The 55,652-nt window shown below is 72.4% G+C and carries 54 protein-coding genes and 1 pseudogene (2 of these 55 running past the window's edge); 30 read left to right on the top strand and 25 right to left on the bottom strand.

What is annotated here, in order from left to right:
- Positions 1–484, bottom strand: the 5' portion of a protein-coding gene (locus AMK18_RS20890; RefSeq protein WP_026171370.1) for a response regulator. It extends 176 nt beyond the left edge of the window; only the first 484 of its 660 coding nucleotides appear in the window; its start codon is at positions 482–484; the stop codon falls past the left edge of the window.
- Positions 485–824: 340 nt separating this feature from the next.
- Between AMK18_RS20890 and pdhA the strand changes: the two genes are divergently transcribed.
- The 4 genes from pdhA (at position 825) to AMK18_RS20910 (ending at position 5,195) form a co-directional block, all read left to right on the top strand.
- Positions 825–1,988, top strand: a complete 1,164-nt coding sequence (gene pdhA, locus AMK18_RS20895) for a pyruvate dehydrogenase (acetyl-transferring) E1 component subunit alpha (RefSeq protein WP_018101958.1) — start codon at positions 825–827, stop codon at positions 1,986–1,988.
- 2 nt (positions 1,989–1,990) lie between these two features.
- Positions 1,991–2,971 (top strand): alpha-ketoacid dehydrogenase subunit beta, encoded by a 981-nt coding sequence (locus AMK18_RS20900; RefSeq protein ID WP_018101959.1) that lies wholly within the window; start codon positions 1,991–1,993, stop codon positions 2,969–2,971.
- A gap of 10 nt (positions 2,972–2,981) precedes the next feature.
- A complete protein-coding gene (locus AMK18_RS20905) occupies positions 2,982–4,388 on the top strand; it encodes a dihydrolipoamide acetyltransferase family protein (RefSeq protein ID WP_073863896.1) in 1,407 nt (468 codons plus the stop codon).
- A gap of 153 nt (positions 4,389–4,541) precedes the next feature.
- On the top strand, positions 4,542–5,195 hold the full coding sequence (locus tag AMK18_RS20910) for a DUF4232 domain-containing protein (protein ID WP_073863897.1): 654 nt from the start codon (positions 4,542–4,544) through the stop codon (positions 5,193–5,195).
- 62 nt (positions 5,196–5,257) lie between these two features.
- Here AMK18_RS20910 and AMK18_RS20915 read toward each other — a convergent pair whose 3' ends face one another.
- A complete protein-coding gene (locus tag AMK18_RS20915) occupies positions 5,258–6,214 on the bottom strand; it encodes an NADP-dependent oxidoreductase (RefSeq protein ID WP_073863898.1) in 957 nt (318 codons plus the stop codon).
- A 109-nt stretch (positions 6,215–6,323) separates the two neighbouring features.
- On the opposite strand from AMK18_RS20915, the gene AMK18_RS20920 reads away from it, so the two are divergent.
- Positions 6,324–7,286 carry a GlxA family transcriptional regulator gene (locus AMK18_RS20920; protein WP_073863899.1) on the top strand — a complete coding sequence of 321 codons (963 nt, stop codon included), beginning with the start codon at positions 6,324–6,326 and terminating at the stop codon, positions 7,284–7,286.
- 170 nt (positions 7,287–7,456) lie between these two features.
- Here the strand turns inward: AMK18_RS20920 and AMK18_RS20930 are convergent, their stop codons facing one another.
- Complete coding sequence (locus AMK18_RS20930) at positions 7,457–8,032, bottom strand: TetR/AcrR family transcriptional regulator (RefSeq protein WP_073863900.1); 576 nt, start codon at positions 8,030–8,032, stop codon at positions 7,457–7,459.
- A 70-nt stretch (positions 8,033–8,102) separates the two neighbouring features.
- Between AMK18_RS20930 and AMK18_RS20935 the strand changes: the two genes are divergently transcribed.
- A complete protein-coding gene (locus AMK18_RS20935; protein ID WP_073863901.1) occupies positions 8,103–9,008 on the top strand; it encodes an NADP-dependent oxidoreductase in 906 nt (301 codons plus the stop codon).
- On the opposite strand, the gene AMK18_RS20940 is transcribed toward AMK18_RS20935, so the two are convergent.
- Positions 8,963–9,448, bottom strand: coding sequence for an ATP-binding protein (locus AMK18_RS20940; RefSeq protein ID WP_073863902.1), 486 nt, complete (start codon positions 9,446–9,448; stop codon positions 8,963–8,965). The two genes, AMK18_RS20935 and AMK18_RS20940, sit on opposite strands and share 46 nt — an antisense overlap.
- A gap of 228 nt (positions 9,449–9,676) precedes the next feature.
- On the opposite strand from AMK18_RS20940, the gene AMK18_RS20945 reads away from it, so the two are divergent.
- The 3 genes and pseudogenes from AMK18_RS20945 to AMK18_RS20955 all read left to right on the top strand — a co-directional run.
- Positions 9,677–10,564: a helix-turn-helix domain-containing protein gene (locus AMK18_RS20945; RefSeq protein ID WP_073863903.1), complete on the top strand. Its 888-nt coding sequence runs from the start codon at positions 9,677–9,679 to the stop codon at positions 10,562–10,564.
- Entirely contained in the window at positions 10,561–10,740 is a 180-nt protein-coding gene (locus tag AMK18_RS20950) for a DUF397 domain-containing protein (RefSeq protein ID WP_073863904.1), read from the top strand. The genes AMK18_RS20945 and AMK18_RS20950 overlap by 4 nt, the downstream gene beginning before the upstream one ends.
- 94 nt (positions 10,741–10,834) lie before the next feature.
- A pseudogene (locus AMK18_RS20955) lies at positions 10,835–11,299 on the top strand (NUDIX domain-containing protein); the annotation flags it as partial.
- 93 nt (positions 11,300–11,392) lie between these two features.
- Here the strand turns inward: AMK18_RS20955 and AMK18_RS20960 are convergent.
- The 4 genes from AMK18_RS20960 to AMK18_RS20975 all read right to left on the bottom strand — a co-directional run bounded on the left by AMK18_RS20960 (position 11,393) and on the right by AMK18_RS20975 (position 15,171).
- Complete coding sequence (locus AMK18_RS20960; RefSeq protein WP_073863905.1) at positions 11,393–13,108, bottom strand: GAF domain-containing SpoIIE family protein phosphatase; 1,716 nt, start codon at positions 13,106–13,108, stop codon at positions 11,393–11,395.
- A 105-nt stretch (positions 13,109–13,213) separates the two neighbouring features.
- Positions 13,214–13,984 (bottom strand): DUF4097 family beta strand repeat-containing protein, encoded by a 771-nt coding sequence (locus AMK18_RS20965; RefSeq protein ID WP_073863906.1) that lies wholly within the window; start codon positions 13,982–13,984, stop codon positions 13,214–13,216.
- Positions 13,985–14,020: 36 nt separating this feature from the next.
- Complete coding sequence (locus AMK18_RS20970) at positions 14,021–14,500, bottom strand: GNAT family N-acetyltransferase (RefSeq protein WP_198957049.1); 480 nt, start codon at positions 14,498–14,500, stop codon at positions 14,021–14,023.
- Positions 14,501–14,715: 215 nt separating this feature from the next.
- Positions 14,716–15,171 carry a DUF2690 domain-containing protein gene (locus AMK18_RS20975; protein WP_073863908.1) on the bottom strand — a complete coding sequence of 152 codons (456 nt, stop codon included), beginning with the start codon at positions 15,169–15,171 and terminating at the stop codon, positions 14,716–14,718.
- A 230-nt stretch (positions 15,172–15,401) separates the two neighbouring features.
- On the opposite strand from AMK18_RS20975, the gene AMK18_RS20980 reads away from it, so the two are divergent.
- Both AMK18_RS20980 and AMK18_RS20985 read left to right on the top strand, forming a co-directional pair.
- Entirely contained in the window at positions 15,402–15,857 is a 456-nt protein-coding gene (locus AMK18_RS20980) for a DUF2690 domain-containing protein (RefSeq protein WP_073863909.1), read from the top strand.
- A gap of 59 nt (positions 15,858–15,916) precedes the next feature.
- Positions 15,917–16,369 carry a DUF2690 domain-containing protein gene (locus AMK18_RS20985; RefSeq protein WP_073863910.1) on the top strand — a complete coding sequence of 151 codons (453 nt, stop codon included), beginning with the start codon at positions 15,917–15,919 and terminating at the stop codon, positions 16,367–16,369.
- A 3-nt stretch (positions 16,370–16,372) separates the two neighbouring features.
- On the opposite strand, the gene eno is transcribed toward AMK18_RS20985, so the two are convergent.
- Entirely contained in the window at positions 16,373–17,653 is a 1,281-nt protein-coding gene (eno, locus tag AMK18_RS20990) for a phosphopyruvate hydratase (protein WP_073863911.1), read from the bottom strand.
- Between the two features lie 169 nt (positions 17,654–17,822).
- Here eno and AMK18_RS20995 point away from each other — a divergent pair, with 169 nt between their 5' ends.
- A complete protein-coding gene (locus AMK18_RS20995) occupies positions 17,823–18,245 on the top strand; it encodes a MarR family winged helix-turn-helix transcriptional regulator (RefSeq protein WP_018101980.1) in 423 nt (140 codons plus the stop codon).
- Between the two features lie 77 nt (positions 18,246–18,322).
- Here AMK18_RS20995 and AMK18_RS21000 read toward each other — a convergent pair whose 3' ends face one another.
- The gene (locus AMK18_RS21000) at positions 18,323–18,871 is read right to left on the bottom strand and encodes a DUF1062 domain-containing protein (protein ID WP_073863912.1); all 549 of its coding nucleotides are present in this window, start codon (positions 18,869–18,871) and stop codon (positions 18,323–18,325) included.
- Positions 18,872–19,171: 300 nt separating this feature from the next.
- Here AMK18_RS21000 and AMK18_RS21005 point away from each other — a divergent pair, with 300 nt between their 5' ends.
- Positions 19,172–20,434, top strand: coding sequence for an outer membrane protein assembly factor BamB family protein (locus AMK18_RS21005; RefSeq protein WP_241836610.1), 1,263 nt, complete (start codon positions 19,172–19,174; stop codon positions 20,432–20,434).
- 57 nt (positions 20,435–20,491) lie between these two features.
- Here AMK18_RS21005 and AMK18_RS21010 read toward each other — a convergent pair whose 3' ends face one another.
- A complete protein-coding gene (locus AMK18_RS21010; protein ID WP_198957050.1) occupies positions 20,492–21,433 on the bottom strand; it encodes a D-alanyl-D-alanine carboxypeptidase family protein in 942 nt (313 codons plus the stop codon).
- 219 nt (positions 21,434–21,652) lie between these two features.
- Between AMK18_RS21010 and AMK18_RS21015 the strand changes: the two genes are divergently transcribed.
- From AMK18_RS21015 to AMK18_RS21030, 4 genes are all read left to right on the top strand, one after another.
- A complete protein-coding gene (locus tag AMK18_RS21015) occupies positions 21,653–21,973 on the top strand; it encodes a hypothetical protein (protein ID WP_018101984.1) in 321 nt (106 codons plus the stop codon).
- A gap of 22 nt (positions 21,974–21,995) precedes the next feature.
- Positions 21,996–22,496, top strand: a complete 501-nt coding sequence (locus tag AMK18_RS21020; protein ID WP_073863914.1) for a GNAT family N-acetyltransferase — start codon at positions 21,996–21,998, stop codon at positions 22,494–22,496.
- A 71-nt stretch (positions 22,497–22,567) separates the two neighbouring features.
- Positions 22,568–23,242, top strand: a complete 675-nt coding sequence (locus AMK18_RS21025) for a GntR family transcriptional regulator (RefSeq protein WP_026171376.1) — start codon at positions 22,568–22,570, stop codon at positions 23,240–23,242.
- Positions 23,239–24,549: an MFS transporter gene (locus AMK18_RS21030; RefSeq protein ID WP_073863915.1), complete on the top strand. Its 1,311-nt coding sequence runs from the start codon at positions 23,239–23,241 to the stop codon at positions 24,547–24,549. The genes AMK18_RS21025 and AMK18_RS21030 overlap by 4 nt, the downstream gene beginning before the upstream one ends.
- A gap of 68 nt (positions 24,550–24,617) precedes the next feature.
- On the opposite strand, the gene AMK18_RS21035 is transcribed toward AMK18_RS21030, so the two are convergent.
- Complete coding sequence (locus AMK18_RS21035; protein ID WP_018101988.1) at positions 24,618–25,442, bottom strand: maleylpyruvate isomerase family mycothiol-dependent enzyme; 825 nt, start codon at positions 25,440–25,442, stop codon at positions 24,618–24,620.
- A 179-nt stretch (positions 25,443–25,621) separates the two neighbouring features.
- Between AMK18_RS21035 and AMK18_RS21040 the strand changes: the two genes are divergently transcribed.
- The gene (locus AMK18_RS21040) at positions 25,622–26,416 is read left to right on the top strand and encodes a carbon-nitrogen family hydrolase (protein ID WP_073863916.1); all 795 of its coding nucleotides are present in this window, start codon (positions 25,622–25,624) and stop codon (positions 26,414–26,416) included.
- Between the two features lie 66 nt (positions 26,417–26,482).
- On the opposite strand, the gene AMK18_RS21045 is transcribed toward AMK18_RS21040, so the two are convergent.
- Positions 26,483–26,974, bottom strand: coding sequence for an LURP-one-related/scramblase family protein (locus AMK18_RS21045; protein WP_073863917.1), 492 nt, complete (start codon positions 26,972–26,974; stop codon positions 26,483–26,485).
- Positions 26,975–27,038: 64 nt separating this feature from the next.
- On the opposite strand from AMK18_RS21045, the gene AMK18_RS21050 reads away from it, so the two are divergent.
- Positions 27,039–28,844, top strand: coding sequence for an NHL domain-containing thioredoxin family protein (locus AMK18_RS21050; RefSeq protein WP_073863918.1), 1,806 nt, complete (start codon positions 27,039–27,041; stop codon positions 28,842–28,844).
- A 26-nt stretch (positions 28,845–28,870) separates the two neighbouring features.
- Here AMK18_RS21050 and AMK18_RS21055 read toward each other — a convergent pair whose 3' ends face one another.
- The 4 genes from AMK18_RS21055 to AMK18_RS21070 form a co-directional block, all read right to left on the bottom strand.
- Entirely contained in the window at positions 28,871–31,702 is a 2,832-nt protein-coding gene (locus tag AMK18_RS21055) for an AfsR/SARP family transcriptional regulator (protein WP_073863919.1), read from the bottom strand.
- 111 nt (positions 31,703–31,813) lie between these two features.
- On the bottom strand, positions 31,814–32,032 hold the full coding sequence (locus AMK18_RS21060; RefSeq protein WP_018101993.1) for a DUF6458 family protein: 219 nt from the start codon (positions 32,030–32,032) through the stop codon (positions 31,814–31,816).
- 124 nt (positions 32,033–32,156) lie between these two features.
- Positions 32,157–33,455, bottom strand: a complete 1,299-nt coding sequence (locus tag AMK18_RS21065; protein ID WP_073864208.1) for a M18 family aminopeptidase — start codon at positions 33,453–33,455, stop codon at positions 32,157–32,159.
- A 128-nt stretch (positions 33,456–33,583) separates the two neighbouring features.
- Positions 33,584–35,410 (bottom strand): acyl-CoA dehydrogenase, encoded by a 1,827-nt coding sequence (locus AMK18_RS21070; protein ID WP_073863920.1) that lies wholly within the window; start codon positions 35,408–35,410, stop codon positions 33,584–33,586.
- Positions 35,411–35,558: 148 nt separating this feature from the next.
- Between AMK18_RS21070 and AMK18_RS21075 the strand changes: the two genes are divergently transcribed.
- The 3 genes from AMK18_RS21075 (at position 35,559) to AMK18_RS21085 (ending at position 38,266) form a co-directional block, all read left to right on the top strand.
- A complete protein-coding gene (locus AMK18_RS21075) occupies positions 35,559–35,999 on the top strand; it encodes an SseB family protein (protein ID WP_018101996.1) in 441 nt (146 codons plus the stop codon).
- Positions 36,000–36,151: 152 nt separating this feature from the next.
- Positions 36,152–37,108, top strand: coding sequence for a pirin family protein (locus AMK18_RS21080; RefSeq protein WP_073863921.1), 957 nt, complete (start codon positions 36,152–36,154; stop codon positions 37,106–37,108).
- Between the two features lie 96 nt (positions 37,109–37,204).
- Positions 37,205–38,266 carry an AI-2E family transporter gene (locus tag AMK18_RS21085; RefSeq protein WP_073863922.1) on the top strand — a complete coding sequence of 354 codons (1,062 nt, stop codon included), beginning with the start codon at positions 37,205–37,207 and terminating at the stop codon, positions 38,264–38,266.
- Here the strand turns inward: AMK18_RS21085 and AMK18_RS21090 are convergent.
- The gene (locus AMK18_RS21090; RefSeq protein ID WP_073863923.1) at positions 38,263–40,377 is read right to left on the bottom strand and encodes an ATP-binding SpoIIE family protein phosphatase; all 2,115 of its coding nucleotides are present in this window, start codon (positions 40,375–40,377) and stop codon (positions 38,263–38,265) included. The two genes, AMK18_RS21085 and AMK18_RS21090, sit on opposite strands and share 4 nt — an antisense overlap.
- A 151-nt stretch (positions 40,378–40,528) precedes the next feature.
- Here AMK18_RS21090 and aspS point away from each other — a divergent pair, with 151 nt between their 5' ends.
- The 4 genes from aspS to AMK18_RS21110 all read left to right on the top strand — a co-directional run bounded on the left by aspS (position 40,529) and on the right by AMK18_RS21110 (position 45,295).
- Positions 40,529–42,310 (top strand): aspartate--tRNA ligase, encoded by a 1,782-nt coding sequence (aspS, locus tag AMK18_RS21095; protein ID WP_018102000.1) that lies wholly within the window; start codon positions 40,529–40,531, stop codon positions 42,308–42,310.
- A 202-nt stretch (positions 42,311–42,512) separates the two neighbouring features.
- Positions 42,513–43,349 carry a L,D-transpeptidase family protein gene (locus AMK18_RS21100; RefSeq protein ID WP_073863924.1) on the top strand — a complete coding sequence of 279 codons (837 nt, stop codon included), beginning with the start codon at positions 42,513–42,515 and terminating at the stop codon, positions 43,347–43,349.
- 99 nt (positions 43,350–43,448) lie between these two features.
- On the top strand, positions 43,449–44,102 hold the full coding sequence (locus tag AMK18_RS21105) for a response regulator transcription factor (protein WP_037785831.1): 654 nt from the start codon (positions 43,449–43,451) through the stop codon (positions 44,100–44,102).
- Positions 44,099–45,295: a sensor histidine kinase gene (locus tag AMK18_RS21110; protein WP_073863925.1), complete on the top strand. Its 1,197-nt coding sequence runs from the start codon at positions 44,099–44,101 to the stop codon at positions 45,293–45,295. The genes AMK18_RS21105 and AMK18_RS21110 overlap by 4 nt, the downstream gene beginning before the upstream one ends.
- Here AMK18_RS21110 and AMK18_RS21115 read toward each other — a convergent pair.
- The gene (locus AMK18_RS21115; protein ID WP_198957051.1) at positions 45,244–46,632 is read right to left on the bottom strand and encodes a VWA domain-containing protein; all 1,389 of its coding nucleotides are present in this window, start codon (positions 46,630–46,632) and stop codon (positions 45,244–45,246) included. The two genes, AMK18_RS21110 and AMK18_RS21115, sit on opposite strands and share 52 nt — an antisense overlap.
- A gap of 266 nt (positions 46,633–46,898) precedes the next feature.
- On the opposite strand from AMK18_RS21115, the gene AMK18_RS21120 reads away from it, so the two are divergent.
- Complete coding sequence (locus tag AMK18_RS21120) at positions 46,899–47,306, top strand: RNA-binding S4 domain-containing protein (protein ID WP_073863927.1); 408 nt, start codon at positions 46,899–46,901, stop codon at positions 47,304–47,306.
- 15 nt (positions 47,307–47,321) lie between these two features.
- Here AMK18_RS21120 and AMK18_RS21125 read toward each other — a convergent pair whose 3' ends face one another.
- Together AMK18_RS21125 and AMK18_RS21130 are read right to left on the bottom strand one after the other, a co-directional pair.
- The gene (locus tag AMK18_RS21125; protein WP_073863928.1) at positions 47,322–48,287 is read right to left on the bottom strand and encodes an NADP-dependent oxidoreductase; all 966 of its coding nucleotides are present in this window, start codon (positions 48,285–48,287) and stop codon (positions 47,322–47,324) included.
- A 43-nt stretch (positions 48,288–48,330) separates the two neighbouring features.
- A complete protein-coding gene (locus AMK18_RS21130) occupies positions 48,331–49,221 on the bottom strand; it encodes a hypothetical protein (protein ID WP_073863929.1) in 891 nt (296 codons plus the stop codon).
- A gap of 121 nt (positions 49,222–49,342) precedes the next feature.
- Between AMK18_RS21130 and AMK18_RS21135 the strand changes: the two genes are divergently transcribed.
- Positions 49,343–49,741: a hypothetical protein gene (locus AMK18_RS21135; protein WP_026171379.1), complete on the top strand. Its 399-nt coding sequence runs from the start codon at positions 49,343–49,345 to the stop codon at positions 49,739–49,741.
- A 92-nt stretch (positions 49,742–49,833) separates the two neighbouring features.
- Complete coding sequence (locus AMK18_RS21140) at positions 49,834–50,955, top strand: MerR family transcriptional regulator (protein WP_073863930.1); 1,122 nt, start codon at positions 49,834–49,836, stop codon at positions 50,953–50,955.
- Positions 50,956–51,013: 58 nt separating this feature from the next.
- On the opposite strand, the gene AMK18_RS21145 is transcribed toward AMK18_RS21140, so the two are convergent.
- From AMK18_RS21145 to AMK18_RS21155, 3 genes are all read right to left on the bottom strand, one after another.
- Entirely contained in the window at positions 51,014–51,436 is a 423-nt protein-coding gene (locus tag AMK18_RS21145; RefSeq protein WP_018102010.1) for a universal stress protein, read from the bottom strand.
- Between the two features lie 96 nt (positions 51,437–51,532).
- A complete protein-coding gene (locus AMK18_RS21150) occupies positions 51,533–52,186 on the bottom strand; it encodes an FMN reductase (RefSeq protein WP_073863931.1) in 654 nt (217 codons plus the stop codon).
- 2 nt (positions 52,187–52,188) lie between these two features.
- Entirely contained in the window at positions 52,189–53,268 is a 1,080-nt protein-coding gene (locus AMK18_RS21155; protein ID WP_073863932.1) for an LLM class flavin-dependent oxidoreductase, read from the bottom strand.
- A 185-nt stretch (positions 53,269–53,453) separates the two neighbouring features.
- On the opposite strand from AMK18_RS21155, the gene AMK18_RS21160 reads away from it, so the two are divergent.
- Positions 53,454–53,852 (top strand): VOC family protein, encoded by a 399-nt coding sequence (locus AMK18_RS21160; RefSeq protein ID WP_073863933.1) that lies wholly within the window; start codon positions 53,454–53,456, stop codon positions 53,850–53,852.
- Between the two features lie 78 nt (positions 53,853–53,930).
- Here AMK18_RS21160 and AMK18_RS21165 read toward each other — a convergent pair whose 3' ends face one another.
- Positions 53,931–55,652, bottom strand: the 3' portion of a protein-coding gene (locus AMK18_RS21165) for an NAD-binding protein (protein WP_018102014.1). The gene runs 216 nt beyond the window's last position; 1,722 of the gene's 1,938 nt are visible here — the last part of the coding sequence; its start codon lies off the right edge, out of view; the stop codon is at positions 53,931–53,933.

Raw genomic sequence — 55,652 nt, forward strand, 5'->3', positions numbered from 1 at the left:
GCTCCTGGTCCGTGAGGTTCGCCAGCTTCTCGTCGTCGCGCCCGCGCTTCCCGTCGCGCAGCCGCTCCAGCACGCGCGCGGTCGCGACCGGGTCCAGCAGCGACTTGCCCTCCGCCACGTCCCGTACCGCCGCCAGCAGTTCGTTGCCCCGGATCGCCTTGAGGACATAGCCCGAGGCGCCCGCCATGATCGCGTCGAACAGTGCCTCGTCGTCGGCGTACGAGGTGAGCATCAGGCAGTGGATGGACTCGTCCTGGGACCGGATCTCCCGGCACACCTCGACCCCGCTGCCGTCCGGCAGCCGTACGTCGAGCACGGCCACGTCGGGGCGGACCGCCGGAATCCGCACCAGCGCGTCGGCCGCCGTACCGGCCTCGCCGACCACCTCGATGTCTTCCTCCATCGAGAGCAGCTCATGGACCCCGCGCCGGACGACTTCGTGATCGTCGAGCAGAAAAACGGTGATTTTTCCTTTTTCGCGCACAATCGCAGTCTCACACACTCACCCCTTCCCTGCCGCTGCCGGGCGGGATAACGTGCCGTTGTTCCGGCGGCCTGCGAGGCTGTGATCAGTGCTGTGACCAGCGAGGCTTCCCGAATTCCTCGATTTACTTGGATATCCAAGCAAAATCGCAGGTCAGGGAGGGTTTCGCAGTTACGGGACGCACTGGGTAACGTGCCTTGGACAGGGCGCTCGCCGGGGCACCTGTCACGCCTGTTTCCCGGACCGAGCGGCACCCACCCCGTGCACGGGTACGGACACAGGCGAGCCGCACTGGTCTCCCGGCAGACCCCGGGGGCCGGACCGACGGAGGAGCACGCACGTGACCGTGGAGAGCACTGCTGCCGCGCGTAAACCGCGACGCAGCAGCAAGCGGACCAGCGCCGCGAAAACGCCCGCGAAGACGCCGGAGGGTTCGACGCCCGAGCTCGTACAGCTGCTGACGCCCGAGGGCGAGCGGGTCGAGCACCCGGACTACTCGATCGACCTGAGCGCGGACGAGCTGCGCGCCCTGTACCGGGACATGGTCCTCACCCGCCGCTTCGACGCCGAGGCCACCGCCCTCCAGCGCCAGGGCGAGCTGGGCCTGTGGGCCTCGCTGCTGGGCCAGGAAGCCGCGCAGATCGGTTCCGGCCGGGCCCTGCGCGACGACGACTACGTCTTCCCGACCTACCGCGAGCACGGTGTGGCGTGGTGCCGGGGCGTCGACCCGACCAATCTGCTCGGGATGTTCCGCGGTGTGAACCACGGCGGCTGGGACCCGAACACCAACAACTTCCACCTGTACACGATCGTCATCGGCTCGCAGACCCTGCACGCCACGGGTTACGCCATGGGCGTGGCCAAGGACGGCGCGGACTCGGCCGTGATCGCGTACTTCGGCGACGGCGCCTCCAGCCAGGGCGACGTCGCGGAGGCGTTCACCTTCTCCGCCGTCTACAACGCCCCGGTCGTCTTCTTCTGCCAGAACAACCAGTGGGCGATCTCCGAGCCCACCGAGAAGCAGACCCGGGTGCCGCTCTACCAGCGCGCCCAGGGCTTCGGCTTCCCCGGCGTCCGGGTCGACGGCAACGACGTCCTGGCCTGCCTGGCCGTCACGCGCTCCGCCCTGGAGCGGGCCCGGCGCGGCGAGGGCCCGACCCTGGTCGAGGCGTTCACGTACCGCATGGGCGCGCACACCACATCGGACGACCCGACGAAGTACCGGGCCGACGAGGAGCGCGCGTCCTGGGAGGCGAAGGACCCGATCCTGCGCCTGCGCACGTACCTGGAGAAGGAGAACGCGGCCGACGAGGCGTTCTTCACCGCCCTCGACGAGGAGAGCGAGGCCCTCGGCAAGCGCGTCCGCGAGGCCGTACGGGCGATGCCCGACCCGGACCGGATGGCGATCTTCGACCACGCCTATGCCGACGGGAACCCGCTCGTCGACGAGGAGCGCGCCGAGTTCGCCGCCTACCAGGCTTCGTTCGCCGAGGAGGGCAAGTAACCATGGCCGTGGAAAAGATGTCCCTCGCCAAGGCGCTCAACGAGTCGCTGCGCAAGGCCCTCGACACCGACCCGAAGGTCCTCATCATGGGTGAGGACGTCGGCAAGCTCGGCGGCGTCTTCCGGATCACCGACGGCCTGCAGAAGGACTTCGGCGAGGACCGCGTCATCGACACCCCGCTCGCCGAGTCCGGCATCGTCGGGACGGCGATCGGCCTCGCTCTGCGCGGCTACCGGCCCGTCGTGGAGATCCAGTTCGACGGCTTCGTCTTCCCCGCGTACGACCAGATCGTCACGCAGCTCGCGAAGATGCACGCCCGCGCGCTCGGCAAGATCAAGCTCCCCGTCGTCGTGCGCATCCCGTACGGCGGTGGCATCGGTGCCGTCGAGCACCACAGCGAGTCCCCCGAGGCGCTGTTCGCGCACGTCGCGGGGTTGAAGGTGGTCTCCCCGTCCAACGCGTCCGACGCGTACTGGATGATGCAGCAGGCCGTCCAGAGCGACGACCCGGTCATCTTCTTCGAGCCGAAGCGGCGCTACTGGGACAAGGGCGAGGTCGACACCGAGTCCATCCCGGGCGCGCTGCACGCGGCGGCCGTCGCCCGCACCGGCACGGACCTCACGCTCGCCGCGTACGGCCCGATGGTGAAGGTCTGCCTGGAGGCCGCCGCGGCCGCCCAGGAGGAGGGCAAGTCGGTCGAGGTCGTGGACCTGCGCTCGATGTCCCCGATCGACTTCGACACCATCCAGGCGTCCGTCGAGAAGACCCGCCGCCTGGTCGTCGTCCACGAGGCGCCCGTCTTCTACGGCTCCGGGGCCGAGATCGCCGCTCGCATCACGGAGCGGTGCTTCTACCACCTGGAGGCGCCCGTGCTGCGGGTCGGCGGCTACCACGCCCCGTACCCGCCGGCGCGGCTGGAGGAGGAGTACCTGCCGGGTCTGGACCGGGTGCTCGACGCCGTCGACCGCTCGCTGGCGTACTGAGGAGAGGAGCGTGACCACGATGACCGACACTTCCAACGCTGCTCGCTTCCGTGAGTTCAAGATGCCCGACGTGGGCGAGGGACTGACCGAGGCCGAGATCCTCAAGTGGTACGTCCAGCCCGGCGACACCGTCACGGACGGCCAGGTCGTCTGCGAGGTCGAGACCGCGAAGGCCGCCGTCGAGCTGCCGATCCCGTTCGACGGCGTCGTCCACGAACTGCGCTTCCCCGAGGGCACCACGGTCGACGTGGGCCAGGTGATCATCGCGGTGGACGTGGCGCCGGGTTCGGGTGACCCCGTTGCCGAGGAGCCCGCCGCCGCCCCGGCCCCGGCCCCCGAGGCCGCTCCCGAGGAGCCGAAGGGTCGTCAGCCCGTGCTGGTGGGCTACGGCGTGGCCGAGTCCTCCACGAAGCGCCGGGCCCGCAAGGGCGCCGAGACCGCGCCCCCGGCGGCCGCCCCCGCCGCCGTCCAGGCCGAGCTCAACGGCCAGGGCACGGCGGCGGTTCCGGAGGCCCGTCCGCTGGCCAAGCCGCCGGTCCGCAAGCTCGCGAAGGACCTGGGCATCGACCTGGCGACGGTCACCCCGACCGGCGTCGGCGGTGTCATCACGCGCGAGGACGTGCACGCGGCGGCGACGCCTTCGGAGCCCGTGGCTCCTTCGGCGCCGTCCGTGGCGCCCGTGGTCGCGGAAGCGGAGGTTCCTGTACAGCAGGGCGCCCGCGAGACGCGTATCCCGGTCAAGGGCGTCCGCAAGGCCATCGCGCAGGCCATGGTGGGCAGCGCGTTCACCGCCCCGCACGTCACCGAGTTCGTGACCGTCGACGTCACGCGCACGATGAAGCTCGTGGCGGAGCTCAAGGAGGACAAGGACATGGCGGGGGTGCGGGTCAATCCGCTCCTCGTCATCGCCAAGGCCCTCCTGGTCGCGATCAAGCGGAACCCCGGGGTCAACGCGGTCTGGGACGAGGCGAACCAGGAGATCGTCCAGAAGCACTACGTGAACCTGGGCATCGCCGCCGCCACTCCGCGCGGCCTGATCGTCCCGAACATCAAGGACGCCCACGACCAGACGCTGCCGCAGCTGGCCGCGTCCCTGGGCGAGCTGGTCGCCACGGCCAGGGACGGCAAGACGTCCCCGGCCGCGATGGCGGGCGGCACGGTGACCATCACCAACGTGGGCGTCTTCGGCGTCGACACCGGTACGCCGATCCTGAACCCGGGCGAGTCCGCGATCCTCGCGGTCGGCGCGATCAAGCTCCAGCCGTGGGTCCACAAGGGCAAGGTGAAGCCCCGTCAGGTGACCACGCTGGCCCTGTCGTTCGACCACCGGCTGATCGACGGCGAGCTGGGCTCCAAGTTCCTGGCGGACATCGCCGCGATCCTGGAGCAGCCGAAGCGGCTGATCACCTGGGCGTAGTTGCCCGTTACGAGGGGCCCGCGCGAGATTCGCGCGGGCCCCTCTGCTTTGTAACAAGGGTGTATGAGACACCGGTTGGGCGCAACGCACCCCCGTCCCGGACGGTTCTTGCTGATCAGAACCGTTCGCTCAACGGAAACCGAGGACGAAACGATGCGCGCCCACAAGATCACCCTCGCCGCCCTGGTCGTCGCCGCGGGCCTCTCGCTCACGGCCTGCCAGAACGACGGCGACGACACCGCGGCGACGACCGACCCGTCGTCCGTGGCGACCACCTCCCCGTCCGCCGGCGGTGCGGGCTCGGACGGTTCGGACGCGGCTTCCCCCGAGGCGAGTTCGGGTGGAAAGGACACCACCGCCGGGGCCGGGACCGGCGAGCAGAGCACGTCCGGCAAGTGCCGCACCGACGGGTTGAAGATCACGGCGATCGACAACTTCATCGACGGCGACCCGCAGGGGACCGTCGCGGTGGAGATGAAGAACACCAGCGGCCGGGACTGCGTGATCGCGGGGTTCGCGGGCGTCGACCTGAAGACCAACGAGGGCACGCTGTCCGCCGAGCGCAAGGGGGAGCCCGGAGACCCGTACGTCCTCAAGAACGGGAAGACGATCGCCTTCTCCGTCACCTACCCGCTCAACGAGACGGGCGGCACCGGCGTCCGCATCACCAACCTGGTGGTGACCCCGCCCAACGAGACGAAGTCGGTCACCCTGCCCTGGCCGGGCAAGCCCTCGCTGCCCGTCACGGACGGCTCCGGCGAGCCCGTGCGGGTCGGCCCGATCGGCAGCGCGGGCCAGGGCGGCTGAGCCGTACGCTTCGCGCGGAGGCCGGCGCCCGGAGGCCGGCGCCCGGGGGCCGTCGGCAGGGCTCAGGGGGCGACCGAGAGGACGATCTTGCCCGTGGTGCGGCCGGTTTCCCCGTGGGCGTGGGCCTTGGCCGCCTCTTCGAGCGGGAAGACCTCGTCCACGATCACGCGCAGATCTCCGTCCTCCACCAGCGACGCGATCGCGCGCAGCCCCGCGTGGTCCGGCTCGACCAGCATGAACACCGCCCGTACGCCGACCGCTTCGGCCTCCTCGGCGGGGAAGGCGTCGTCGGGCGGCAGCAGCGAGACCAGCGTGCCGCCCGGCCGCAGCGTCCGCAGGGACCTCGCCCAGCTCGGGCCGCCGATGCCGTCCACGACGACATCGACGTCCCGGACGGTCTCGGCAAAGTCCCGGGTGCGGTAGTCGATCAGCTCGTCGGCCCCCAGTGAGCGCAGCAGCTCGTGCTTGGCGGCGCCGGCCGTGCCGATGACGTACGCGCCCCGGGCCTTGGCGATCTGCACGGCCAGATGGCCGACGCCCCCGGCCGCCGCGTGGATCAGGACCCGGTCGCCGGGCCGGACGCGCGCGGTGTCCACCAGCGCCTGCCACGCGGTGAGCGCGGCGAGCGGCAGGGCACCGGCCTCGATGTGGCCGAGGCCCCGGGGCCTCGGGGCGAATTGCCGGGCCGGGGCGGCGACGTATTCGGCATAGGCGCCCGCCGGGTGCGGGAAGCGCGGCATCCCGAACACCGCGTCGCCGGGCCGGAAGAGCGTCACGCCGTCGCCGACCGCCTCGACCACCCCGGAGACGTCGAAGCCCAGCGTGAACGGGAGCGCGGTGCCGTCGGCGAACACGCCCCGCTCGCGGGTCTTCCAGTCCGCCGGATTCACGCCCGCCGCGTGCACCCGGACCAGGATCTCGCCCCTGTCCGGGCGCGGACGCGGGGTCTCCACGAGCCTGAGTACGTCGGGTGAACCGGCGGTGTCCTGGGTGAGGGCACGCATGGTGGCCTGGTCCATGAGGGCACACCTTCCTTTCGGTTGGGGTACGCGGTGCGTGTCCCCAGCCTGTCCGGGCGGGCGGCCGTCCCGTAGTGGCCCGATGGTCAGGCAGTGAAAGGATCGGGCCATGCATCATGTCGGCGTACTGGCCCTGGACGGTGTCGTTCCCTTCGAACTCGGCATCCCCGCGCGGATCTTCGGCGCCGCGCGCGATGCCGCGGGTGACCCACTCTACTCCGTGACCACGTGCAGCGTGGACGGTGCGCCCGTCCGCACCGAGGCCGACTACCGGCTCACCGTCTCCCACGACGCGTCGTTGCTGGCCACCGTCGACACGGTCGTCGTCCCGCCCTCGCACAGGCTGGGTCCCGTCCGCGACGAGGGCCGCCTGCCCGGCCCCCTGCGCGAGGCGCTGGACGCGATCCGCCCCGGCACCCGGATCGTGGCGATCTGCACCGGCACGTACGTCCTGGCCGCCGCCGGGCTGCTCGACGGGCGCCCCGCCACCACGCACTGGCGCGAAGCCGGGCGCCTCCAGCGCATGTTCACCACCGCGCGCATCGACCCCGACGTCCTCTTCGTGGACGACGGCGACGTCCTGACCTCCGCCGGGGTCGCCGCCGGGATCGACCTCTGCCTGCACATCGTCCGCCGCGACCACGGCAGCGAGATCGCCAACGAGGTGGCCCGCTCCTGCGTCGTCCCGCCCTGGCGCGACGGCGGCCAGGCGCAGTACATCCGGCGCCCCGTCCCCGACCCCGCCGCCACCGGCACCGCCCCCACCCAGGCGTGGGTCATGGACCGCCTCGCCGAGCCGGTCACCCTGGCGGACATGGCCGCGCACGCCCGCGTCAGCGTGCGCACCTTCACCCGCCGCTTCCGCGACGAGGTCGGCACCAGCCCCGGCCGCTGGCTCGTCCGCCAGCGCGTCGACCTGGCCCGCCACCTGCTGGAAACCACCGACTGGCCCGTCGACCGGGTCGCGACCCGGTCCGGCTTCGGCACCGGCGTCTCGCTGCGGCAGCACCTCCACGCGGCGCTCGGCGTCACGCCCCAGGCGTACCGCCGCACGTTCCGCCCGGCGGGGTAGGGCCTGTCCGGCGGATCATGGCCGGGGTCGCGACGCCTGGCACGGCACCTCGCCGCGTTGCCGAAACGCCCGAATAGCTCCGCTATTAGGACGCTCCGGCGCCTTGCGATGCACCGCACCAGACGCCGCGCCCTACCCGACCCTGATCCGCCGGACAGGCCCTAGGGCCTTCAGGACCCCGTGGACTCCCAGGCGGCCTCGATCATCCCGAAGATCTCGTCCACCGCGGCTTCCGGATCGGCCGCCTCGCGGGCCAGAGCGTGCGCGTCGACCACGAACCTGGCGATCGTCCGGCAGACCGTCGGGGTCCGGGACAGCCCGGGGTCGGCGGCGATGGCCGTCGCCAGCGACTCCGCGTGCCGCAGCCTCATCGACTCCTCGTACTCCCGCAGGGAGGTCGATCCGTCGATCATGCGCCAGAGGGGGGCGGCGCCGTCCGCCGTGCAGTGCCGGACCATCGCGTGGATCTCGCGGCGCAGCGCGGGCATGAGCGGTTCGTCCGGCGTGCGGCCGGAGACCGCCTGCGCGAGCCGGTGCTCGAAGTCGGCGTCCTGCTCGAACACGAGGGCCTCTTTGGAGGCGAAGTGGGAGAAGAGCGTGGTGACGGCCACGTCCGCCTCGGCGGCGATCTCCCGGATGCCCACCGCCTCGTATCCGCGTTCCAGGAAGAGCCGCAGGGCGGTGTCGGCGATCTTCTGGCGGGTCGCGGCCTTCTTGCGCTCGCGGCGCCCGGACTGCACGGTCATGCGCTCACGCTAGCAGGTACGTATCCGTAACCGTTTCAAAACGCTAACCGTTAGTGTTATGTTGCCCGGCATGAAGAAAGTGAGCTTCGCCGAGTTCGGCGGCCCCGATGTCCTGCGCCTCATCGACGCCGAGGAGCCCCACGCGGGCCCCGGCCGGATACGTATCGCCGTGCGGGCGGCAGGGGTGAACCCCGTCGACTGGAGGGTCCGCGAGGGCCAGGTCCTGGGCGCCCATCCGACCGTGCTGCCCTCCGGCGTCGGGCTGGATGCCGCCGGGATCGTGGACGAGGTGGGTGAGGGTGTCGAGGGCGCGGCGATCGGCGACCGCGTGTTCGGCGAAGGGGTCGACACCTACGCCGAGTTCGCCGTGCTGTCGGCCTGGGCCCGGATGCCCGAGGGGCTGACGTTCGAGGAGGCGGCCGGGTATCCCTCCGTGGTGGAGACCGCCCTGCGCGTCATCGACCAGGTCGGCGTACGGGCGGGCGAGACGCTGCTGGTGAGCGGGGCGTCCGGGGGCGTCGGGTCGGCGGTGCTCCAGATCGCCCGGGACCGGGGCATCGCGGTGATCGGCACGGGCGGCGCCGCGAACCAGGACTACCTGCGCGGGCTGGGCGCGTTCGCCACGACGTACGGCGACGGCTGGGTCGAGCGGGTGCGGCGGCTCGGCCGGGTCGACGCGGCGCTCGATCTGGCCGGCTCGGGCGTGATCCCCGAACTCGTCGCGCTGACGGGCGATCCGGGCAAGGTGATCACCATCGCGGACCTCGGCGCCCCGGAATTCGGCGTCCGCTTCTCCGGCGTGGCCGGCAGCGTCCCGGACGCCCTCGCGGAGGCGGTTGACCTCATCGAGCGGGGGAGGCTCCACATCCCGGTCGAGAAGTCGTACGCCCTTGCGGAGGCGGCGCAGGCGCACGCGGACAGCCGGGCGGGTCACACGCGTGGGCGGCGAGTCATCGTCGTCCGGCCCGCCGCCTGACCGGAGGGCTTCTCTGGTGCCCGCAGGGCGAGTTCGGCGAACACGGTCTTCCCGACGGTGTGGGGCTCGACGCCCCATCGGTCGGCGACCGCGTCCACGAGGACGAGCCCGCGCCCGTAGCACTCGTCGCCGCCGGCCTCCCGAATCCCGGGCAGCCGCTCGCCCCGGGGGTCGGTGACCTCCACGCGGAGGCCGGCACCGGTGAGGGCGACCCGCACCCGGATGAGCCGCCCCCGCAGGCTGCCGTGGATGAGCGCGTTGGTGGCCAACTCGGAGACGAGGAGAGCGACTTCCCCGGCGCGGTCGGCGTGCCCCCATGCACTGACGAGCCGCGCGGCACGTCGACGGGCGAGCGAGACGCTGCGGGCGGTGGGCGTGTAGTCGAGGCAGTCCTCGTGGAGCGGTGCGTTGTCCTCGGGAAGCGTGCGGGCTGCGGTCATGGGTGGGGCCTCTCTGGGTAGGGCGGTGGCATTGCCGGCCGTTGCCCTGCGGGCATGGCGGTGCGCTTCCGCTGGCGCGGTGCCGGTGTGTGACCGGTTCGAGGCTGAACGTAGCGGCGCCGAGGCGCCAGGTTCAAGGGTCTGGGGAATATATTCCCCACACGGGTTACGTGTGCATGCGCGGGCTCAACGAGCTGCGACACTGGTGCCGTTCACCGGGAGGTCGATATGCAGGCATCTGGCAAGAGGGCGACTGGCAACCGGGTCTCGACCGTTCTCGGGCGACGGCTCGGTGGAGAGTTGCAGGGGCTGCGCGTGGCGGCCGGTAAGACGCAGCGCGAAGCGGCTGAGGTGCTGAGCGCCACCCAGACCAAGGTGGTGAAGATCGAAAGCGGTCTGGTTCCGGTGCGGGACCCGGACATCCTTGCCCTGTGCGCGTTCTACGGGGCCAAGGACCAGCGCGCCATTGCTCAGCTGCTGGAACTGGCCAAGACCGACCGTGAGCGTAGGAAGGTCAAGGGCTGGTGGACTGACGGGCTCGTCCCGGGTGCGGCGTCGTATATCGCCATGGAAGATGTGGCGGTTCGCAACAGGCAATGGCAACTCGCCCTGATCCCCGGGCTGTTTCAGACGGCTGAGTACACCAGGGCGATGGGTGTGGCCGACTCGCTCTGGGAGGACTTGGACCAGGTCGAAGCAGTGGTTTCGACTCGGGCTCGACGGCAGCAACGACTGTACGGCGACAACCCATTGATCATGCACGCTGTGATCTGGGAAGCGGCCCTGCGGCAGGCCGTTGGCGGCGCCGAGGTCATGAGGCGGCAGCTCAACCACCTGTGTGAACTGGCTGAACTGTCAAACGTTCATATCCAGGTGCTCCCGTTCCGCGCCGGTGGGCACAGTGGTGTTGGCGGTCCGTTCAACATTCTGTCGTTCGGCGAGGATGAGGCCATGGACGTGGTCCACATGGACACGCCGCGCTCGGAGGTCTGGATCGAGGACGCGGAGCGCAGCAGCGTATACGTCGAGATGTTCAACAGCCTGTCGCGCTCCGCGCTGGCCCCGTACGACTCGATGCAACTTATGCAGAGCATCGGCAAAGGAATGAGCGAGTGAAGGTGTTCCAGTTCGTCAAGTCCAGCTACAGCACGCTGGAGAAGGACTGCGTCGAGGTCGCCCGCAATATCCCCGGCACCGTCGCCGTCCGCGACTCGAAGCGGGCCGCCGGGCCCGTCCTCGTACTCAAGCCCACCGCGTGGGACGCCTTCCACGCCGCGCTGCGCCGACCGTAGCGGTCGGCCGGAAAGGCCGCTGTTCTCCAGGTCCAGGTCATGACCGGCATCCTGCTCACCTGGGCACTGCCACGCCCGGTTCAGGGAGGCACGCCGTACGGAGTACTACGACGACCCGAAGGCCCCGAAGCCGAACAGCCTCGTCGTCGCCGCCTCTGCGATCATCACCGACGACGCCGGCCGCATCCTTCTTCAGCGCCCTTGCGACAACGGCCTGTGGGCGCTGCCCGGGGGCGGGATGGACATGGACGACTCGCTGCCCGGCACGGCGGTGCGCGAGGTGAGGGAAGGGACCGGGCTCGATGTGGAGATCACCGGGCTTGTCGGTACGTACACCGACCCGAAGCACGTCATCGCATACAGCGACGGCGAGGTGCGGCGGCAGTTCAACGTATGTTTCACGGCTCGGGTCACCGGTGGACGGCTGGCAATGTCGGACGAATCGACCGAACTGCGCTTCGTCGCGCCCGTAGATGTCGACGCGCTACCGATGCACCACACGCAGCGGCTGCGCCTCGGCCATTACCGGGAAGGCCGCGCGCAGCCGTATCTGGGCTGACTGTCGCGCGTCGGTTCCCCGTGGGTACGCATTGGTGCCACCGGTCTCGTGTCCGGGCCGGGACGGGGTCGGCGCCCCGGACGCGCCCGGGTGTCAGCGCTCGTCCCCCGTGACCCGTACCACCAGCACCGCCACATCGTCACGCTGCGGGACCTCCGCGAGGCCCGTGGAGAGCATCTGGAGGAGGAGGGGGAGGGGCTTGTCGGCGTGGTGGGACAGGAGCGCGGCCGTGTGGGTGGTGGCCGTGTCGATGTCGGCGTCGCGGCGTTCGACCAGGCCGTCCGTGTAGAGCAGGAGCACGCTGCCCGGGGGCAGGGCACGGGTGTGGTCCTCGCGAGGCGGGGCGTCCGGGAGGCCGAGCAGGAGGAGGTCGTGGTCGGTCAGGGGGGTGACGCCCGCACCCGGGGTGTAGAGGAGCGGCGGGGGGTGTCCGGCGTTGGACCAGGTCAGGCGCCAGTGGTCGGCGTCGCGGTCGAGGCGGGCGTGCACCGCCGTGGCGCCCACGCCCAGGGGCAGGACGTCGATCGCCTTGTCGATGGCGTGCAGGGCGGCGGCGGGTGAGCGGGCCGGGTCGTCCAGGCTCGCCTGGCGCAGCATGCTGCGGATCTGGCTCATCACGGTGGCGGCCCGGACGTCGTGGCCGATGACGTCGCCGATCGAGATCATGAGGGCGGCGGGCAGCGGATACGCGTCGTACCAGTCGCCGCCCACCATGTCCTGGTCGGCGGCGGGCAGGTACAGGGCCGCCATGTCCAGGCCGGGCACGTCCGGCAGCTCCGTCAGCATCGCGGCCTGAAGCTGTTCCGCGGTGCTGAGCCGGTTCGCGACGAAGCGGGTGCGCTCCACGGCCTGGCTGACATATCCGGCCACGGTCGTCAGGACCGCCTCCTCGGTCGGCGCCATGACGTGCGGGCGGGACCAGCACCACGTCAGCACGCCGTGGCCGTTCGGCAGCGGCACGCACAGGACGGACTGGAGGCCCAGCGAGTCGTAGCCCGCGACGGCCTCGGGCCCGAAACCGGCCACGAGCGCCGCGCGGTCCGGCACGAAGACGGTGCGCCGTTCCCGCATGGCCAGCGCGCTGGGGAAGGGCGCGTCCCCGTCGAGACGGTCGATGGTGCTCTCCACCGGGCGCACGTCGTCCGGGTCGATGACCCGCCACAGCCCGGGACCGTCGGCCAGCAGCAGACCCACGAACGCGGGCTCGGCGGGCCCCTGGAACAGGCGGCGCAGGCGGCGGGTCAGGTCGGTCAGATCATGGGCGTGGGCGAGCTCGACCGAGGCGCGCAGCAGCAGACCGGCGTGGTCGCGGTCCCGCTGGATCAGCTCCGACGCGATCCTCAGCCGCAGCTCCATCGAGCAGGCGGCGGTGAGGTCCTCCAGGTCGTGCAGCTCGTCCGCCGTCCACTCCCGCGGCCGGTGGTCGATCGCGCAGAGCGAGCCGAGGACGTGTCCGTCGGCGTCCGTCAGCGGCATACCGGCGTACGCGATCACCTGGAGGTCCGGGATGGCGAGGCTGGCGCAGGTGCGGGGGTGCGCCCGGGTGTCGCTGAGGACCAGCGGGCCGCCGTCCGCGACGACGTGCTGGCAGAAGGAGTGGCTGAGGGGGGTCTCGCGCCGGGCCGCCCAGGCGCCGGACATCCCGAACATGCCGGGGAAGACCTGCCGGTCGGGCTCCAGCAGTGAGACCAGGGAGACCGGGACGCGCAGCAGCCGCGCGACCAGCCGCGCGAACCGGTCCATGCCGGGATCGGCCGCCGCGGTCAGCCCCGCCAGCCGCAGCGCCTCCAGCCTTCCGGGGTCCCTCACCCCATGGCCCCCGGCCGGGCGGGCAGGGACGGCGCGATGTCCACAAAGCGCATTTTATGAATATACGGGCGATGGTTCGCGCTGTCCTGGCCTGCGGCCGGGCCCCTACCCCCGCCGGACCTCCGTGTCGCCGTTGACCGTGCGCAGGGTCAGGCGGTGCGCGTGGTCGGAGCGCTCGGCGGCCGGGATGTCCGAGGTCGAGCGACCGTTGACGGTGTGCGCCTCGGTCGCGTACGGGGGTGTGCCGGGCGGGAGCGTGACGCGCGCGGAGCCGTTGCGGGTCGCGCCGCTGAGCGTGTCCGGAGCGGTGGCGCACCGCACGTCGACGTCGCCGTTGACCGTCTCGGCGTCGATGCGCAGGCCCCGGAGGCCGGTCGCGCGGACGGACCCGTTCCGGGTCACCAGGTGCTGGTGCGCGCCTTTCGCGCCGGAGTCCTGCACGGTGATGTCGCCGTTGACGGTGCTGAGGCTCAGCCCGCCCCGTACGCCGCTCACGTCGATCCCGGCGTTGCGCGCCCGCACGGTGAGCGTGACGCCGGAGGGGACGCGTACGAGGGGCATGCCGCCGCAGTTGTCCCGGGCCCGGTCGTCGCGCGCGTCGCCCTCGTCGCAGGGCAGGTCGAGCGTGTACGTATCCCCGTCCCCGTCCCCGTGGGCGAGGACGGAGCCGTCCACCGCGACGCGGTCCCCGTCCGTCCCGACGATCCGCACACCGCCCTGGGTGGTGACGACGAGCCGGGCGCCCTCCGCGAGGGAGGCCGCCCGGAAGTCCCCGCTCCGAGGCTCCGCGCCACCGTGCCCGCAGGCGGACAGCACCAGCAGCGCGCACCCGGCCAGGGCCACGCGTCCCTTCGCCACGCTCCACGATGAGGTCATGGGGTGCGTGTGCCCCGGGAACGGGGGCTTACGGGGTCAGGTGATCGCGGGGCTGCGGCGCTCCACCAGGACGACGTCCCGCCAGACGCCGCGGTGGCGGCCGATCCGCTCCCGGGTGCCGATGACGCGGAATCCGGCACGCCGGTGCACGGCCAGGCTGGCGGTGTTCTCCGGGAAGATGCCGGATTGGACGGTCCAGATCCCGGCCCGGTCCGTGGAGTCCGTCAGCGCCGTGAGCAGCGCGGAGGCGATCCCCCGGCCGCGGGCGTCCGGGTGGACGTAGACGGAGTGCTCGACCACTCCCGCGTACGCGCACCGGTCCGAGACCCGGCAGGCCGCGACCCAGCCCAGCACGGTCCCCGCCCCGTCCAGGGCGGCGAACCGGTGCCCGGGCAGCTTCGCGGCGTCGAACGCGGCCCAGGACGGCGCCTCGGTCTCGAAGGTGGCGTTGCCCTCGGCGATCCCCGCCTCGTAGATCGCGAGCACTTGGTCCGCGTGCGCCGCCGTCAGTGGCACGACTTGTGTCAACTGCGGCCCCCGCGCCCGCCCGTGAACGCCGAGATGATCCAGATGACCAGCAGGGCCAGAAACACGACGACGATGATCGTGGGAAGCGCTGACATCCCGGTCCCCCTTGGAGTCGTGTGGCCCGTGAGGCTCAAGGGGCCTGGGTCGAGCGGATGTTACGCGCCTGCGGTGAGGGCCGCCAGGGTTCCGCCACGCCCCGCGGATCAGTAACTGCCGGTGGAGCCCAGCGCGCTGCCGACGCGGCCGGAGCTCTCGGAGGCGCCGCCCACCGCGTACGAGGTGTAGTCGGCGTCGTTGAGCATCGGGGTGTAGCAGGAGTACTGGCCGGACGCGCTGTCGTAGTGCGGGGTGCCGCAGTACTCCCAGGCGTTGTCCTGGTCGCGGACGACCTTGGCGTAGACGCTGTTCCCGTCGGACCAGACCCGGGCCCAGACCGTCCGGCACGACGGGCTGTAGCGCAGCTCCACCGTGCCGACCCGGGCGCCGTTCACGTAAAGGGCCTGCGAGCGGGCGGTGTACGCCCCCGAGGCACAGCCGGACGACATGGGGTCGGCGCCGTCCCGCGCGGCCGCGTCGGCGGAGCCGGACAGGCCGAGGGCGAGTCCGGCGACGGCCGCGGCCACGGCGGTCGCGTGCTTGAGGGTGCGGGCGAGCTGCATGAGCGGTCCTCCGGGAGGAGCAGGGGTGGATGTGGGGGCACCGTGGCACGGCCGGCGGGGGCCGGTCCACGGTTCGCCGTCCCGTCCCGCGGCGGGCCCGACGGGACGGTGTCCCGGGACGGCGCGTCCCCCGTCCCAGGGACGTGAGCTGCTGGAACGGGCCGGATCCTGCGTGCCAACGTCGGTGCGAGAAGCGGCCGTCAGCCGCCCCCACCCCCAAGGAGCCACCCATGGCATTCAGCAGCACGGCCAAGCGCGCGGCGGTCGTCGCCGCCTCCACGCTCGCGCTGGCGCTGGGCATGACCGGAACCTCGCACGCCCTCGCCCGGGACGGCGTCGACCCCAACGCCTCCGGCTGCTCGTCCGACGCGTTCACGGCACGGCAGGCGCACATCCTGGACCGCGACGGCCGGACTTACATCGGCGTCGTGGAGCTGCGGTACAGCCCTTCCTGCCGCACCACTTGGGTGCGGGTCCAGGGCGACCAGCCGTACCTGCACGGGAAGGTGCAGCGGACGCAGGACTACGCGCAGCAGGAGTGCGGCTCCGTCGATTACAGCGCGAGTCTCGGTCAGTACTACTGCTTCAGCCCGATGCTCAACGACGCCGGCTACACCTCGTACGCCTTCGGCTACGAGGTGCGCAACGGGGTCGTGAGCAACGAGGCCATCACCACCATTTACTGACGGGACCAGACCATCACCGGGTCCTGCTGATCCGCCCCACCCACATCCAGGGAGCAACCATGCGTATACCGGCCCTCTTCGGGCGGACGGCCGTGATCGCCGTCGCGTCCGCCGCCCTCGCCACCGGATTCACCGGCTCCGCCTCCGCCGCGAGCCGCGACGGCCAGGACCCGATCTCCTCCGGCTGCTCGGCCACCGCCGTCACGGCCGCCTCCCGGGCGCTGTACGCGAAGGGCGCCCAGGTCGGCACCGTCGAGCTGCGCTACAGCACCGCCTGCCGCACCACCTGGGTCCGGGTCTACTCGGACGGGCCGAACTTCGGCGGTTACGTCAACCGCGTCCAGGACGGCGCCACCCAGTGGTGCGGCGGCCCGAGCATCGCCGCCAACGGCCAGGAGACCTGCTTCAGCGCGATGCTGAACGACGCGGGCTACACCTCCTGGGCCGCCGGTTACGCCTCCGACGTCATCGGCTACGACGAGTCGGGTACGCACACGACCTCGGCGTACTGAGCGCTAGCGGGCGCGCAGCGCCTCCGTGCCCGCGTACCGGGCGCCCGCGCCCAGCTCCTCCTCGATGCGGATCAGCTGGTTGTACTTCGCGGTGCGGTCGGACCGGGACAGGGAGCCCGTCTTGATCTGGCCGCAGCCCGTGGCGACCGCCAGGTCCGCGATCGTGGTGTCCTCCGTCTCGCCGGAGCGGTGCGACATGACGACCGTGTACCCGGCGCGGTGCGCGGTGGAGACCGTGGTCATCGCCTCCGTCAGGGTGCCGATCTGGTTGACCTTCACCAGGATCGAGTTGGCGACCCCGGAGGCGATGCCCTCGCGCAGCAGCGCGTCGTTGGTGCAGAACACGTCGTCGCCCGTCAGCTGGCAGCGGTCGCCGACGCGGGCGGTCAGCTCGCGCCAGCCGTCCAGGTCGTCCTCGGCCATCGCGTCCTCGACCGACACGACGGGGTAGGCGTCGATCAGTTTCACCAGGTAGTCCGCGTGCTCCGCGGGGGTGCGGCGTACGCCTTCGCCCGCGTAGTCGTACACCCCGTCGCGGAAGAACTCCGACGTCGCCGGGTCCATGACCAGCCCGATGTCCGTGCCCGGCCGGTACCCCGTGCGCTCGACGGCCGCCACGACGAAGTCCAGCGCCTCTTCCGCCGTACGGAGGGCGGGCGCGAAGCCGCCCTCGTCGCCGACGCCCGTGGAGTGGCCGGCGGCGAGCAGGTCGCGGCGCAGGGTGTGGAAGACCTCCGAGCCCATGCGGACCGCCTCGGCGAAGGTCTCCGCGCCGATCGGGGCGATCATGAACTCCTGGAAGTCCAGCGGATTGTCGGCGTGGGCGCCCCCGTTGACGATGTTCATCATCGGGACGGGCAGCAGCCGGGCGTCCGACCCGCCCAGGTACCGGTAGAGCGGCAGGCGGTGGGCGGCCGCCGCGGCCTTCGCGGCGGCGAGGGAGACGCCCAGGATCGCGTTGGCGCCGAGCCGGGACTTCGTGGCGGTGCCGTCGGCCGCCACGAGCGCGGCGTCCAGCCCGGCCTGGTCCTCCGCGTCCCGGCCGACGACGGCCTCGGTGAGCTCGGTGTTGACGTGGCGCACGGCCTGGTCGACGCCCTTGCCGTGCCAGCGGGCCGGGTCGCCGTCGCGCAGTTCCACGGCCTCGCGGGCGCCGGTCGACGCCCCGGAGGGGACCGCGGCCCGGCCGAGCGAGCCGTCCGACAGGACCACGTCCACCTCGACGGTGGGATTGCCCCGGCTGTCCAGGACGCGGCGGCCGGTGACGGAAGTGATGGCGGTCATGGGAGTCCTTCCCGTTGTCGCGTTGCCGCGGTCCGGCTGCGACGACGGTGGCGCGGGACCCGGCGGAACAACTCTACAGCAATGCTGTTCAGTGAGGCTGTGTAGTTGTGCTGAACAGTTCTGCTGTGCAGTCTTCTGGCCTGTTTCCGCCCCCGCGCTAAAGTGCGGTATGCCCCTCCCGGAATCCGCCTCCATCGCCGCCGAGCTGCGCACAGCGATGGGCAAGCTCACCCGCCGCGTGAAGCTTGAGGACCAGATGCCGCTCGGCCAGGTGGCCGTGCTCGGCGAGCTGGACCGTAACGGCGCCCTGACCACCAGCGAGCTCGCCGCCAACCAGCGGGTGCGGCCGCAGTCCATGGCGCGCGCGGTCGGGCTGCTGATGGACCAGGGGCTGATCACCCGCCGCGCCCATCCCACCGACGGCCGCAAGAGCCTGGTCGAGCTGTCGGAGGCCGGGCGCGCTCTCCTGGAGGAGGAGCGCGAGCGCCGGGCCGACTGGCTGGCCCGCGCGATCGACGCGGAACTGAGCGAGGAGGAGCGGGCGTTGCTGGCCCGCGCGATCGGGCTCGTGGGACGCCTCGCGGCGCACTGACGGTGGTACGGGTGGTGCGGGGGCCGGTCCGTCGAGGACCGGCCCCCGCCGCCTCACCGTCCTATCGCCTTACCGCCTCACCGCTTCAGCAGAAAGCCGAAGTCCGTCGACGTCCGCCCGGTCAGGCGGACCGGCGCGACGAGCTTCCCCTCGGCCAGCAGGCGTTCCGTCTCGGCCCGCGAGAGGCCGAAGCCGTCCGCGACCAGGCGCAGCGGGCGGACGGGAACGGGGACGGCGAAGCGGACGGACACCTCGGCCACCTCGCGGCCGAGGTGATCGTCGCCCCCGGTGTCCAGGCGCCAGGCGCCCGTCCAGTCGAGGGCGATGCGGTTGCGGCGCCGCACGACGCCGTCCCGGAGGAGTTCGCCCGCCAGGACCGGATCGTTGGCGTGCATCCGGTCCAGCAGCCCGGGCCGTACGGAGCGGACGTGCGCGCGCTCCAGGACCGTGACCTTGGTGGTGTCCCCGCACCCCGTGCAGAGCGCGAGGAGCCAGGCATCGAGCAGCTTGTGGTGCGCGTTGACGCGGAACTTGCCGTGGGCCCGGAAGGTCCCGGACGCGCAGGCGTGGCAGCGGCGCCGGACAAGGGGCAGACGTGTGGGCATGACGGCCCAATGGGAGAGCACAGGTGTACACCGGTTTCCGTGTGAGAAATCCGCAGCGGGAAGCGGCACGGCGCACAGGGTGCGACGCGCGGCTGATCAGCAGTGGGGAGGTCTCACGCGATGTACAACGGAACGCCCTTTCAAGGGACGGCAGATGCGGGGCCGCGCCGCGAACGGCCGGGCCCGGCTGGACGGTAGTGGGGCGGGCCGCCGGATCGCCACCGGTTTTCGCCCCGGCCTCGTCCTTCAACACACGGGCCCATTAAGGTCGTTGTGATCGCAAAGAGTGCGAAGCATGCGAAGAGCTGGCCAGGGGGAGCGATGGGCGGGAGAAGGACGGCGTACCGGTGGGCGGCCGCCACGGCCGGGGCGGTGCTGGCGGCGGTGTCGCTGACCGGCTGCGGGGGCGGCGGCGACGGCGCGGCGGGCGCGAAGGCAGCCGAGGGGGCCAAGGGCGGCGGGGACGCGAAGAAGCCGGCGCGGCCCGCGTTCGACCCGCCGCTGCGCTTCGAGGGGAACGCGGTCGACCTGCCGGGCGCCGAGCAGCCGAGCACGTCGAGCGGGGAGGCCCTGCGGCCCTCGGTGACGCTGGCGGACGGGGTCGCGTACGTCGACAACCAGCGGGGGATCGACGCGATCGACACCCGGACCGGCGACTCCAAGTGGTATGTGGCGACCAAGCACGAGGCGGAGCGGGGCGGCTTCGGGACGGAGCGGGTCGCGCCCCTGGTCTCGGACGACGGGCGGACCGTCTACGCCGCGTGGGACCGCCGGGTGCCGGGCGAGGGCACCGTGCGGGACCGGTTCGTCATCGAGGTGGTGGCCGTCGACACGGCCACCGGCAAGCGGACGTGGTCGGCCGAGATCCCGTCCGACCCCAGCGCCACCGGGATGGCCGCCACCGCCATCGGCGCCGACGGCAACCTCGCACCGCAGGTCGTCGGGGTGGACGCCGGCACCGCGGTCGTCACCGACGCGGACACCACGTACGCCCTCGACACCGCCACCGGGGCCGTCCGCTGGAAGAAGGGCGACTACCGGGCGCTGAACCTCGCCGAGGGCGTCGTGGCCGGTGGCGAGGAGACCGGGTACAACCAGGGCCGGCTGCTGGGCGTCGACGCGGAGACGGGGAAGCAGCGGTGGACCGTCGCGGGCGCCCGGCAGCCCGCCCGCGCCTCGTCGACGTTGCTGAGTGCGAACCGGGACGGCCACACGGACGTCGTGGACGCGGTCGACGGCAAGCTCCGCCTGATCATCGACAAGCCGGACTACCGCTGCCTGGACGACGCGCGGTCGCTGGTCGCGTGCTCCAAGTCCGGCTACAACGTCTCGGACCGGGGCATCGTGGTCATCGACGCGACCACGTTCCGGCGCAAGTGGGTCCTGTCCGCCGACTCCGGCCGGTCGGTGCCCGGGGTGACCGGCTTCTGGCACGGCGCCCTGTACGGCGAGGTGGGCGGACGGCCGGTCGTCCTGGACGGCGAGACGGGCAAGGACCGCGAGACCGATCCGAACGCGGCCCCGATCGAGATCGACCGGTACGGCGGCGTGGAGGGGACCCGGTTCATTCCGGCCAAGCGCTGAGACCGTGAAAGGGCCCCGCACGCCGAGGTGTGCGGGGCCCTTTCACGTACAAGCGGCCTACATCTTGAAGCCGTAGTCCATCAGCTTCTTCGCGTCCGCCGTGCGGTTCGCCTCGGACGACGAGGTCAGCACCGTGCCGATCACCGTCTTGCCGTTGCGGGTCGCGGCGAAGACCAGGCAGTACTTGGCCGCCGGGCCGGAGCCCGTCTTGATGCCGATCGTGCCGCTGTACGTGCCCAGCAGCTTGTTCGTGTTGGTCCACGACATGTAGCGGTAGCCGCCGCTCTTCGTCGTGACCTTCTGCTTGGTCGACTTCGTCTTCACGACCGAGCGGAACGTGGAGTACTTCATCGCGCTGCTCGCGAGCTTCGTCAGGTCGCGCGGGGTCGAGTAGTTGGACCCGTTCCCTATGCCGTCGAACGAGTCGAAGTGCGTGTTCTTCAGGCCGAGCGTCTTGGCGGTGCTGTTCATCTTGCCGATGAACGACTTCACCCGCGCCGCGCGCGTCGAACCGGAGCCGAACTTGTCCGCCAGCGCGTACGCGGCGTCGCAGCCCGACGGCAGCATGAGGCCGTAGAGCAGCTGGCGCACGGTGACCTTGTCGCCCACGATCAGCCGCGCCGAGGACGCGCCCTTGGAGACGATGTAGTCGCTGTACGCCTTCTGGATCGTGACCTTGGAGTCGAGGTTCAGGCCCTTCTGGGCCAGCACCACGCGCGCTGTCATGATCTTCGTCGTCGAGCCGGTGGAGCGGCGGGTGTCCGCGGCCTTGGTGAACAGCGTCTTTCCGGTGCCGTTGTTCATCACGAAGCCGCCCTTGGCGACGATCGAGGGCGCCTTGGGAGCGGCGGCGGCCCGTGCCTTGGCGAAGTAGGGCGCCTTGGGAGCGGCGGCCTGTGCCGTGGAGGCGAACGCGCCGCCCGCGATCAGGGCGCCCGTGGTGAGGGCCACCGTGACGGTTGCCGAACCGCGCCTTATGCCCTTAATGCCGAGTTTCAAAGTGAACGCTCCAAATACCCCTGAAAGGCGGCCACATGAGGGTGCCGCCGCGCTGATAAGACGAACGACTGCCCCGCATGGTTGGGCCCACTCATGGGTGATTTTTTACGACATCCAGGGGTGGCGGGGCGGCCCGCGGCGTTCGCGGGGCGAGGGCGGGCGGTGGCCAGGGGCTACCATCGGCGTCACATCCGAGCGCCCCAGAGGCCGGAGGTCACCGTGGACGATGTCGTGCGTGCGCAGGAGTCCGTCAGGGCATACGGCGAGCTCGTCGCCCTCGCCGAGCGCCTGGAGGCGCTGCGGCAGCTGGGCGAGGACGGGGTCGAGGCGCATACGACGGCCGCGCTGCACGCGGTCCGCTTCGCCGCGACGATCCTGTGGCGGACCGTGCCGGACGTACCGGCGCCGGACTACCGCCAGGACGAGGAGCGGCTGCTCGAACTGGCCGCGCACTGGCGCGAGGCCGCGCTCGGCCTCGGCGAGTTCGCGCCCCGGCGCCCGACGCTGCGGCTGGTGGAAAACGACGGGTCCTCCGCGTAGCCGCCGGGATAGCGTCCCCGGCATGACGCCTTCCCTGCGCAGTGCGCGCCTGGTCCTCGAACCGTATGTGCCCGCCGACGAGGAGGACTTCGTCGCCCTCTTCCTGGACCCCCGCGTCTCCCGCTGGATGGGCGACGGGCCGTGGCCCGAGGAGCAGTACCGCACCACGTTCTCCCGCATCTTCACGCACGCCTACGGCGGCGAGGGCTTCGACGTCTGGGCCGTGCGCCGGGACGGCAGGACGGTCGGCCACGCGGAGATCAAACCGGCCAAGGCCGTGGAGGGGCACGAGCTGATCTACGGCCTCGCCCCCGAGGCGTGGGGCCAGGGCCTCGGCACCGAACTCGCACGGACGATCGTCGCGTACGGCTTCGAGGTGCTGGACCTGGACCAGGTCTACGCGACCGTGGCCGAGCCGAACGCGGCGTCGCTGGCAGCCCTGCGGAAGGTGGGGTTCCAGCACGTCAGGGACATCACCGAGGAGGACGGGAGCACGACGCTGCTGCTGGCCGTCGGGCGGTAGCAGGACCGGCCCCGGCGCCCACATCGTGGACGGGACGGCACTTGCGTGCATGTTGTATCTATGCTGTGTCCATGCCTGCCCCCGCACCCGCCCCCGTGACCCCGCCCGCGAAGCAGCCCCCGGCCGCCGAGCGCGTCTACACGCACGTCAAGGACGCCGTCCTGGACCGCCGCTACGAGGGCGGCACCCTGCTCACCGAGGGCGGCCTCGCCGAGGCCGTGGGGGTCTCGCGCACCCCGGTGCGCGAGGCGCTGCTGCGCCTGGAGGTCGAGGGGCTGATCAAGCTCTACCCGAAGAAGGGCGCCCTGGTGCTCGCCGTCTCCGCCCAGGAGATCGCGGACGTGGTGGAGACCCGGCTGCTGGTCGAGGAGTTCGCCGCCCGCAAGGCGGTGCCCGCATCCCCGCAGCTGATCAGCCGGCTCGAAGCGCTCCTGGAGGAGCAGCGGCACTTCTCCGACACCGGCGACCTGGCCACCGTCTCCGTGAAGGACCGCTGCTTCCACGCCGAGATCGTCCGCCACGCGGGCAACGAGATCCTGTCCCGCCTCTACGACCAGCTGCGCGACCGCCAGCTGCGGATGGGCGTCGCCGTCATGGAGGCCCACCCGGACAGGATCGCCGCCAACATCGCGGAGCACGGCGAGCTGCTGGAGGCGATCAGGTCCGGTGACGCCGAGGGCGCCGCCCAGGTCGTGCGCCGCCACGTCGGCCGGGTCAAGGTGCTGGTCCGGGGTGAGGACCGGTGAGTTCCGCCGCCGCGCCCACCCTGCCCCTGCCCGGTGACCCGCCCGGCGGCCGTCGCGCCGCCTGGGTCTGGGGCATCGGCGTCGCCGTCTACTTCGTCGCCATCATCTTCCGGACCAGCCTCGGCGTCGCCGGACTCGACGCCGCCGACCGGTTCGACGTCAACGCCTCGGCGCTCTCCACCTTCTCCATCCTCCAGCTGCTCGTCTACGCGGGCATGCAGATACCCGTCGGCCTGATGGTCGACCGGCTCGGCACCAAGCGGGTCCTCACCCTCGGGGCCGTCCTGTTCACCCTCGGCCAGCTCGGTTTCGCGCTCTCCCCCTCGTACGGCACCGCGCTCGCCTCCCGCGCGCTGCTGGGGTGCGGCGACGCGATGACGTTCATCAGCGTGCTCCGGCTGGGGACGCGCTGGTTCCCGGCCCGGCGCGGCCCGCTGATCGGCCAGGTCGCCGCCCTCTTCGGGATGGCGGGCAACCTGATCTCCACGCTGGTCATCGCCCGCGCCCTGCACGGCTTCGGCTGGACGACCACCTTCGTCGGCAGCTCGCTGGCCGGGGTCGTGGTGCTGGTGCTGCTCCTGCTCTTCCTCAAGGACCACCCCGAGGGCTACGAGCCGCCGCCCGCCCAGCACGCCGGCGGGGCGTACGTCCGCAAGCAGATCGCGGCCTCCTGGCGGGAGCCCGGGACCCGGCTCGGGATGTGGGTGCACTTCACCACGCAGTTCCCGGCGATGGTGTTCCTGCTGCTGTGGGGCATGCCGTTCCTGGTCGAGGACCAGGGGCTCGACCGGGGGACCGCCGGTGAGCTGCTGACCCTGGTGGTCCTCTCGAACATGATGCTGGGGCTCGTCTACGGGCAGCTGATCGCCCGTCACCACGCGGTCCGCGTCCCGCTCGCCCTCGGCACGGTCGGCACGACGGCCACGCTGTGGGCGGTGACGATCTTCCACCCCGGGGACCACGCGCCGATGTGGCTGCTGGTCGTCCTGTGCGTGGTGCTCGGGGCGTGCGGGCCCGCCTCCATGATCGGCTTCGACTTCTCCCGCCCGGCCAACCCGCCGGAGCGCCAGGGCACCGCGTCCGGCATCGTCAACATGGGCGGCTTCGTCGCCTCGATGACCACGCTGCTGGCGGTCGGCGTGCTGCTGGACGCGACCGGTGACAACTACCGGGTGGCGTTCTCGTCGGTCTTCGTCCTGGAGGCGCTGGGCGTTACGCAGATCCTGCGGCTGCGCGCGAGGGCGGCGCGCCGCGAGCGCGATCACCATGTGATCAGCCGGGTGGAAGCGGTGCACGTGCCGGTGTGAACCGGCCCGGAACGGCGGCGCGCCCGTCCCCCTCGTGGGGGCGGGCGCCGCTGTGTGCCGGGGGTCGTCTACGGGGTGACGGCGAAGTGCTGGAGGATGGCGTCGGCCAGCTCTTGGTCGCCCTCGGTCTTGATCCGGTCCGCCACGGCGGCGGGCCGCACCCGGCCGCAGGCCAGCCGTACGTACGTCTCCCAGTCCATGGACAGCGTCGCGACGGGCCCGAGCGACGGGGCGACGTCCAGCGAACCGCGCCCCTCGGCGTCGACCCGTACCGTGCGCATGAACTCCAGCGGCCCGTGGACGTCCAGCACCACGGCGGAGTTGGCCGGTGCGCCCGCGCTCTTGGCCACCACCTTCGGCAGCCCCAGCAGCAGGATGTCGCGGGCGACCAGGGCGCCGGGGGAGTCCAGGTTCCCGGGCTTGCCCAGCGTCGTCCGCAGGTCCTGCTCGTGCACCCAGACGTCGAACGCGCGCATCCGCAGCGCCGTCTCCAGGGTCTGCTCCTTGCCCAGCGGCGCCCGCACCATGGTCTCCGGGTCCCGCGTCTCGTTCCGCAGCTGGCGGGAGCGCCGGATGATCGTGTACTCCAGCTCCGAGGTCATCTCCGGCGCGGTGTGGTGGCGCCTGACGTCGACCTGCATCTCCATGTAGCGGGCGAACTCGCTCTGCACGTGGAACAGGTCGCGCGGCAGGGTGTGGATCGGGCGCGGGTCGCCGAGCTGTTCGCACTCCATGCCGATGATGTGCGACACGATGTCGCGCACGGACCAGTTGGGGCAGGGTGTGCGGCCGTTCCACTCCCCCTCGGCGAGCGGGCTCACCAGCTCGGCTATGGACTCGATGGAGTGGGTCCAGGCGTCGGCGTAGGTCTGGAGGCTGGGATGGACGGTCACGGGACCCCTCGTGCGGTTCTGCGGTGCATGGGCAACTGGGCGCGGACGGTCGGGCTGCGGGCTGCGGGCAGCAATGAGGTTCGGTGGCTAAGTTACGCTGCGAGCAGGCACCCCGGCAGTGCTTTCGTGTGACGATCGTAGGCCGGTGTTGACGGCTCGAATGCCAGGACGGTGGTAGTGTGCGCGCCTCCCTCATCCAGATCGCAGTAGACCCGGACGAACCCGTCGGTTCCCGCAGGGAACGCGCCGCCTCGCTGGTGGCGTCGCAGCGGGGCGCGGATCTGGTGGTCCTGCCCGAACTGTGGCCGGTCGGAGCCTTCGCCTATACGGCCTTCGAGGACGAGGCCGAGCCGCTGACGGGCCCGACGCACGAGGTGATGGCCAAGGCCGCCGCCGAGGCCGGGGTCTGGCTGCACGCCGGTTCCTTCGTGGAACGGGCCGGGGACGGCACCCTCTACAACACCACGCTCGTCTTCTCCCCCGAGGGCGAGCGGGCCGCCGCCTACCGCAAGATCCACCGCTTCGGCTTCGACCAGGGCGAGGCGGTCATGATGGGCGCCGGCGATGACCTGGTCACCGTCGCCCTCCCGGAGACCACGCTCGGCCTCGCCACCTGCTACGACCTCCGCTTCCCGGAGCTCTTCCGGGGCCTGGTCGACGCCGGGGCCGAAACCCTCGTCGTCGCCGCCGGGTGGCCGGAGCGCCGCCGCGCCCACTGGACGCTGCTCGCTCAGGCCCGTGCCGTCGAGAACCAGGCGTACGTCCTCGCCGTCGGCTCCGCCGGTACGCACGCGGGCATCCAGCAGGCCGGGCACTCCCTCGTCGTGGACCCCTGGGGCGAGGTGCTCGCGGAGGCGGGCGCGGACGAGGAGGTGCTGACCGTGGAGCTGGACACGGCCAAGGTCGCGGCGACCCGGGACCAGTTCCCGGCGCTGAAGGACCGGCGACTGGGACTGTCCGCACCGAAGATCTGAAGCGCGAAGGGCCCCTCGTCTCACGGTTTCACGTGAAACAAGGGGCCCTTCGCGTGGTGGGCGCGGTCAGTCGTCGTGGTCCTTCTCCGCGAGCACGATCACGCACACCGCGGCCGCGATCAGCAGCGATGCGTCGGCGTCGTCCCGCACGATGTCGATGCCGTACGTGTCCCGGATGGACAGCCAGCGACGGGAGATCTGGGCCAGCAGTTCGCCGTCGTAGTCGATGGCGAACTCGCGGTCCAGGATCTTGCCGCTGACGTCGAGCTCGGTGCCGTCCGCCAGGGTCACGCGGTAGTGGTTGCGGAGCAGCGACAGATGCTTCTTCTTGACCTTGGCGAGCTGTTCGCCGTCCCGCTCGATCAGCATCGTGTCGCGCAGACTCAGGAGCTTCTGGCGGATCTCCACGACGATCCGGCCCTGCGCGTCCTTCAGCTCGAAGGTGTCGCGCACCCGCATGGCCTTGCCGTCGACCAGGAAGACCTTGCGGCCGTCCGCGTCCTCGATCCAGTAGTCGTCACCGATGCCGAAAATGCGCTCACGCACGAGAAGTCTCATGGCTCACAGGTTCCCCGAGCCACCTGTGGAATGCGGGAACGCCACGGTGATGTTGACTGGTCTCATGGCAACACGTGCGCGCGTCAGGGCCCCCGAACTCATCGGCAAGGGCGGCTGGCTCAATACAGGCGACCGGCAGTACACCCTCGCCGACCTGCGAGGACGCATCGTCATCCTCGACTTCTGGACCTTCTGCTGTGTGAACTGCCTGCATGTTCTCGATGAGCTGCGCGAGCTGGAGGAGAAGCACCGCGACACCGTCGTGATCATCGGCGTGCACTCCCCGAAGTTCGTGCACGAGGCGGAGCACCAGGCCGTCGTGGACGCGGTCGAGCGGTACGAGGTCCACCACCCGGTCCTCGACGACCCCGAGCTCGCCACCTGGAAGCAGTACGCCGTGCGCGCCTGGCCCACGCTCGTCGTCATCGACCCCGAGGGCTATGTCGTCGCCCAGCACGCCGGTGAGGGCCACGCCCACGCCATCGAGAAGCTGGTCGAGGAGCTGGAGGCGGAGCACGCGGCGAAGGGCACCCTGCGACGCGGGGACGGGCCGTACGTCGCACCGGAGCCGGTCGCCACGCATCTGCGGTTCCCCGGCAAGGCGCTGCTCCTCGCGGACGGCGGCTTCCTGGTCTCCGACACCACCCGGCACCGGCTGGTCGAGCTGGACCCGGACGGCGAGACCGTGCGCCGGCACTTCGGGGCGGGCGAGCGCGGGTTCGCGGACGGCGGTCCCGACCAGGTCCGCTTCAGCGAGCCGCAGGGGCTCGCCCTGCTGCCCGACGGGCGGATCGCGGTCGCCGACACCGTCAACCACGCCATCCGCGCCCTCGACCTCACGACCGGGGAGACGACCACCCTCGCCGGTACCGGCCGCCAGTGGTGGCAGGGGGCGCCCACCAGCGGCCCGGCCCGCGAGGTGGACCTCTCCTCGCCGTGGGACGTCGCCTGGTTCGACGGCCGGCTCTGGATCGCCATGGCCGGGGTGCACCAGCTGTGGACGTACGACCCCGAGGACGGCACCGTACGGGTCACCGCCGGGACCACCAACGAGGGCCTGGTCGACGGGCCCGGCGCGGAGGCGTGGTTCGCCCAGCCGTCCGGGCTCGCGGCGACCGAGGAGCGGCTGTGGATCGCCGACTCGGAGACGTCCGCGCTCCGCTGGGTCGACCGCGAGGGCGCCGTGCACACCGCCGTCGGCACCGGCCTCTTCGACTTCGGCCACCGGGACGGCGCCGCCGACCAGGCCCTGCTCCAGCACCCCCTCGGCGTGACCGCCCTGCCCGACGGGTCCGTCGCCGTCTGCGACACGTACAACCACGCCCTGCGCCGGTACGACCCGGCGAGCGGTGAGGTCACCACCCTGGCCACGGACCTGCGGGAGCCCAGCGACGCCGTGCTGGTGGACGGCGACCTCGTCGTCGTGGAGTCCGCCCGGCACCGGCTGACCCGGCTGCGGCTGCCCGAGGAGGCGGTACGCGTCGCCGAACAGGCGCACCGCACCCAGCGGGCCGCCACCGAGGTCGCCCCCGGCGCGCTCCGGCTCGACGTCGTCTTCCAGGCCCCGGCCGGGCAGAAGCTGGACACCCGGTACGGTCCGTCGACCCGCCTGCTGGTCTCCTCGACCCCGCCCGGGCTGCTGGCCGAGGGCGAGGGCGCGGGCACCGACCTCTTCCGGGACCTCGTCCTCGCGGACGGCGTCACCGAGGGCGTCCTGCACGTCTCCGCGATGGCCGCGTCCTGCGACGACGACCCGGCGAACGAGTACCCGGCCTGCCACGTCCACCAGCAGGACTGGGGCGTCCCCGTCCGCGTCACGGAGGGCGGCGCGGCCCGGCTCCCGCTGGTCCTCGCGGGGATGGACGCTTAGAGCCGTCAGCCGTCAGCCGTCAGCCGTCAGCCGTCAGCCGTCAGGCGGCGGGTCGCCTCGGTGCGGCGGCGTACGTGGTCCGGGCTCGCCGTCACCCGGAGCAGCGCCTCCAGGGCCCGGACCGCGCCCTCGTCGTATCCGGCGCGCTCCGCCTCGGCGGCGGCCTCGTCCAGGAGGCGGATGCCCTCCTCCTCCGCGCCCAGGGCGAGGCGGGCCTCGCCGCTGACGGACAGCAGCAGCACCCGGCGGGCCGCCTCCTCGTGCTCGGGGCCCAGGTCGAAGGCGGTCCGGGCGGAGTCCAGGGCGTCCTGCGGGCGGCCCGCCGTGAGCTGCATCCGGGCCAGGTGCTGGAGCGCGAGCATCTCGGTGTGCGCGTCGGGCTCCTCGCGGGCCAGTTCGAGGGCCCGTTCGCAGCCCTCCATCGCCACGTCGAGGCCGCCCTGCTCGGCCTGGACGATGGCCAGGTTGATGAGCGCCGTCGCCTCGCCGAGCCGGTCCCCCGCCTGCCGGGCGAGTCCGGGCGAGGGCTCCAGCATGGCGACGGCCTCGCCGGTCCTGCCCTCCTCCGTCAGCACCCAGCCGAGCAGATTGCGGACCCGGGACTCGGCGTACGGGTCCTCGCGGGCGACGGCCGCCGCCAGGGCGAGATCCAGCATCGGGGTCCAGCCGTCCCGGACCCGCCACACCACGTGCGGCCACTGGAGCAGGATGATCCGCCACGCCCGGTCGTCGAGCCCGGCGGCCCGGGCCGCTGCGGCCGCCAGGGTCAGGTCCTCGCGTTCCGCGGCCAGCCAGCTCATCGCCTCCGCCCGGTCCGTGAAGTCCCGGGTCGCGGTGGGCGCGTGGAAGTCGGCGGGCAGCACGAAGCAGGGCTCGCCGCCCGGTTCCGCCGTGTCGGCGGCGGCGAGCGCGGTGGCGATGTAGTGGTCCAGCACCCCGATGAGCGCGTCCGGCGCCGCCGCCGGGTCGAGTCCCCGCGCGTACAGCCGCACCAGGTCGTGGAGTATCCAGCGGCCGGGGCCCGCCTCCGTGACCAGGTGGGCGGCGGCCAGCCGTTCCAGCGCCGCCCCGGCGGTGACCGGGTCGCTGCCGGCGAGCGCGGCCGCGGTGTACGGGTCGAAGTGGCTGCCCGGGTGGTGGCCGAGGCGGCCGAGGTGGTGGACGGCGTCCGGCGGCAGCTGCTGCACGGTGAGCCGCAGGGCGGCGGACACTCCGGTGTCCTCCACGTCCAGATAGGACAGCCGGCTGCGCTCGTCCGCGAGTTCTTCGGCCATCGCGGCCAGCGTCCACTGCGGGCGCCCCGCCAGCCGGGCCGCCGTCACCCGCAGGGCGAGGGGCAGTCCGCCGCAGAGCTCGGCGAGCCGCCGGGCCGCCACCGGTTCCGCGAGGACCCGTTCCTCGCCGAGCACCCCGGCCAGCAGCGCGGTGCCGTCCGTCGGTTCGAGTATGTCCACCGGGACCGGGACGGCCGCGTCCGAGGCGATCAGCCCGTCGAGCCGGTGCCGGCTGGTGACCAGCGTGACGCAGTCCGCGCCGCCCGGCAGCAGCGGCCTGACCTGCGCGGAGTCCCGGGCGTTGTCCAGCACGACGAGGAGGCTGAGCCGGTCGGTGAGCGAGCGGAACAGGGCCGCCGCTCCGGCCATGGACTCCGGCACCCGGCGGGGCGCGACGCCGAGCGCGAGCAGGAACTCCCGCAGCACTTCGAGCGGGGTCGGCTCCGCGGTGTCCCCGAATCCGCGCAGGTCCGCGAAGAGCCGCCCGTCCGGGAAGGCGGCGGGGGTTCGCCGCGCCCAGTGCAGCGCCAGCGCCGTCTTCCCGACCCCCGCCGGACCGGTGACCAGGCACACGGGCGCCTCCCCGGCCGCGGCCCGCGAGAGCGCGGTCAGCTCGGTGCCCCGCCCGTGGAACCCGCGCGGCGCGCGCGGCAGCAGATCGGCGACGGGCGCGGGTGCGCCTGCGGCGGCGTACGGGGCGGGCGGGGCGTGCACCGGTGCGACGGCCGCCCGGGGCGCGATGACCTGCGTCCCGCCGGAGGCGTGCGGTGCGGCGGGGCCGCCGCCGTGCACGGGCGGGCCCGCGGCCTCGGCGGTGTCCCCAGGAGCAACGGGCCCGCCGCCCCCCTCCCCGCGCAGAATGCGCGCGTACGCGTCCGCCAGCTCGCGGCCCGGGTCGATGCCCAGTTCGTCCGCGAGCAGGCGGCGGGTGCGGTGGAAGCAGTCCAGGGCCTCGGACTGGCGGCCCGAGCGGTGGAGGGCGGTCATCAGGGCCGCCGCCAGGGACTCGCGCAGGGGGTGGGCGACGGCCTCCACGCGCAGGACCGCCGCCGCGCGGTGGTGTTCGCCCAGCTCCCCGTACGCGCGGGCCAGCTGCTCGACCGTCGAGAGGCGGGACTCCTCCAGGGCGTGGGCGGCCGCCTGGAGCGGGGCGCTCGCGAAGGTGCCGGTGAGGGCGGGGCCCTGCCAGAGCGACAGGGCCTCCTTCAGCATCAGCACCGTGTCGGCGGGATCCCGCTGCTCGCGGGCCAGCATCAGCAGTTCCTCGAACCGCTGGGAGTCCAGCAGGGTCTCCGGCGCCCGGAGGACGTACGCGTCGCCGAGCGTCGCCAGCTCGACCCCGTACGCCTGCGCGTCCGCGCCGACCAGCAGGGCGCGCAGCCGCGAGACATGGCCCTGGATGACCGTGCGGGCGTGGAGCGGAGGCTCCTCGTCCCACAGGCAGTCGGTCAGCCGCGCCATGGACACGGGGGTGTTGGCGTGCAGCAGCAGGGCCGCGAGCAGGCTGCGGCGCTTGGCGGGACCGAGGGGCAGCGGCCCGGTCAGCGTGTCGACGCAGACGGTGCCGAGCAGCCGGAACTCCACGAGCGGCTCCCCTTCGGGGTCTGACGCGCCCGGTTCCGGGTCACGGACAAGTGCCCAGAATATCGGGGATTCCGCCGTGGCGTTCCGGGGGTGTGGCCGGATCGCCCCCGGTCACAGGTGCCGTTCGTCGTCGGAGACGACCGTCGTGGTGGGCGGCACGACCATCCGGCGGCGCCGGATGACGCTCGCGTAGACGAAGACGCCGATGATGCCGACGATCATCATGATCCAGCCGACCAGATCGACGTTGACGCTGTCCAGGTGCCAGTCGGTCGCGAAGGCGAGGATCGCCCCAGCGCCGATGAGGAGAATGCATCCGCCGAGTCCCATGAGTTCCGCCTCCCAGGCGGCCCGGGACCTCCGGGCCGTGTACGGAGCGCGTACCCGGGTCGGCAACGAGCATGCGCGGGCGGGAGGTTGGGAAGCCTCCCGCCCGCCCCCGGAAGCCCGGGCCTCAGCCGGCCAGGAAGGACGCCAGCGCGTTCGCGAGGAGGTACGGGTCGTCCGCGCCGCACAGCTCACGGGCGCTGTGCATGGACAGGATGGCGACGCCGATGTCGACGGTCTTGATGCCGTGCCGGGCCGCGGTGATCGGGCCGATCGTCGTGCCGCAGGGCATCGCGTTGTTGGAGACGAACGTCTGCCACGGCACGCCCGCCTTCTCGCAGGCCGCCGCGAACACGGACCGGCCGCCGCCGTCGGTGGCGTACCGCATGTTGACGTTGACCTTGAGGATCGGTCCGCCGTTGACGACCGGGTGGTGCGTGGGGTCGTGGCGCTCAGCGTAGTTCGGGTGGATCGCGTGGCCGGTGTCCGAGGAGAGGCAGACCGTGCCGGCGAAGGCGCGGGCGCGGTCCTCGTAACCACCGCCCCGGGCGAAGACCGAGCGCTCCAGGACCGTGCCGAGCAGCGGTCCGTCCGCGCCGGTGTCCGACTGGGAGCCGTTCTCCTCGTGGTCGAAGGCGGCCATCACCGGGATGTACGGCAGTTCGGAGTCGGGCTGTCCGGCGACGGCGGCCAGCGCGGCGGTCGCCGCGTGCACCGAGAGCAGGTTGTCCATGCGCGGCCCGGCCAGCAGCTCGCGGTCGCGGCCCAGGTAGGCCGGGGGCTCGACCGGGTGCGGCATCAGGTCCCAGCCGGTGATGTCCTCGGCGTCGACGCCCGCCTCCTCGGCGACGAACCGGATGAGGTCGCCCTCCTCGACGTCCCCGAGCCCCCAGATCGGCTGCATGTGCTTCTGCCGGTCCAGCTTGAGCCCGTCGGTGTTGGCCGACCGGTCCAGGTGCACGGCGAGCTGGGGTACGCGCAGCAGCGGGCGGTCGATGGAAACCAGCAGGTCCGTTCCGTCGCGCAGCGAGATCCGGCCGGCGAGACCGAGGTCGCGGTCCAGCCAGGTGTTCAGCAGGGTGCCGCCGTAGATCTCCACGGCGACCTGGCGCCAGCCGTACGCGCCGGTGTCCGGAATCGGCTTGACCCGGAGGTTCGGCGAGTCGGTGTGCGCACCGGCGATCCGGAACGGGGTGTGCGCCCCGGCGCCCTCCGGCACGTACCAGGCGACGATCGCGCCACCGCGCAGGACGTACTTGCCGCCGGTGGTTCCGTCCCAGGCCGCGGTCTCCTCCACCTGCCGGAATCCGGCCTTCTCCAGCCGGGCGGCGGCGGTGGCCACGGCGTGGTACGGGGAGGGTGAGGCCATCAGGAAGGCCATCAGATCGTCGGTGTGCCCGCGGTCGAAGCGGAGGGAGGAGCTCATGTTCTTCACTGTAGCCAGACGTGGCCGAAAGGATTCCCTGCCGTCCCCCGGCCCCCGCGCCCATCATGCGGCCGCCGCCCCCGGAATCGGATCCGGGGGCGGCGGCCGGCAGAGGTGCGGGACGGCTCCTAGAAGGCGGCCTCGTCCAGCTCCATCAGGGAGTTGTCGACGGCCTCGGCGAGCGCACGCTCGGCGCCGACGCCCGGGAGGACGTTCGCGGCGAAGAACTTCGCGGCGGCGATCTTGCCCTGGTAGAAGGGGACGTCCTTCGCGGAGGCGGTCGGCAGCTTCTCGGCGGCCACGGCCGCACCCTTGAGGAGCAGGTAGCCGACGACGACGTCGCCGGAGGCCAGCAGCAGGCGGGTGGTGTTGAGGCCCACCTTGTAGATGTTCTTCACGTCCTCGCCGGTCGCGGTGAGGTCGGTGATCATCGTGCCGACGATCGCCTCCAGGTCCACCGCGGCCTTCGCGAGGCTGTCCAGCGCACCGGACAGCTCCTCGTGGTCCTGGGCGCCAGCGAGGAACTTCTTGATCTCCTCGGAGAGCGCGTTGAGCGAGGCACCCTGGTCGCGGACGATCTTCCGGAAGAAGAAGTCCTGGCCCTGGATGGCCGTGGTGCCCTCGTACAGGGTGTCGATCTTGGCGTCGCGGATGTACTGCTCGACCGGGTACTCCTGGAGGTACCCGGAGCCGCCGAACGTCTGGAGCGACTGCGCCAGCTGCTCGTACGACTTCTCGGAGCCGTAGCCCTTGACGATCGGGAGGAGCAGGTCGTTGAGGCCGTGCAGCGCCTTGGCGTCCTCGCCCGCGGCCTCCTTCTCCTGGATCGCGTCCTGGACGGAGGCGGTGTAGAGGACGAGGGCGCGCATGCCCTCCGCGTACGCCTTCTGCGTCATCAGCGAGCGGCGCACGTCGGGGTGGTGCGTGATGGTGACCTTCGGCGCGGCCTTGTCCATGAACTGCGACAGGTCGGTGCCCTGGACGCGCTCCTTGGCGTACTCCAGCGCGTTCAGGTAGCCGGTGGAGAGCGTGGCGATGGCCTTCGTGCCGACCATCATGCGGGCGAACTCGATGATGCGGAACATCTGGCGGATGCCGTCGTGCTTGTCGCCGATGAGCCAGCCCTTGGCGGGGTGGCGGTCGCCGAACGTCATCTCGCAGGTGTTGGACGCCTTGAGGCCCATCTTGTGCTCGACGTTCGTCGCGTAGACGCCGTTGCGCTCGCCCAGCTCGCCGGTGGTCCAGTCGAAGTGGTACTTCGGGACCAGGAAGAGGGAGAGGCCCTTGGTGCCCGGGCCCGCGCCCTCGGGGCGCGCCAGCACGTAGTGGAGGATGTTCTCCGACATGTCGTGCTCGCCCGAGGTGATGAAGCGCTTCACGCCCTCGATGTGCCAGGAGCCGTCCTCCTGCTCGACGGCCTTCGTGCGGCCCGCGCCGACGTCGGAGCCGGCGTCCGGCTCGGTCAGCACCATCGTCGAGCCCCACTGCTTCTCGACGGCGATCTCGGCGACCTTCTTCTGCGCCTCGTTGCCCTCCTCGAAGAGGATGCCGGCGAACGCCGGGCCCGAGGAGTACATCCAGACGGCCGGGTTCGAGCCGAGCAGCAGCTCCGCGTAGCCCCAGATCAGGGAGCGGGGCGAGGTGGTGCCGCCGATCTCCTCCGGCAGGCCCAGGCGCCAGTACTCGGAGTCCATGAACGCCTGGTACGACTTCTTGAACGTGTCGGGGACCGGCGCCGTGTTGGTCTCCGGGTCGAAGACCGGCGGGTTGCGGTCGGCGTTCGCGTAGGAGTCGGCGAGCTCGTTCTCGGCGAGGCGGGCGACCTCCTCGAGGATGCTCTTCGCGGTGTCGACGTCCATCTCCGCGAACGGTCCGGTGCCGTACAGCTTGTCGCGCCCGAGGACCTCGAAGAGGTTGAACTCGATGTCGCGGAGATTCGACTTGTAGTGCCCCATGGGAAGGCTCCGTAATCAATAGCAGTGGCGCGCAGCGCCCCGTGGAGGGGTGGCCCGGACCTATCAGGTGACCTCTACGATGATGCTACCCGTCAGTAATAAGACGCAACCCCCTGAGCCCCGGATGTGGCCGATTACTCTTTGTTCCATGTACGGCTACGACCAGAACCAGGGCGCGCAGCAGCCGATGGGGGGCGGCTACGGCGAGCAGCCGCTGTACCCCGAACCCTCGCCGCCGTCGCTGGGTGACGCGGTACGGGCCTTCACGACCGGCTCGCTGGCCGCCGAGGACTTCCAGCAGGTCTTCGCGACCTCGAAGGTCTACTGCCCGCGCGGCGACAACCCGGGCTTCCTCGCGCTGCACAACACCCAGCAGCCGGTGATCCCGATGTTCACCACGCTCAAGGAGCTGCGGCGGTACGCGGGCAAGGACTCCAAGTACTTCGTGATCACCGGCGCCGAGGTGATCGACCTGCTGCCCACCGGCTACGGCTTCGTCCTGGACATGGAGGGTGAGCACCGGATGGTCTTCGACGCCAAGGCTGTCGAACAGATGGTCGATTTCGCGATGCGCCGCATGTACGGCTGATCCGCCGCCCGAGGCTTCCGGAAGGGGCCCGTACCGCTCTCGGTACGGGCCCCTTCCGGCTGTCCGGGGGCGCGCGGGAATGCGGGGCGCCTTGCGGGATGTTCACCATTCAACTAAATTGATGGCGGTACCGTCCCCCGGAGGTGGCTCCCATGCCCGCAGTGACCGTCGAGAATCCGCTGACCCTGCCCAAGGTGGCCGCTTCCGGCGACGCCGCGGCCCGTCCCGTGCTCGCCGTGACCACGGCGCCGAGCGGCTTCGAGGGTGAGGGCTTCCCGGTCCGCCGCGCCTTCGCGGGGATCAACTACAAGTACCTCGACCCGTTCATCATGATGGACCAGATGGGTGAGGTGGAGTACGCGGCGGGCGAGCCGAAGGGCACGCCCTGGCACCCGCACCGCGGCTTCGAGACCGTGACCTACCTGATCGACGGCAGCTTCATCCACCAGGACTCCAACGGTGGCGGCGGCACCATCGGCAACGGCGACACCCAGTGGATGACCGCCGGGTCCGGGCTCCTCCACATCGAGGCGCCGCCGGAGTCCCTGGTCATGACCGGCGGCCTCTTCCACGGCCTCCAGCTCTGGGTGAACCTGCCGAAGGCCGACAAGATGATGGCCCCGCGCTACCAGGACATCCGCGGCGGCCAGGTCCAGCTGCTCGCATCCCCGGACGGCGGCGCGCTGCTCCGCGTGATCGCCGGTGAGCTGGACGGCCACGAGGGCCCCGGCATCACGCACACCCCGATCACGATGATCCACGCCACCGTGCGCCCCGGCGCCGAGGTGACGCTGCCCTGGCGCGAGGACTTCAACGGCCTCGCGTACGTGCTCGCCGGGCGCGGCACCGCCGGTGCGGAGCGCCGCCCGGTCCACATGGGCCAGACCGCCGTCTTCGGCGCCGGCTCCTCGCTGACCGTGCGCGCGGACGAGAAGCAGGACGGGAACACCCCGGACCTGGAGGTCGTCCTGCTCGGCGGCCGCCCCATCCGCGAGCCGATGGCGCACTACGGCCCGTTCGTGATGAACAGCCAGGCCGAACTGAAGCAGGCCTTCGAGGACTTCCAGGCCGGCCGCCTCGGCACCGTGCCCGCCGTCCACGGCATGTGAGCCGCGCTCCCGCCCCCACCGCCCGCGTGTGACGCCCCGTCACTCGTACGGCGGCGCGGGCGGGACACCGCTGCCGGGCCGTGATCGGCTGGCAGGGTGCAGACCCCGAAGCCACTCCTGCCCGAGGGCGCCCGGCGGACCGCCGCCTGGTGCGGTGTCGTCCTGCTGGTCACCGGTGTCGCCGCCGTCGCCGTCTGGCTGTGCATCATCTTCAAGACCGCCGTCACCCCCGTGCTGCTCGCCCTGCTCGGTACGGCGCTGCTCGGCCCCGTCCACCGCCGGATGACCACCCACGGGGTGAACCGCTCGCTGGCCGCCGCGGTCACCTGCGCGGTGCTGATCGCCGTGGTCGGCGGCGCCGGCTACATCGTCGTCGCCGCGCTGGTCGAGACCGGCGACCAGATCGTGCAGTCGCTGAAGGACGCCGGGCAGTGGGTCGTCGACCACTTCCAGGTGGCGGACGACCTCGACGTGAACGACCTGGAGGCCAGTGGCCGCAAGCTGGTCGAGAAGTTCGGCGCGACCGCCGCGGGCGGGCTCCTCACCGGGATCAGCGTCGTCGGCTCCCTCATTGCGACGGCCGTCCTGGCGCTGCTGCTGACCTTCTTCTTCCTGCGCGACGCGGACCGGGCCCCGGGCCTCGCCCACAGCATCGCCCCGCGCGGCACCGGCGACATGGTCGAGGCGATGGGCCGGCGGGCCTTCGAGGCCGTCCAGGGCTTCATGCGCGGGACGACGCTCATCGCCCTGATCGACGCCGTCTGCATCACGGTCGGGCTGCTGATCCTGCGGGTGCCGGGCGCGGTGGGGCTCGGCGCGCTGGTGCTGGTCGGCGCCTACATCCCGTATCTCGGGGCGTTCATCTCGGGGGCCGTCGCCGTGCTGGTGGCCCTCGCGGACCGGGGGTTCGCGATCGCGCTCTGGGCGCTCGGGGTGGTCCTCGCCGTCCAGGTGCTGGAGGGCCACATCCTTCAGCCGATGATCCAGAGCCGTACGGTCCAGATGCACCCCGCGATGATCCTCATCGCCCTGACGGCGGGCGCGAGCGTCGCGGGCATCCTCGGGATGCTGCTCGCGGTCCCGCTCTGCGCGGCGGCCTTCGGCATCATCGGCGAACTCCGCAAGGGCGGGCGGATTGCGCCGGAGGAGGGCTCCTAGTCCAGGTCCAGGTCAGGGAAGGCCGGTTCCGGGTGCTCGGCCTCGTTCAGCTCGAACCAGATCGACTTGCCCGCCCCCCGCGGATCGACGCCCCACTTGTGCGCGAGCATCTCCATCAGCACCAGGCCACGGCCGCTGGACGCCATCTCGCCGGGCCGCCGCTTGTGCGGCAGTTCGTCGCTGCCGTCGGACACGTCCACCCGCAGACACCGTTCCCCCGGCGACCCGGTCGCCTGGGCGACCATCAGCGCGTCCCCGTCCGTGTGCACCAGCACGTTCGTGGCGACCTCGGAGAGCAGCAGCACCGCCGCGTCGACCTGATCGGGGTCCGCCCAGTCGTGCAGCAGCTCCCGCAGCAGCTGCCGGGCCGTCGAGATCCGCTCCGGTTCGGCCTGGGCGATGGACAGCGCGGTCCGCCGGGGCGCGGGCGGGGACGTGACGGAGCCCTCGCGCCGCAGCAGCAGCACCGCCACGTCGTCCTCGCGCCGGTCCACGAGCGGCCCGGTCGTGTAGTGCGAGCCCGGCCCGTGCACCGCCTGCACCAGCGCGTCCGCCAGCTTCTCCAGATCGCCGGTGTGCCGTTCCAGGATCGGCCGGAGCCGGACCCAGCCGGTGGCGAGGTCGTGGCCGCCCGTCTCGATCAGCCCGTCCGTGCAGAGCATGATCGTTTCCCCGGCCTGCAGCACGACCCGGGTCGTCGGATAGTCCGTGTCCGCTTCGATGCCCAGCGGCAGCCCTCCCTCGGTCTGCCGGATGACCGCGGTGCCGTCGGCGGTCATCACCACCGGGTCCGGGTGGCCGGCCCGCGCGATGTCCAGCACGCCGGTCTCCGGGTCGGCCTCCGCGTACAGGCAGGTCGCGAAGCGCGCGGCCGTGGAGTCGTCGTCCTCGCCGGGGTCGTTGAGGCCGGAGAGGAAGCGCGAGGCGCGCGCCAGCACCGCGTCCGGGCGGTGCCCCTCGGAGGCGTACGCGCGCAGAGCGATCCGGAGCTGGCCCATGAGGCCCGCAGCCCGCACGTCATGGCCCTGGACGTCGCCGATAACGAGGGCGATGCGGCCGCTGGGCAGCGGGATCAGGTCGTACCAGTCGCCGCCGACCTGGAGGCCGCCGCCCGTCGGCACGTAGCGCGCCGCCACGGTCATCCCCGGGATGTCCGGGCCGAGCGAGGGCATCATCGTGCGCTGGAGGCCCAGCGACAGCTCCCGCTCGGTGTCGGCGGCGCCCGCCCGGTCCAGCGCCTGGGCGAGCATCCGGGCCACGGTCGTCAGCACCGACCGCTCGTCCGGCGAGAAGGCCACCGGGTGCCGGAAGCCGGCCATCCAGGTCCCCATCGTGCGCCCGGACACGATCAGCGGCAGAAAGGCCCAGGAGCGGCGCCCGAACCGCCGGGCCATCGGCCAGGTGGCGGGGTAGCGGGCCCGGTAGTCCTCCGGCGTCGGCAGATAGATCGCCCGGCCGGTCCGCACGACCTCCGCGGCCGGGTAGTCCGTGTCCAGCGGCATGTTGGTGAAGGGCCCCTCGTCGCTGAGGGAGTGCCCGTGCTGCCCGACGACCGTCAGCCGCTCGCCCTCGACGCCGAAGACCGCCAGGCCGTCCGGCGAGAACCCGGGCATGGAGAGCGAGTAGGCGACCCGCAGCACCTCCGTGGTCGACCCGGCCTCCGCCAGGGCCCGCCCCGCGTCCAGCAGGAACGCCTCGCGGGAGCGCCGCCAGTCGCCGGTGATCGCGGTGTGCGTCCCGACGGCGCCCGGCGGGGGCTCGGCGACCTCCTGGAGCGTGCCGACGAGCACGTAGTCCCGGCGGCACTCACCGGCCGGGACCGGCTTGGAGCGGCTGCGCACGGTGCGCAGGACCCGGCCGCTGCCGTCCACGATGCGCAGCCGGGCCTCGGCCAGGGTGCCCTCGGCCACGGCAAGGCTGACCACCCCGGCGATCTCGTTCCAGTCGACGGGGTGGAAGCGGGAGCGGACCTCCGATTCTCGGAAGACGCCGGGCTCGGCGGGCAGCTCAAGGAGTCGGGCGGCCTCCGCGTCGAGCGTGACCGTCCCGGCTCCGTTGTCCCAGCGCCACAGCCCGGTCGCGGTCGCGGCCAGCACATCCTCGGTGCGCATTGCCCCACTTTAAACCGGCATGCGCGGCAAGGGCACGGGTGCGGTGCCCCGGACGATCTTGGTGCGGACAATGACAATGAAACGCTCCGGTCGCGGGCGGTAGCCTGGGAGGGCTGAATTTCCCCCAACCGCGAAGACTGGATGAACGACGATGCATCGGTACAGGTCCCACACCTGCGGCGAGCTCCGCGCCTCTGACGTCGGCACCGACGTCCGGCTGAGCGGCTGGCTGCACAATCGCCGAGACCTGGGCGGCATCCTCTTCATCGATCTGCGCGACCACTACGGTCTCGTGCAGCTCGTCGCCCGCCCCGGCACGCCGGGCAACGAGGCCCTGGCGAAGCTCACCAAGGAGACCGTCGTCCGGATCGACGGCAAGGTCTCCGCGCGCGGCACCGAGAACGTCAACCCGGACCTGCCGACCGGCGAGATCGAGATCGAGGTCTCCGAGGTCGAGGTGCTGGGCGAGGCCGGCCCGCTGCCCTTCACGATCAACGCCGAGGACGGCGTGAACGAGGAGCGGCGCCTGGAGTACCGCTTCCTGGACCTGCGCCGCGAGCGCATGCACCGCAACATCATGCTGCGCTCCGCCGTGATCGCCTCGATCCGCTCCAAGATGGTCGCCCTCGGCTTCAATGAGATGGCGACGCCGATCCTCACCGCGACCTCCCCCGAGGGCGCCCGTGACTTCGTCGTCCCGTCCCGGCTGAACCCCGGCAAGTTCTACGCGCTGCCGCAGGCCCCGCAGCAGTTCAAGCAGCTGCTGATGATCTCGGGCTTCGACCGCTACTTCCAGATCGCGCCCTGCTTCCGCGACGAGGACGCCCGCGCCGACCGCTCGCCCGGCGAGTTCTACCAGCTCGACGTCGAGATGTCCTTCGTGGAGCAGGAGGACGTCTTCCGGCCGATCGAGAAGCTGATGACCGAGCTCTTCGAGGAGTTCGGCAACGGCCGCCACGTCACCTCGCCCTTCCCGCGCATTCCGTTCCGCGAGTCGATGCTGAAGTACGGCAACGACAAGCCGGACCTGCGCGCCAAGCTGGAGCTGGTCGACATCTCCGACGTCTTCGCGGACTCGGAGTTCAAGGCGTTCGCCGGCAAGCACGTCCGCGCCCTTCCGGTGCCGGACACGGCGGGCCAGTCCCGTAAGTTCTTCGACGGCCTCGGCGACTACGCCGTGCAGCAGGGCGCCAAGGGTCTCGCCTGGGTCCGCGTCGGCGAGGACGGCACGCTGGCGGGACCGATCGCCAAGTTCCTCACCGAGAGCGACATCAAGACGCTCACCGAGCGCCTCTCGCTCGTTCCGGGTCACGCCGTCTTCTTCGGCGCGGGCGAGTTCGAAGAGGTCTCCAAGATCATGTCCGCCGTCCGAGTCGAGGCCGCCAAGCGGGCCGGCCACTTCGAGGAGGGCGTCTTCCGGTTCTGCTGGGTCGTCGACTTCCCGATGTACGAGAAGGACGAGGAGACGGGCAAGATCGACTTCTCGCACAACCCCTTCTCGATGCCCCAGGGCGGCCTGAAGGACCTGGAGGAGAAGGACCCGCTGGACATCCTCGCCTGGCAGTACGACATCGTCTGCAACGGCATCGAGCTGTCCTCCGGCGCCATCCGGAACCACGAACCCGAGCTGATGATCAAGGCATTCGAGATCGCCGGCTACGACCGCGAGACCGTGGAGCGCGAGTTCGCGGGCATGCTCAAGGCGTTCCGCCTCGGCGCCCCGCCGCACGGCGGCATCGCCCCGGGCGTCGACCGCATCGTGATGCTGCTCGCCGACGAGCCCAACATCCGCGAGACGATCGCCTTCCCGCTGAACGGCAACGCCCAGGACCTGATGATGGGCGCGCCCACCGTCCTGGAGGAGACCCGCCTCCGCGAGCTCAACATCCAGCTCCGCAAGCCGGCCGCACCGGCGAAGGACGCGCAGAAGTAGTTCCACCTGTTTCACGTGAAACAGCCCCCGGCCGCCACTGGCCGGGGGCTGTTCGCGTGACGGGCCGCGGCCGGTTCCGAATAGGCACACGAATCACCTGAACGGTTACGGCCGGATGGGCTCCGCCCCGGATTGGGCGGTGACGCGGGCGGCAATGACTGGCTGGGCCGACATCGGCGCATCCACTGCTGAGGAGCCCTCCGTGCCCGTGCCCCCTTCGCGCACACCCCTGCGCCTGCCGCACGTCGTCTGCTCCCTCGTCCTGCTCGTGCTGCTCGCCGGCTGCGGGGCGGGTGGCTTCGCCGGTACGGAGATGAGCGGGGCCGCCACGGATCAGGCGCCGGTCAAGGGCGTACCGGGGCCGCCCGGGGCCGCCGCGTCCGCCGGGGCGCCGCGGGGGTGGTCGTCCCTGCCGTCGCCCCCGGCGGCCTCGCCGCAGCCCACGGAGCTCCCCGGCCTCGGGCCGAAGACCCGGGCAGCGGTCCCGGCCACGGCCCGGCAGGCGTTCGTGGTGACCGGGGACTCGGTGGACTCCAACCGGTCGACCGCCGTCCTCTACACCCGGGACGGGCCCGCCGGGCCGGGCTGGCGGGCCACGCTGGGCCCCTGGCCCGCCCATAACGCCCTCAACGGCTGGACCGGCGAGCACTGGGAGGGCGATCTGCGCTCACCGATCGGGGTCTTCACGCTGACCGCGGCGGGCGGCCGCCTCGTGCCCCCGGACACGGCCCTCCCGTACGACCTGAGCCCGGACTTCCGCGTGACGGGTGAGGGGTTCCACGGGGAGCCGCTGGAGGGCTCCTTCGACTACGTCGTCGCCATCGACTACAACCGCCTCCCCGGCACCTCCCCGCTCGACCACACCCGCCCTCTGGGCGAGGAGCGCGGCGGCGGGATCTGGGTGCACGTGGACCACGGGGGGCCGACCCAGGGCTGTGTCTCGGTCACCGAGGACCGGATGAAGGAACTCCTGGGCGCCCTCGACCCGGCCATGAATCCCGTCATCGTGATGGGGGACGCGGAGTCGCTGGGCCGCTGAACCACCCCGGCCGGAGAGCTTTGCGAAACCTCTCTTCCCGTATCAAGGACGCATCCTGGGAGGGAGTGGACACGCATGCACGAGGCGAGGGACATCACGATGCGGGTACTGGTCGCCGAGGACGAGGAAATCCTCGCGGAGCTGGTCGCCACCGGGCTGCGGCGGGCGGGCTTCGCCGTCGACACGGTGTACAGCGGTGATGCCGCCCAGGCGTACCTGGGGCTGCACGACTACGACGTGGTCGTCCTCGACCGCGATCTGCCCCGGGTGCACGGCGACGACGTGGCGCGCGGGCTCGTCGCCTCCGGCTCCCGGACCCGGATCCTGATGCTGACGGCCGCCGGGTCGATGGAGGACCGGGTCGCCGGGCTCGACCTGGGCGCCGATGACTACTTGGGCAAGCCGTTCGAGTTTCCCGAGTTGATTTCCCGCGTACGCGCCCTGCGGCGGCGCAGCGCCCGCCCCGTACCGCCGCAGCTGGAGCGGTACGGCATCCGGCTCGACGCCGTACGGCGGTCGGCGACGCGGGACGGGCGGGACCTGGATCTGTCGCCGAAGGAGTTCACCGTGCTCCAGCTGCTCCTGGAGGCGGACGGCGCGACGGTCAGCGCGGAGGAACTGCTGGAACGGGCCTGGGACGCCAACGCCGACCCCTTCACCGGGGCCGTCCGGGTCTGCATGAGCAAGCTGCGGAGCAAGCTCGGTGAACCGGCCGTGATCCGTACCGTCCAGGGCGTGGGGTACGCGCTGTGAAGCGATGGGCCCGGCTGTCGCACGCCACGATCAGGACCCGCATCGCCCTCGTCTACGGCGGGGTCTTCCTGGTCCTCGGCACGGCCCTGCTGGCCACGGTGAACCTGGCCTCCCGCGCCGGTACGGACTCGCAGGCGCGGGCCATCGCGGACACCGCCGTCGTGGTCCAGCCCGGCTACGCGGTCAACGGGCCGCTCGTCAGCCACCGCAGACTCGGCCCGCCGACGGTCTACGACCTCACCGACCACGTCAGCGACGCGGCCGGCCACCAGCTGCTCATCTGGTCCACCGCCGCGCTGCTGGTGATGACGGCCTGCGCGGTGGGCGTCGGCTGGTGGACGGCGGGCCGGGTCCTGCGGCCCGTCCACGCCATGACCGCCAAGGCACGCAAGCTCTCCGCGCACACGCTCCACGAGCGGATCGCCTCCAGCGGGCCGGACGACGAGCTGAAGGAGCTGGGCGACACGCTCGACGCGCTGCTCGCCCGGCTGGAGCGGGCCTTCGACAGCCAGCGTCGGTTCATCGCCAACGCCTCGCACGAGCTGCGCACCCCGCTGGCCACCCAGCGCGCGGCGATCCAGGTCGGTCTGGACGATCCGACGCCGGAGGACCTCGTCCGGACCCGGCAGACGCTCCTGGACAACAACCGGCGCAGCGAACGGCTCATCGACGGACTGCTCGTCCTGGCCCGCAGCGAGCGGGGGCTCGACAAGAGCGAGCGGGAACCGGTGGACCTGGCCCGGGTGGTGGCCGAGGAGGCGGCCCGGCACCCGGGCGTCCGGCTCGACACCCGGCCGTGCCCGGTGCGGGGGAACCGGCTGCTGCTGGCCCAGCTGGTGGCGAACCTGCTGGCCAACGCGGCGACGTACAACGTGCCCGGCGGAAGCGTCGACGTATCGGTGGTCCCGGCCGGTGCCGGGGTCCTGCTGGAGGTCCGCAACACCGGGCCGGTGGTGGACGCGGCGGACATCCCCGGCCTGTTCGAGCCGTTCCGGCGGGGCGAGGGCAAGGACCGGATGGGGCCGGGCTCGGGGCTCGGCCTGTCGATCGTGCGGTCCATCGCGCTGGCCCACGGCGGTACGGTCACGGCGGTGCCGGGCCCCGGGGGCGGGCTCGCCGTGACCGTACGCCTCCCGGCGTCTCAGGAACGCGTGGCCACCCATGCGGGGAGCGCGGCCAGCAACTCGCGGTAGAACGTGGCGTCCGGGACGTCGCGGGGCGCGGGGCCCGCGTGGAAGAAGCCGGTGTTCGGGGCGTCCAGCTTCCGCAGGAAGTCGAAGCCCTTGGCGTCCGTCTCGCCGAACGCGACGAACTGGAAGAACAGCGGCAGCCGGGCCGCCGCGTCGATCGCCTGGCGGGCGGCCTGCCGGACGTCCGGGGGCCCGTCCGTCTGGAAGACCACCAGCGCGGGGCCGGTCGCCCCGGACTTCTCGTAGTGCGCGACGACCTCCTCGACGGCGCGGTGGTAGTTCGTCCGGCCGAGGCGGCCGAGGCCCGCGTTGAGCGCGTCGATCCGGCCCTCGTGGCCGTCCAGCTCGACCGTGCCGGTGCCGTCGATGTCGGTCGAGAAGAACACGACCTGCACGGTGGCGCTCTCGTCCAGGTGCGCGGCGAGGGCGAGCGTGCGGTCGCCCAGGTGCTGGGCGCTGCCGTCCTTGTAGAACGGGCGCATGGAGCCGGAGCGGTCCAGGACCAGGTAGACGGTGGCGCGCAGCCCGGTCAGCCCGTGCGCCTTCAGCCCGGCCTGCGCCGCCTTGTACGCCCCCGCCAGCTCGGGCGCCCGCGCCTTGACCTTGGCGAGGGTGAGCGCGGGCTTGCCGGGGGCGGCCGGGGCCGCCGGGGCCGCCTCGGGCTCGGGCTCCGGGTCCATGTCGATGATGATCGGCGCGGGGGCCTCGGCGACCGGCTCGGCGACCGGTTCGGCGGCGGCCTTCGGCTCGGGCGCAGCGACGGGCGCGGGCTCGGCCACGGGCTCCGGCTGCGGGGTCTCGCTCGCGACGACCGGCTCGGGCTCGGGGGTCTCCGAGGCCACGACGGGCTCGGGCTCCGCGATGGCCTCGGCGACCGCCTTCGGTGCCTCGGCCTCCGGCGCCTCCGGCTCCGCCACGGGGGCGGCGCTCTCCGCGACCGGCTCCGGCTCGGCGACGGGCGCGGGGGCCTCGGCCACGGCGACCGGCTCGGGCGCCTCGGGCTCCGTGACCGGGTCAGGGGTCTCCGGCTCGGCGGCCGTCACCGGGGCCTCGGCTTCGGGCGCCTCCGGCGCCACCGCGTCCGGGCCCTTGCCCTGGGCCGGCACCGTGGGCGTGGCCGGGTTGTCGAAGGCCGCGGCCACCAGGTCCGACGCCTTGGCGTCCTCGTCCTCCTCGGACGACGCGGGGGCAGGCACCGAGATCGTGACGGGTGCCTCGTCCGGCTCCGAGGCCGTGGCGCTCGCGTGCTCGCCCTGGGGCGGGACCGTGGCCGTCGTCGGGTCGTCCTGGTCCGTGCGGTCACGGCCGAACACCTTGCGCAGCAAGCTCCGAATGCCCATGGGCGAGCCTTTCGCGTGAGTTGGGTGCGATGAATGTCCGTACTGCGGGAATTGATCCCTGGCCAGGGCGGATACGTAAGGTTAGCGGCCGGATAAGGCCGTTCGACGGCACGGCCCGCATGTGGGACAACCGAGAGCGAACCGAGCCCGGACCGAGTCCTGAGGCCCTGTAAGGGCGTTCACCGCGCCCCCATGTCACCTGCACCGCACAGGCGTCGAGTTGACGCGGCAACGTGCCGCCCGGCTCACCGCTTACAGTCGGACGCATGGTTTCGGGTGAGGCTCCGCAGACGGAGGGCAGCGTCCGGGTCGATGTCTGGATCTGGTCGGTCCGGCTCACGAAGACCCGGGCGCAGGCCGCTGCCGCCTGCCGCGCGGGTCATGTGAAGGTCGCGGGCGAACGGGCCAAGCCCGCACAGCCGGTGCGCGTCGGTGACGAGGTGCGGCTCCGGCACGCGGGCCGGGACCGGGTCGTCGTCGTGTCGAAGCTGGTGAAGAAGCGGGTGGGCCCGCCCGTGGCCGTGGAGTGCTTCATCGACAACAGCCCGCCCCCGCCGCCGCGCGAGGCCGCGATCGAGGTCCCGGTACGCGACCGGGGCGCGGGAAGGCCGACGAAGCGGGACCGCCGCGAGATGGACCGGCTGCGCGGAATGGGCCCCGGCCCGACGGATTAGCGCCGGAGCCCCGCCTCAGTGGTGACCGGGCGCGTGCACCACGATCACCGTCTTGCCGCGCGCCCCGCCCGCCCGGTTGCGCGCCAGGGCCGACGGCGCGTCCTCCAGCGGCAGTTCGGCGTCGACGGGCACGCGCAGGATGCCGTCCGCCGCGCCCGCCGCCAGCACGTCGAGCAGGACCGGATTCGGGTCGAGGCGGAAGTCGACGGCCCTGACGCCCTCGGGCAGCCGGGACCCGGCGGCGGCGCCCCGGGCCGAGAGCGCGATGCCGCCGGGCCGGACCGCCGCCGCGTGCGCCGCGAACGCGTCCGGGGCCGCCGACGCCAGGTCGGCCAGCGCGTCGATGCCGTCCGGGCAGGCCCTGCGCAGCGCCTCGGCGCGCGGGCCGTCCGTCAGGTCCACCGAGGCGGCCGCGCCCAACGACCCCATCCTGGAACGCTCGTCACCGCGCACCGCCGCGATCACCCGGACGTCCCGCGCCCGGGCGAGCTGGGTCAGACAGCAGCCGACGCCGCCCGCAGCCCCGACGACCAGCAGGGTTTCGTGGCCGCGCAGCGCGACCGCCTCCAGGATCTGGGCGGCGGCCATCCCGGCGGACGGGAGCGCGGCGGCGGCCCGGGCGTCGAGGCCGCGCGGGACGAGGGCGATGGCGGAGTCCTGATCGACGCACAGGTAGTCCCCGTACGAGCCGCACGCCTCCGCGACGGCCGCCCGCCCGAAGACCGGGTCGCCCACCCGGAAGCGGTTCCCGCCGCCGCCGATCATGTCGACGCGGCCCGCGTAGTCGACGCCGACGACGAACGGGAAGGACCGGGGCGCCGGGGCGAGTTCACCGGCGGAACCGTCCGCGACCTGCCAGTCCAGCGGGTTCAGCGAGGCGTATTCGACGCGCACCCGGACCTCGCCGGGCCGGGGCTCCGGCTTGGGCAGCTCGACCAGCACCGGGTCGGCCCGCAGCGCGCTGACGGCGATGGCTCGCATCCGTACACCTCCCAGTCGGGCCGCTCCGGCGGGAGCGGCCGGGTCAATCCGCCGGTGCCGGCAGCACCCGCTGGGCCCAGATCCGGGCCGCCATCGCGCACACCGCGACGGCCAGGCCCAGGCCGAAGACGACCCACACCGTGGTGCGCAGCGACGAGGTCAGCGCGTCGTAGACGGCCGCGGCGGCGCCGGTGTCGCTGTCCGGGACCTCGTCGAGGACCCGGTCGCGGGCCAGCGCCAGCAGCCCGCGCAGCACCAGCGCGCCGAGCGCGAAGCCCGCGCCCGCCACGGCGGTGCCGGCCAGCGCGGCCATGGCCCGGGCCCGGCGGCCGGGCCCGCCGCGCGTCCAGGCGAGCACGAGGGCGAGCAGCGCGAAGACGACCGTGCCGACGGCCGGCCACACGCTCGCGTTCCGCAGCCACCGGAAGCTCTGCCGCAGCTGGTCCGCGCGGTCGGCGGAGACCAACTGGATGTCGGTGTGCTGGACGGGGATCTGATCGGCGAACGGCACCCCGTTGTCGATCAGGTTCTGCCTCACCTGCTCCGTGACGGGCGCCAGGTCGATCGTGACGCTCTCGCCGCTCTGCCCGTCCAGCGCGGCGGTGACCGTCTCGTGCGCGGTGCGGTTGGCGGCGGTCCAGGCGTCCTGGAAGGCCTCCGTGGTGGTGAAGGACTGCACGGCCTGGTGCAGGAACTCGCGCACGGTGCTCTGGAGCGGGCCGACGTCGATCTGCTTCATCGCGCCGTCGGTGATCAGGTCCGCGACGGTGCTCTGGACCGCGGGGTCGTCGGCGAGCGGGGCGACGGCGGCCACGTAACGGTCCGTGTCGTCGATCTCCAGGTCGACCCAGGCGGACAGCGCGCTCAGCGGCACCAGGACGGCCAGCAGCACCAGCAGTACCGCCGACAGGGCCACCGAGAAATACGTCCGCACCCCTCCAGGGAATCCCGGATGGCGCCGGGGCGCCCCGGGCCATGGGCCATCCGAGTTGCCGGGCGGCCCGACCAGGTGTGCTCTGGAGGGAAAGCGGGGGCGACGGAAGGAGCTGTCTGCCATGGCCGCACAAGCTTCGGTGCCGGCACGCGGGAGGCACGCGATGCCCACCCGGCACCGCCCGGTCCTGAGCTGGGCGATCCCGGTCACGCTGGGCGTGATCATGGGCTGCTACGCGACCGCCATCGTCCGCGGCGGCGGGGTCCTCACGGGCACCCGGCTGGCCCTCGGGCTCGTCTCCGGCGCCGCGCTCGCGGTGCTCTGCTTCGGGCTCGGCCGCATCCAGAACCGGCTGCCGCGCGAGCTGCGGGCCGCCGCGTACGGGGTGCTGACCGGCGGTTCGATCGGCTTCCTCTACAGCCTGTCCGGCGCGAGCATCCTGTCCGCCTCGGTGCTCGGACTGATCCTCGGGGCCGGCGGACTGCTCGCCTCGTACTACTACTTCTACACGCGGGAGTGACGACCGCGGCCACCCGCACGTCAGCGATCCTTGACCTTCTCCCCGGGGGAAGGCCAAGGATCGAGTGTGCCGGGGCGGGGAGTCCGCCCGGTATGAGGAGGCGTGCGGTGACGGAGTACGGGCAGGGGCGGGGCCCCGGCGCGGAGCTGGTGACGATCGGGGCGTTCGCCCGGCTGTCCCGGCTCTCCGCGAAGGCGCTGCGCCGCTACGACGAGCTCGGTCTGCTCCCGCCGGCCCTGGTCGACCCGGTGAACGGCTACCGGTATTACGACCCCGCGCAGGTGCGGGCGGCCCGGCTGGTCGCCTGGCTGCGCCGGATCGGGATGCCGCTCGCCCGGATCAGGGAGGTGATCGCGCTGGACTCCGGCGCGGCCGCCGCGGCGATCCGGGCGTACTGGGCGCGCGTCGAGGCGGAGACGGCGGCCCGCCGTGACCTCGCGGCCTTCCTCATCGACCAGCTGTCGACGGAGGACGTCATGACATCGGTGGGCACGCTCGGAATCCGCTACGCGGCCCGCACCGCCACGGGTGCGGTGCGCGAGACCAACCAGGACGCGGTCTACGCCGGGGCCCGGCTGCTGGCGGTCGCCGACGGGTTCGGCGCGGGCGGGGCGGGGGCCAGCACGGCCGCGATCGAGGCCCTGAAGCCGGTCGTGCCGGGCGCGGTGCCGGCGGGCGAGCTGCTGAACGTCCTGCACGACGCGGCGGAGCGGGCGGCGCTCGCGGTGCGGGACGCGGTGGCGGGGGGCGCGGCGCCGGAGGAGTCCGGCACGACGCTGACGGCGATGATGTGGACGGGGTCGCGGCTGGGCCTCGTGCACATCGGGGACTCGCGGGCCTATCTGCTGCGCGGGGGCGAGCTGTTCCGGATCACGCATGACCACAGCCTGGTCCAGTCGATGATCGACGACGGTTCGCTGACGGAGGAGGAGGCGTTCTCGCACCCGCAGCGCGCCATGCTCCTCAAGGTGCTGTCCGGGGACGGTCCGTACGGCTCCGGGCCCGATGTGGACGTCCGGGACGCGCTGCCCGGCGACCGCTATCTCCTCTGCTCGGACGGGCTCTCGGCGGTCGTGGACGGCGGGGAGCTGGCGCGGGTGCTGGCGGGGGCGGACGGGCCGTCCACCGCCGTGGGCGGGCTGATCGAGCTCGCGGAGGCGGCCGGCGCACCGGACAACGTGGCGTGTGCGGTGGCGGACGTCGTGGAGCTGTGAGTACGCGGGAGGGCCCCGCACCACGCGTGGTGCGGGGCCCTCCTTTGCGTACGGCGGATCAGTTGCGGACTACGGTCACCGGGCAGGCGGCGTGCTGGGTGACGTGCAGGCTGACCGAGCCGAGCAGGGTGGCCTTGAAGCCGCTGTAGCCGCGTGCGCCCACGACCAGCAGCTCCGCGCCCTCGGCCCGGTCGAGCAGGGCCTGCGCCGGGTTGCCGATCACGACGACCTTGCTGACGGCGGCGGCGCCCTGGGCGCCCAGCGCCTCCTCCAGGGTCTCGGTGAGCGACACCGTGGCCATGGCCTGGGGGTCGAAGTCCTCCGGGAGGCCCGGCATCATCGAGGCCCAGCTGGTAGCGGGGTACTCCCAGCTGTTGACGGCCTCCACCGTGTCACCGGTCAGCTCCGCCTGGCGTACGGCCCAGTGCAGTGCCTTGACCGACGACTCGGAGCCGTCGACGCCCACCACGATCCTGCCCATCTCTGCCTCCAGCTCGGTTCTGCGGTTGTGCTTGGATCACGTGTTCCCGTACGACTCTAGTCAAAACGGGCGAAACGGCGATCTCCGCGGGTCCGGTCAGGCCGGGCGCAGGGCCGCGAGCTGCTGCTCGAAGGGGACCACCTCGTCGTCCGGGCCGGGGGTCCTGGCCGCGCCGGAGACCGCGCGGCCGCCCGTGACGGCGTCGGCCAGCTCGCCGCCCGCGCGCCGGATGCGGGCGGGCAGGCCCTCGGCGTACGCGTCGCCGGACGCGCCCCAGTCCTCCGACGCCGCGTAGACCGAGGTCGGCAGGGTGACGGCGCGCAGGTAGGCGAAGAGCGGGCGCATCGCGTGCTCCAGGACCAGCGAGTGCCGGGCGGTGCCGCCGGTGGCGGCGACGAGCACGGGCTTGCCGGTCAGGGCGGTGTTCTCGACCAGGTCGAAGAACGACTTGAACAGTCCGCTGTACGAGGCGGTGAACACCGGGGTGACCGCGATCAGACCGTCGGCGTCTGTCACCGCCGTGAGCGCGTCCTCCAGGGCGGGCGGCGGGAAGCCGGACACCAGGTGGCTCGCGATGTCCGCGGCCAGGTCGCGGAGCTCGATCACCCGGACGTCGACCGGGCGGTCCTGCCCGGCCTCCAGCCGCTCGCGGGTGGCGGCGGCCAGCCGGTCGGTCAGCAGCCGGGTCGAGGACGGGTTGCTGAGGCCGGCCGATACGGCGACGATCCTCACGGGTGCGGTGGCGAACACGGTCAGCTCTCCTTCGTGGCGGCGTAGGCGGGGTGCAGCGGCGCGGTCTCGGGGACGCCGGCCGGGCGCAGCGCGGCGAACTCCTTGCGCAGCACGGGGACGACCTCCTCGCCGAGGATGTCCAGCTGCTCGAGCACGGTCTTCAGCGGCAGGCCCGCGTGGTCCATCAGGAACAGCTGGCGCTGGTAGTCGCCGACCGCGTCGCGGAAGGTCAGCGTCCGCTCGATGACTTCCTGCGGGGAGCCCACGGTCAGCGGCGTCTGCCGGGTGAAGTCTTCCATCGAGGGCCCGTGGCCGTAGACCGGCGCGTTGTCGAAGTACGGGCGGAACTCGCGTACCGCGTCCTGCGAGTTCTTCCGCATGAACACCTGGCCGCCGAGGCCGACGATCGCCTGCTCGGCGGTGCCGTGGCCGTAGTGCGCGTACCGCTGCCGGTACAGCTGCACCATCTTCTTCGTGTGCTCCATGGGCCAGAAGATGTTGTTGTGGAAGAAGCCGTCGCCGTAGTACGCGGCCTGCTCGGCGATCTCCGGCGAGCGGATGGAGCCGTGCCAGACGAACGGCGGCACGCCGTCCAGGGGGCGCGGGGTCGCGGTGAACGACTGGAGCGGCGTACGGAACTTGCCCTCCCAGTCCACGACGTCCTCCCGCCACAGCTTGTGCAGCAGGGCGTAGTTCTCGATGGCGAGCGGGATGCCCTGGCGGATGTCCTTGCCGAACCACGGGTACACCGGGCCGGTGTTGCCGCGCCCCATCATCAGGTCCACGCGGCCGTCCGCGAGGTGCTGGAGCGTCGCGTAGTCCTCGGCGATCTTCACCGGGTCGTTGGTGGTGATCAGCGTGGTCGAGGTCGACAGGACGATGTTCTTCGTCTGCGCCGCGATGTAGCCGAGCGTGGTGGTCGGTGACGAGGGGACGAACGGCGGGTTGTGGTGCTCACCGGTCGCGAAGACGTCGAGCCCGACCTCCTCGGCCTTCCGCGCGATGGCGACGGTGGCCTTGATCCGCTCGTGCTCGCTCGGCGTCGTACCGGTGGTGGGGTCGGTGGTGACGTCCCCGACGGTGAAGATCCCGAACTGCATGGCGCCCGCCTCCTGATCACTGTTTGTTGAACCTTGAACTACCTGGACGCCCCGTACAACGGGGGGAGGGGGCGGCGTATTCCTTCCCGGGGACCAGGACCGATGGCCGATGTGCGCGGGCCGGACCGCCTCATACGCTGCGGCTTCGCGCGCGGCCGCGCGTGCCGCCCGACGAAGGGACGCCCGTGTCATTCACCGCCGAGACGCATGTCCGCCTCGCCCGGCCCTCCCGCGATCTCGCCGCCGCCGAGCGGTTCTGGGTGGAGGGGCTGGGGCTGACGGTCCTCTTCCGCGCCGCCGCGGAACGGGAGCCGGGCACGCATGACCTTCTTATGGTGGGGCACCCCGGTGCCTCCTGGCATCTGGAGCTCACGCGGGGGCCGGTCGAGCCCCGGCCCACCGAGGAGGACCTGCTCGTCCTGTACCTGGACGGGCCGGTCCCGGACGACCTGGTGGACCGGCTGCTCGTCTGCGGCGGTACGAGGGTCGGCTCGCCGAACCCGTACTGGAACGAGTGGGGGGTCACGGTGGAGGACCCGGACGGATACCGCGTCGTCCTGTGCCGCCGGAGCTGGCGCCCGTAGACGAGCGCGCGCCCCGGTCCGGCGCGGAGGGTTCCGTCCTCAAGCGCCGGACGGGCTGGGTTTGTCCGGGGGCGCCCCTCAGCGACGCGTCAGCGCACGGCGGCCCAGGAGTTCCGCCAGGCCGCGGCGTGTGGCGGCGATGATCACGCGGTCCGTGGGGCGGAGTACGTAGCCGGGGTGGAGGTTCCAGACGAGGGCGCCCTCGGGGGCGCCGTTGGGGGCCACGTCCAGGGCCAGCACGCGCCACGCGCCCTCGCGGAACGCCTGGTCCACCGTGCGGCCCTCCAGCTGGGGGTGGCCGCCGACCTCCACCGCCGCGAACAGGAGCACCTTGCGCTCGACCGGGATCGCGCCCAGGATCTGCCGGCCCATCATCGCGACCGCGAACGACGGGCCCGCCAGATGGGAGACCGAGCGGGAGCGGGTGATCGCCTGCGGGTGCGCCGTGCGCAGCGTGCGGTAGACCGCCGTGGCGAACTCGTCGTCGAAGAGCCGGACCGTCACCCGCAGGCTGGGCTTGAGGGACCTGGCATACAGCGCCGCCTCCAGGTTCGTCGTGTCGATGCTGGTCAGCGCGAGGAGCCCGCGGGAGCGGCCGATCTTGGCCGCTTCGAGCACCCCCTCGTCCGTGACGTCACCGAGCACCACCGGCACGTGCAGCCGCCGGGCGAGGGGGATGCCCCGCGCGTCCGGGTCCTCCTCCACGCAGACGACCGGGATGCCCAGCTCCCGCAGGTGCGTGAGGACCCGGGTGCCGATCTTGCCCAGCCCGAGCAGCACCACGTGCCCGGACAGCCCGCGCGGCGGCCGCCGCAGCGAGGACGCGCTGCGCAGCGAGCCGAACGCCTCCAGGACCCCCGCCACCAGCAGCGGCAGGAGCATCAGGCCCGCGATGCCGGAGAGGATCTGGATCACCTGGCGGGCGGTGGGCTCACCGATCGCCGGATCGCCCATCGCGAACAGGTCGAGCAGGGTGAGATAGGCCGCGTGCAGCGGATGGTCGCCGGTCGTGAACGAGGACGCCACCGCGAGCCCGAGCACCGCGAGCCCGACGCCCAGCGCCGACCACCGCAGCCGCCGCGAGAAGAACTGGCTCAGCGGCGCGCTCCGGCCGCTCATCCGGACCTTCGGCGCGGCCGGACCGGACTGCGTGACGGCCTCCAGGACGACCGTGCCGCGCCCGGTCGCGGCGGCGATCTCCGCAGGCCCGGGCAGCAGCTGCGGCCCCTCCGCCCCGCTGCTGTCGGAGCCCTCCGCGCCCGCCGGGTCGTGGGTGGTGGACGAGAGCAGCGCCAGGGTGCACAGGCCCGGGTTCGCGACCTGGCCGCCCGGCGGCGGGGTGCGCTCGGCGGCCCGCAGGAACAGGCCCTCGGCCCGGATCACCCGCGTCGACCCGGCGAGCGCGGTGGCCGCGAGCGCGGGCGCGGCGGTGTCCGCGTCGGACAGCACCGTGGTGGAGGCGTCGATCGCGGCCGGGTCGAGCCCGGGGGACGCGACGGCCGCCGCCTGGTCGAGCAGGGTCTCCAGATGCTGGCCCAGCTTCCGGTTGTAGAGCCGGATCACCAGCCGCACACGGGGGTTGAGCCGACGCGCGGTCAGCGCGGCCCGGATGTTGCGCTCGTCGTCGTCGTAGACGAGGGCGACCGCCGAGGCCCGGGCGATGCCCGCCTCCGCCAGCGACTCGTCGGACGGCTCGGCCGCCTGGAGGATGCGCACCGGCTCGACGCCCGCGAGGGAGTCCCCGTCCGAACCGTGCGGCAGCCCACCGCCGTTGCGGTTCATCGCGGACGCCATCCGCCC

Source organism: Streptomyces sp. CB01249, from assembly GCF_001905735.1.
In the GTDB taxonomy this organism is placed as follows: domain Bacteria; phylum Actinomycetota; class Actinomycetes; order Streptomycetales; family Streptomycetaceae; genus Streptomyces.

Bases quoted from the DNA above. Each gene is read 5' to 3' on its own strand.
- AMK18_RS20900 (WP_018101959.1), top strand. From the start codon at position 1,991: ATGGCCGTGGAAAAGATGTCCCTCGCCAAGGCGCTCAACGAGTCGCTG.
- AMK18_RS20910 (WP_073863897.1), top strand. From the start codon at position 4,542: ATGCGCGCCCACAAGATCACCCTCGCCGCCCTGGTCGTCGCCGCGGGC.
- AMK18_RS20915 (WP_073863898.1), bottom strand. From the start codon at position 6,214: ATGGACCAGGCCACCATGCGTGCCCTCACCCAGGACACCGCCGGTTCA.
- AMK18_RS20920 (WP_073863899.1), top strand. From the start codon at position 6,324: ATGCATCATGTCGGCGTACTGGCCCTGGACGGTGTCGTTCCCTTCGAA.
- AMK18_RS20930 (WP_073863900.1), bottom strand. From the start codon at position 8,032: ATGACCGTGCAGTCCGGGCGCCGCGAGCGCAAGAAGGCCGCGACCCGC.
- AMK18_RS20935 (WP_073863901.1), top strand. From the start codon at position 8,103: ATGAAGAAAGTGAGCTTCGCCGAGTTCGGCGGCCCCGATGTCCTGCGC.
- AMK18_RS20940 (WP_073863902.1), bottom strand. From the start codon at position 9,448: ATGACCGCAGCCCGCACGCTTCCCGAGGACAACGCACCGCTCCACGAG.
- AMK18_RS20945 (WP_073863903.1), top strand. From the start codon at position 9,677: ATGCAGGCATCTGGCAAGAGGGCGACTGGCAACCGGGTCTCGACCGTT.
- AMK18_RS20965 (WP_073863906.1), bottom strand. From the start codon at position 13,984: ATGACCTCATCGTGGAGCGTGGCGAAGGGACGCGTGGCCCTGGCCGGG.
- AMK18_RS20975 (WP_073863908.1), bottom strand. From the start codon at position 15,171: ATGCAGCTCGCCCGCACCCTCAAGCACGCGACCGCCGTGGCCGCGGCC.
- AMK18_RS20980 (WP_073863909.1), top strand. From the start codon at position 15,402: ATGGCATTCAGCAGCACGGCCAAGCGCGCGGCGGTCGTCGCCGCCTCC.
- AMK18_RS20985 (WP_073863910.1), top strand. From the start codon at position 15,917: ATGCGTATACCGGCCCTCTTCGGGCGGACGGCCGTGATCGCCGTCGCG.
- eno (WP_073863911.1), bottom strand. From the start codon at position 17,653: ATGACCGCCATCACTTCCGTCACCGGCCGCCGCGTCCTGGACAGCCGG.
- AMK18_RS20995 (WP_018101980.1), top strand. From the start codon at position 17,823: ATGCCCCTCCCGGAATCCGCCTCCATCGCCGCCGAGCTGCGCACAGCG.
- AMK18_RS21005 (WP_241836610.1), top strand. From the start codon at position 19,172: ATGGGCGGGAGAAGGACGGCGTACCGGTGGGCGGCCGCCACGGCCGGG.
- AMK18_RS21020 (WP_073863914.1), top strand. From the start codon at position 21,996: ATGACGCCTTCCCTGCGCAGTGCGCGCCTGGTCCTCGAACCGTATGTG.
- AMK18_RS21025 (WP_026171376.1), top strand. From the start codon at position 22,568: ATGCCTGCCCCCGCACCCGCCCCCGTGACCCCGCCCGCGAAGCAGCCC.
- AMK18_RS21045 (WP_073863917.1), bottom strand. From the start codon at position 26,974: ATGAGACTTCTCGTGCGTGAGCGCATTTTCGGCATCGGTGACGACTAC.
- AMK18_RS21050 (WP_073863918.1), top strand. From the start codon at position 27,039: ATGGCAACACGTGCGCGCGTCAGGGCCCCCGAACTCATCGGCAAGGGC.
- AMK18_RS21060 (WP_018101993.1), bottom strand. From the start codon at position 32,032: ATGGGACTCGGCGGATGCATTCTCCTCATCGGCGCTGGGGCGATCCTC.
- AMK18_RS21065 (WP_073864208.1), bottom strand. From the start codon at position 33,455: ATGAGCTCCTCCCTCCGCTTCGACCGCGGGCACACCGACGATCTGATG.
- AMK18_RS21070 (WP_073863920.1), bottom strand. From the start codon at position 35,410: ATGGGGCACTACAAGTCGAATCTCCGCGACATCGAGTTCAACCTCTTC.
- AMK18_RS21075 (WP_018101996.1), top strand. From the start codon at position 35,559: ATGTACGGCTACGACCAGAACCAGGGCGCGCAGCAGCCGATGGGGGGC.
- AMK18_RS21080 (WP_073863921.1), top strand. From the start codon at position 36,152: ATGCCCGCAGTGACCGTCGAGAATCCGCTGACCCTGCCCAAGGTGGCC.
- AMK18_RS21090 (WP_073863923.1), bottom strand. From the start codon at position 40,377: ATGCGCACCGAGGATGTGCTGGCCGCGACCGCGACCGGGCTGTGGCGC.
- aspS (WP_018102000.1), top strand. From the start codon at position 40,529: ATGCATCGGTACAGGTCCCACACCTGCGGCGAGCTCCGCGCCTCTGAC.
- AMK18_RS21105 (WP_037785831.1), top strand. From the start codon at position 43,449: ATGCGGGTACTGGTCGCCGAGGACGAGGAAATCCTCGCGGAGCTGGTC.
- AMK18_RS21115 (WP_198957051.1), bottom strand. From the start codon at position 46,632: ATGGGCATTCGGAGCTTGCTGCGCAAGGTGTTCGGCCGTGACCGCACG.
- AMK18_RS21120 (WP_073863927.1), top strand. From the start codon at position 46,899: ATGGTTTCGGGTGAGGCTCCGCAGACGGAGGGCAGCGTCCGGGTCGAT.
- AMK18_RS21125 (WP_073863928.1), bottom strand. From the start codon at position 48,287: ATGCGAGCCATCGCCGTCAGCGCGCTGCGGGCCGACCCGGTGCTGGTC.
- AMK18_RS21135 (WP_026171379.1), top strand. From the start codon at position 49,343: ATGGCCGCACAAGCTTCGGTGCCGGCACGCGGGAGGCACGCGATGCCC.
- AMK18_RS21140 (WP_073863930.1), top strand. From the start codon at position 49,834: ATGAGGAGGCGTGCGGTGACGGAGTACGGGCAGGGGCGGGGCCCCGGC.
- AMK18_RS21145 (WP_018102010.1), bottom strand. From the start codon at position 51,436: ATGGGCAGGATCGTGGTGGGCGTCGACGGCTCCGAGTCGTCGGTCAAG.
- AMK18_RS21155 (WP_073863932.1), bottom strand. From the start codon at position 53,268: ATGCAGTTCGGGATCTTCACCGTCGGGGACGTCACCACCGACCCCACC.